The 56342-nt window shown below is 72.1% G+C and carries 54 protein-coding genes, 4 tRNA genes and 1 riboswitch (2 of these 59 cut by a window edge); of the genes, 33 read left to right on the top strand and 25 right to left on the bottom strand.

Features of this window, described 5'->3' with window-relative positions; all coding sequences use genetic code 11:
- The 3 genes from GPA04_RS18515 to malQ form a co-directional block, all read right to left on the bottom strand.
- Positions 1-137: the beginning of a YciI family protein gene (locus GPA04_RS18515; protein ID WP_156225702.1), read on the bottom strand. The gene continues 184 nt to the left of window position 1, outside the view; the window shows 137 of its 321 coding nt (coding positions 1-137); the start codon lies at positions 135-137; its stop codon lies beyond the left edge, outside the window.
- A gap of 85 nt (positions 138-222) precedes the next feature.
- The gene (locus GPA04_RS18520) at positions 223-699 is read right to left on the bottom strand and encodes a PTS sugar transporter subunit IIA (RefSeq protein WP_156225703.1); all 477 of its coding nucleotides are present in this window, start codon (positions 697-699) and stop codon (positions 223-225) included.
- On the bottom strand, positions 692-2854 hold the full coding sequence (gene malQ, locus GPA04_RS18525) for a 4-alpha-glucanotransferase (RefSeq protein ID WP_241680913.1): 2163 nt from the start codon (positions 2852-2854) through the stop codon (positions 692-694). The genes GPA04_RS18520 and malQ overlap by 8 nt, the downstream gene beginning before the upstream one ends.
- 130 nt (positions 2855-2984) lie before the next feature.
- Between malQ and GPA04_RS18530 the strand changes: the two genes are divergently transcribed.
- Positions 2985-3821 carry a mechanosensitive ion channel family protein gene (locus tag GPA04_RS18530; RefSeq protein WP_156225705.1) on the top strand — a complete coding sequence of 279 codons (837 nt, stop codon included), beginning with the start codon at positions 2985-2987 and terminating at the stop codon, positions 3819-3821.
- A 27-nt stretch (positions 3822-3848) separates the two neighbouring features.
- On the opposite strand, the gene GPA04_RS18535 is transcribed toward GPA04_RS18530, so the two are convergent.
- Complete coding sequence (locus GPA04_RS18535; protein WP_277754328.1) at positions 3849-4136, bottom strand: PTS sugar transporter subunit IIB; 288 nt, start codon at positions 4134-4136, stop codon at positions 3849-3851.
- Between the two features lie 171 nt (positions 4137-4307).
- On the opposite strand from GPA04_RS18535, the gene GPA04_RS18540 reads away from it, so the two are divergent.
- The 9 genes from GPA04_RS18540 to GPA04_RS18580 all read left to right on the top strand — a co-directional run bounded on the left by GPA04_RS18540 (position 4308) and on the right by GPA04_RS18580 (position 14312).
- Positions 4308-4727, top strand: a complete 420-nt coding sequence (locus GPA04_RS18540) for a globin (RefSeq protein ID WP_156225812.1) — start codon at positions 4308-4310, stop codon at positions 4725-4727.
- Positions 4724-5602 carry an acyl-CoA thioesterase gene (locus tag GPA04_RS18545; RefSeq protein WP_156225707.1) on the top strand — a complete coding sequence of 293 codons (879 nt, stop codon included), beginning with the start codon at positions 4724-4726 and terminating at the stop codon, positions 5600-5602. Before GPA04_RS18540 ends, GPA04_RS18545 begins: the two co-directional genes overlap by 4 nt.
- A gap of 158 nt (positions 5603-5760) precedes the next feature.
- Entirely contained in the window at positions 5761-6792 is a 1032-nt protein-coding gene (locus tag GPA04_RS18550) for a LacI family DNA-binding transcriptional regulator (protein ID WP_156225708.1), read from the top strand.
- Entirely contained in the window at positions 6789-8072 is a 1284-nt protein-coding gene (locus tag GPA04_RS18555) for an extracellular solute-binding protein (protein ID WP_156225709.1), read from the top strand. Before GPA04_RS18550 ends, GPA04_RS18555 begins: the two co-directional genes overlap by 4 nt.
- Before the next feature lie 6 nt (positions 8073-8078).
- A complete protein-coding gene (locus GPA04_RS18560) occupies positions 8079-9017 on the top strand; it encodes a carbohydrate ABC transporter permease (RefSeq protein WP_156225710.1) in 939 nt (312 codons plus the stop codon).
- Between the two features lies 1 nt (position 9018).
- On the top strand, positions 9019-9861 hold the full coding sequence (locus GPA04_RS18565; protein WP_156225711.1) for a carbohydrate ABC transporter permease: 843 nt from the start codon (positions 9019-9021) through the stop codon (positions 9859-9861).
- A 23-nt stretch (positions 9862-9884) separates the two neighbouring features.
- Complete coding sequence (locus GPA04_RS18570) at positions 9885-11492, top strand: glucoamylase family protein (protein WP_241680914.1); 1608 nt, start codon at positions 9885-9887, stop codon at positions 11490-11492.
- A gap of 113 nt (positions 11493-11605) precedes the next feature.
- Entirely contained in the window at positions 11606-12283 is a 678-nt protein-coding gene (locus GPA04_RS18575) for a TetR/AcrR family transcriptional regulator (RefSeq protein ID WP_156225712.1), read from the top strand.
- Entirely contained in the window at positions 12261-14312 is a 2052-nt protein-coding gene (locus tag GPA04_RS18580) for an AAA family ATPase (protein ID WP_156225713.1), read from the top strand. The genes GPA04_RS18575 and GPA04_RS18580 overlap by 23 nt, the downstream gene beginning before the upstream one ends.
- A gap of 2 nt (positions 14313-14314) precedes the next feature.
- Here GPA04_RS18580 and GPA04_RS21550 read toward each other — a convergent pair whose 3' ends face one another.
- From GPA04_RS21550 to GPA04_RS18595, 3 genes are all read right to left on the bottom strand, one after another.
- On the bottom strand, positions 14315-16660 hold the full coding sequence (locus GPA04_RS21550) for an N-acetylmuramic acid 6-phosphate etherase (RefSeq protein WP_156225714.1): 2346 nt from the start codon (positions 16658-16660) through the stop codon (positions 14315-14317).
- Between the two features lie 76 nt (positions 16661-16736).
- Positions 16737-17483, bottom strand: a complete 747-nt coding sequence (locus GPA04_RS18590; RefSeq protein WP_156225715.1) for an SDR family oxidoreductase — start codon at positions 17481-17483, stop codon at positions 16737-16739.
- Positions 17480-17941 carry an acyl-CoA thioesterase gene (locus GPA04_RS18595; protein WP_156225716.1) on the bottom strand — a complete coding sequence of 154 codons (462 nt, stop codon included), beginning with the start codon at positions 17939-17941 and terminating at the stop codon, positions 17480-17482. The genes GPA04_RS18590 and GPA04_RS18595 overlap by 4 nt, the downstream gene beginning before the upstream one ends.
- Positions 17942-18123: 182 nt before the next feature.
- On the opposite strand from GPA04_RS18595, the gene GPA04_RS18600 reads away from it, so the two are divergent.
- The 5 genes from GPA04_RS18600 (at position 18124) to ribH (ending at position 22725) form a co-directional block, all read left to right on the top strand.
- Positions 18124-19008: an aldo/keto reductase gene (locus tag GPA04_RS18600; RefSeq protein ID WP_156225717.1), complete on the top strand. Its 885-nt coding sequence runs from the start codon at positions 18124-18126 to the stop codon at positions 19006-19008.
- Between the two features lie 133 nt (positions 19009-19141).
- A riboswitch (FMN riboswitch) is annotated at positions 19142-19271 on the top strand.
- A gap of 4 nt (positions 19272-19275) precedes the next feature.
- Positions 19276-20391, top strand: a complete 1116-nt coding sequence (gene ribD / locus GPA04_RS18605; RefSeq protein ID WP_241680915.1) for a bifunctional diaminohydroxyphosphoribosylaminopyrimidine deaminase/5-amino-6-(5-phosphoribosylamino)uracil reductase RibD — start codon at positions 19276-19278, stop codon at positions 20389-20391.
- A complete protein-coding gene (locus GPA04_RS18610) occupies positions 20392-21012 on the top strand; it encodes a riboflavin synthase (RefSeq protein WP_156225718.1) in 621 nt (206 codons plus the stop codon). It begins immediately after the preceding gene.
- Positions 21009-22235, top strand: coding sequence for a bifunctional 3,4-dihydroxy-2-butanone-4-phosphate synthase/GTP cyclohydrolase II (locus tag GPA04_RS18615; RefSeq protein ID WP_156225719.1), 1227 nt, complete (start codon positions 21009-21011; stop codon positions 22233-22235). Before GPA04_RS18610 ends, GPA04_RS18615 begins: the two co-directional genes overlap by 4 nt.
- A gap of 1 nt (position 22236) precedes the next feature.
- Positions 22237-22725, top strand: a complete 489-nt coding sequence (gene ribH / locus GPA04_RS18620) for a 6,7-dimethyl-8-ribityllumazine synthase (RefSeq protein WP_156225720.1) — start codon at positions 22237-22239, stop codon at positions 22723-22725.
- Here the strand turns inward: ribH and ettA are convergent.
- The 4 genes from ettA to GPA04_RS18640 all read right to left on the bottom strand — a co-directional run bounded on the left by ettA (position 22712) and on the right by GPA04_RS18640 (position 28304).
- The gene (ettA, locus tag GPA04_RS18625) at positions 22712-24394 is read right to left on the bottom strand and encodes an energy-dependent translational throttle protein EttA (RefSeq protein ID WP_156225721.1); all 1683 of its coding nucleotides are present in this window, start codon (positions 24392-24394) and stop codon (positions 22712-22714) included. The two genes, ribH and ettA, sit on opposite strands and share 14 nt — an antisense overlap.
- 173 nt (positions 24395-24567) lie before the next feature.
- Complete coding sequence (locus tag GPA04_RS18630; protein ID WP_156225722.1) at positions 24568-25074, bottom strand: single-stranded DNA-binding protein; 507 nt, start codon at positions 25072-25074, stop codon at positions 24568-24570.
- Between the two features lie 156 nt (positions 25075-25230).
- Positions 25231-26685: a GTP-binding protein gene (locus GPA04_RS18635; protein ID WP_156225723.1), complete on the bottom strand. Its 1455-nt coding sequence runs from the start codon at positions 26683-26685 to the stop codon at positions 25231-25233.
- The gene (locus GPA04_RS18640) at positions 26682-28304 is read right to left on the bottom strand and encodes a P-loop NTPase family protein (protein ID WP_156225724.1); all 1623 of its coding nucleotides are present in this window, start codon (positions 28302-28304) and stop codon (positions 26682-26684) included. Before GPA04_RS18640 ends, GPA04_RS18635 begins: the two co-directional genes overlap by 4 nt.
- Positions 28305-28411: 107 nt before the next feature.
- On the opposite strand from GPA04_RS18640, the gene GPA04_RS18645 reads away from it, so the two are divergent.
- Positions 28412-28484: transfer RNA gene (locus GPA04_RS18645), tRNA-Arg, on the top strand.
- Between the two features lie 152 nt (positions 28485-28636).
- Here GPA04_RS18645 and GPA04_RS18650 read toward each other — a convergent pair.
- Positions 28637-29584, bottom strand: a complete 948-nt coding sequence (locus tag GPA04_RS18650; RefSeq protein ID WP_206674280.1) for a TIGR03619 family F420-dependent LLM class oxidoreductase — start codon at positions 29582-29584, stop codon at positions 28637-28639.
- Here GPA04_RS18650 and GPA04_RS18655 point away from each other — a divergent pair.
- The 3 genes from GPA04_RS18655 to GPA04_RS18665 all read left to right on the top strand — a co-directional run bounded on the left by GPA04_RS18655 (position 29583) and on the right by GPA04_RS18665 (position 31193).
- Entirely contained in the window at positions 29583-30344 is a 762-nt protein-coding gene (locus GPA04_RS18655) for an HAD-IIA family hydrolase (protein ID WP_156225816.1), read from the top strand. The two genes, GPA04_RS18650 and GPA04_RS18655, sit on opposite strands and share 2 nt — an antisense overlap.
- A 37-nt stretch (positions 30345-30381) precedes the next feature.
- On the top strand, positions 30382-31032 hold the full coding sequence (orn, locus tag GPA04_RS18660; protein WP_156225725.1) for an oligoribonuclease: 651 nt from the start codon (positions 30382-30384) through the stop codon (positions 31030-31032).
- A gap of 85 nt (positions 31033-31117) precedes the next feature.
- Positions 31118-31193 (top strand) — tRNA-His (locus tag GPA04_RS18665).
- Between the two features lie 79 nt (positions 31194-31272).
- Here the strand turns inward: GPA04_RS18665 and GPA04_RS18670 are convergent.
- Positions 31273-32223 carry an ATP-grasp domain-containing protein gene (locus GPA04_RS18670; protein WP_156225726.1) on the bottom strand — a complete coding sequence of 317 codons (951 nt, stop codon included), beginning with the start codon at positions 32221-32223 and terminating at the stop codon, positions 31273-31275.
- A 66-nt stretch (positions 32224-32289) separates the two neighbouring features.
- On the opposite strand from GPA04_RS18670, the gene GPA04_RS18675 reads away from it, so the two are divergent.
- From GPA04_RS18675 to GPA04_RS18685, 3 genes are all read left to right on the top strand, one after another.
- Positions 32290-32631 carry an ArsR/SmtB family transcription factor gene (locus GPA04_RS18675; protein WP_156225727.1) on the top strand — a complete coding sequence of 114 codons (342 nt, stop codon included), beginning with the start codon at positions 32290-32292 and terminating at the stop codon, positions 32629-32631.
- Entirely contained in the window at positions 32628-33065 is a 438-nt protein-coding gene (locus GPA04_RS18680) for an SRPBCC family protein (protein ID WP_156225728.1), read from the top strand. The genes GPA04_RS18675 and GPA04_RS18680 overlap by 4 nt, the downstream gene beginning before the upstream one ends.
- A gap of 84 nt (positions 33066-33149) precedes the next feature.
- Positions 33150-33225, top strand: a tRNA-Lys gene (locus tag GPA04_RS18685).
- 52 nt (positions 33226-33277) lie between these two features.
- On the opposite strand, the gene GPA04_RS18690 is transcribed toward GPA04_RS18685, so the two are convergent.
- Genes GPA04_RS18690 through GPA04_RS18700 form a run of 3 tightly spaced genes read right to left on the bottom strand, consistent with a single transcriptional unit; the run spans position 33278 to position 35192 of the window.
- Positions 33278-34003 carry an anti-sigma factor family protein gene (locus GPA04_RS18690; RefSeq protein WP_156225729.1) on the bottom strand — a complete coding sequence of 242 codons (726 nt, stop codon included), beginning with the start codon at positions 34001-34003 and terminating at the stop codon, positions 33278-33280.
- On the bottom strand, positions 34000-34521 hold the full coding sequence (locus GPA04_RS18695) for a sigma-70 family RNA polymerase sigma factor (protein ID WP_156225730.1): 522 nt from the start codon (positions 34519-34521) through the stop codon (positions 34000-34002). Before GPA04_RS18695 ends, GPA04_RS18690 begins: the two co-directional genes overlap by 4 nt.
- Complete coding sequence (locus tag GPA04_RS18700) at positions 34518-35192, bottom strand: YceI family protein (RefSeq protein WP_156225731.1); 675 nt, start codon at positions 35190-35192, stop codon at positions 34518-34520. Before GPA04_RS18700 ends, GPA04_RS18695 begins: the two co-directional genes overlap by 4 nt.
- Before the next feature lie 318 nt (positions 35193-35510).
- Between GPA04_RS18700 and cspE the strand changes: the two genes are divergently transcribed.
- The 7 genes from cspE (at position 35511) to bcp (ending at position 41565) form a co-directional block, all read left to right on the top strand.
- Positions 35511-35714, top strand: coding sequence for a transcription antiterminator/RNA stability regulator CspE (gene cspE / locus GPA04_RS18705; RefSeq protein ID WP_156225732.1), 204 nt, complete (start codon positions 35511-35513; stop codon positions 35712-35714).
- A gap of 158 nt (positions 35715-35872) precedes the next feature.
- Positions 35873-37309 carry an argininosuccinate synthase gene (gene argG / locus GPA04_RS18710; protein ID WP_156225733.1) on the top strand — a complete coding sequence of 479 codons (1437 nt, stop codon included), beginning with the start codon at positions 35873-35875 and terminating at the stop codon, positions 37307-37309.
- Between the two features lie 69 nt (positions 37310-37378).
- Positions 37379-38602, top strand: coding sequence for a sensor histidine kinase (locus GPA04_RS18715; protein WP_156225734.1), 1224 nt, complete (start codon positions 37379-37381; stop codon positions 38600-38602).
- On the top strand, positions 38599-39264 hold the full coding sequence (locus GPA04_RS18720; RefSeq protein ID WP_156225735.1) for a response regulator: 666 nt from the start codon (positions 38599-38601) through the stop codon (positions 39262-39264). The genes GPA04_RS18715 and GPA04_RS18720 overlap by 4 nt, the downstream gene beginning before the upstream one ends.
- Positions 39265-39406: 142 nt before the next feature.
- On the top strand, positions 39407-40513 hold the full coding sequence (locus GPA04_RS18725) for a hypothetical protein (protein ID WP_156225736.1): 1107 nt from the start codon (positions 39407-39409) through the stop codon (positions 40511-40513).
- Positions 40514-40650: 137 nt separating this feature from the next.
- On the top strand, positions 40651-41013 hold the full coding sequence (locus GPA04_RS18730; RefSeq protein WP_156225737.1) for an SRPBCC family protein: 363 nt from the start codon (positions 40651-40653) through the stop codon (positions 41011-41013).
- 75 nt (positions 41014-41088) lie between these two features.
- Positions 41089-41565, top strand: a complete 477-nt coding sequence (bcp, locus tag GPA04_RS18735; protein ID WP_156225738.1) for a thioredoxin-dependent thiol peroxidase — start codon at positions 41089-41091, stop codon at positions 41563-41565.
- Positions 41566-41571: 6 nt separating this feature from the next.
- On the opposite strand, the gene GPA04_RS18740 is transcribed toward bcp, so the two are convergent.
- The 6 genes from GPA04_RS18740 to GPA04_RS18765 form a co-directional block, all read right to left on the bottom strand.
- On the bottom strand, positions 41572-42441 hold the full coding sequence (locus GPA04_RS18740) for a MurR/RpiR family transcriptional regulator (RefSeq protein WP_156225739.1): 870 nt from the start codon (positions 42439-42441) through the stop codon (positions 41572-41574).
- A 5-nt stretch (positions 42442-42446) separates the two neighbouring features.
- On the bottom strand, positions 42447-43316 hold the full coding sequence (gene phnE / locus GPA04_RS18745; protein ID WP_156225740.1) for a phosphonate ABC transporter, permease protein PhnE: 870 nt from the start codon (positions 43314-43316) through the stop codon (positions 42447-42449).
- A complete protein-coding gene (gene phnE, locus GPA04_RS18750) occupies positions 43313-44125 on the bottom strand; it encodes a phosphonate ABC transporter, permease protein PhnE (RefSeq protein ID WP_156225741.1) in 813 nt (270 codons plus the stop codon). The genes phnE (GPA04_RS18745) and phnE (GPA04_RS18750) overlap by 4 nt, the downstream gene beginning before the upstream one ends.
- Before the next feature lie 4 nt (positions 44126-44129).
- Complete coding sequence (gene phnC, locus GPA04_RS18755) at positions 44130-44927, bottom strand: phosphonate ABC transporter ATP-binding protein (protein ID WP_156225742.1); 798 nt, start codon at positions 44925-44927, stop codon at positions 44130-44132.
- Between the two features lie 15 nt (positions 44928-44942).
- Positions 44943-45956: a phosphate/phosphite/phosphonate ABC transporter substrate-binding protein gene (locus GPA04_RS18760; protein WP_156225743.1), complete on the bottom strand. Its 1014-nt coding sequence runs from the start codon at positions 45954-45956 to the stop codon at positions 44943-44945.
- A gap of 166 nt (positions 45957-46122) precedes the next feature.
- Positions 46123-46845, bottom strand: a complete 723-nt coding sequence (locus tag GPA04_RS18765) for an HAD family hydrolase (RefSeq protein WP_162458664.1) — start codon at positions 46843-46845, stop codon at positions 46123-46125.
- 50 nt (positions 46846-46895) lie between these two features.
- Between GPA04_RS18765 and GPA04_RS18770 the strand changes: the two genes are divergently transcribed.
- The 4 genes from GPA04_RS18770 (at position 46896) to GPA04_RS18785 (ending at position 54639) form a co-directional block, all read left to right on the top strand.
- A tRNA-Leu gene (locus GPA04_RS18770) sits at positions 46896-46977 on the top strand.
- Positions 46978-46999: 22 nt separating this feature from the next.
- On the top strand, positions 47000-48259 hold the full coding sequence (locus GPA04_RS18775) for an alpha-amylase family protein (RefSeq protein ID WP_156225745.1): 1260 nt from the start codon (positions 47000-47002) through the stop codon (positions 48257-48259).
- Positions 48260-48317: 58 nt separating this feature from the next.
- Positions 48318-48857, top strand: coding sequence for an NUDIX hydrolase family protein (locus GPA04_RS18780; RefSeq protein ID WP_156225746.1), 540 nt, complete (start codon positions 48318-48320; stop codon positions 48855-48857).
- Between the two features lie 199 nt (positions 48858-49056).
- The gene (locus tag GPA04_RS18785) at positions 49057-54639 is read left to right on the top strand and encodes an Ig-like domain-containing protein (RefSeq protein WP_156225747.1); all 5583 of its coding nucleotides are present in this window, start codon (positions 49057-49059) and stop codon (positions 54637-54639) included.
- 11 nt (positions 54640-54650) lie between these two features.
- Here the strand turns inward: GPA04_RS18785 and rdgB are convergent, their stop codons facing one another.
- From rdgB to GPA04_RS18800, 3 genes are all read right to left on the bottom strand, one after another.
- Complete coding sequence (gene rdgB, locus GPA04_RS18790; protein ID WP_156225748.1) at positions 54651-55262, bottom strand: RdgB/HAM1 family non-canonical purine NTP pyrophosphatase; 612 nt, start codon at positions 55260-55262, stop codon at positions 54651-54653.
- Complete coding sequence (rph, locus tag GPA04_RS18795; protein ID WP_156225749.1) at positions 55259-56056, bottom strand: ribonuclease PH; 798 nt, start codon at positions 56054-56056, stop codon at positions 55259-55261. Before rph ends, rdgB begins: the two co-directional genes overlap by 4 nt.
- Positions 56057-56211: 155 nt before the next feature.
- Positions 56212-56342 carry the 3' portion of a phosphoenolpyruvate carboxylase gene (locus GPA04_RS18800; protein WP_241680916.1) on the bottom strand. 2563 nt of this gene lie beyond the right edge of the window, so only the last 131 of its 2694 coding nucleotides appear in the window; its start codon lies off the right edge, out of view — the gene reads right to left on this strand; the stop codon is at positions 56212-56214.

Here is a 56342-nt window from a genome sequence, read left to right on the forward strand (position 1 = left end):
CCTGCCAGAGGCCTTCCGAACGTCATCTGGCCGGCCTCGGTCATCTCCTGCGCGTAGGCGTCGTGCTCGGCGAGGGCCGCGTGGCCGCCCGCCTCGGCATCGTTCGGGCGGTACATGAAGACGGCGAACTCCGCCATGGTCGTGCTCCGTTCTGCGCTCGGCCGGTCGGTCCGACCACTCATGCCTTCATGACGAGCGAGCCCGGCCGAGATCGACAGCGACTCAGTGGAGCCAGGTGAACAGCAGGTCCCCGGGGTCGACGCGCTCGGTGTCGGTCACGGTGAGCTGATCCGGATCGGCCGCGAGCGCGATGACGGCGACGAAGGAGCTCATGCCGCGGACCACCACGTCGTCCGGGGACCAGCGCACCAACGGCTGGCCCGCGACCACCTCGTCGCCCTGCGCGACCAGCAGCTCGAAGCCGGCGCCCTTGAGCTGGACCGTGTCGATCCCGAGGTGGACGAGGATTCCGCGCTCACCGCCGCCGGGACCCGCGATGACGAACGCGTGCGGGTGCATCGCGGCGACCACACCGCTGACCGGCGCGAACGCCTCGACCACGGGGGCGACCCCGAGATCGGGGGCGATCGCGGCACCCGGCCCGACCATGGCGGCCGCGAACACGGGGTCGGGGACCTCGGCGAGCGGGATCACCCGACCGCTGGAGGGGGCGAGCACGTCCACGTTCTTCTCAGGCATCGGCGCGTAGCTCCCTCACGAGCGTGGTGACGAGCGAGCCCAGGCGGGCGTTGTCGGGAAGGTCGGACACGAGCACGCACCGCTCCCCGCCGTCGGCCAGCGGGATCTTCCAGTTCGGGTACTCGGTGTCGGTGCCCGGCTGGTTCTGGGTGCGCCGCTCCCCCACCGCGTCGGCCAGCGAGACACCGACGAGCGCCGAGGGTGTCTGCGCGATGAACGCGTGCAGCGCCTCGACGGTCTGGCGCTCGGTGGGGTCGTCCGGCAGCAGGCCCCGGGAGGCGAGCGCGGCGAGCATCCGCTCCCGCTGGATCCTCGCCTCCAGCCGCACCTGGGCGACCGGCTCGGTCAGCAGGCCCAGCCGGTTGCGCAGGTCGACGTGCTCCTCCGCCAGGTAGCCGGCGGTGGGTGGCAGGTCATGGGTGGTCACGGTGGCGAGCACGAGCCTGCGGTACTCCTCGGGCGGGCGCGGCTGGCCGTCCTCGGTGTTCTCGAACCAGAGCACCGAGGTGCCGAGGATGCCGCGGCGCTCGAGGTACTCCCGGACCCAGGGCTCCACCGTGCCGAGGTCCTCCCCGATGACGACCGCCCCCGCGCGGTGCGCCTCGAGCGCGAGCACGCCGATCATCGCGTCGTGGTCGTACCGGACGTAGGTGCCCTCGGAGGGGCTCGCACCCTGCGGGATCCACCAGAGCCGGAAGAAGCCGATGATGTGGTCCACCCGCAGCGCGCCGGCGTGGCGCAGCACGGTCCGGACCATGTCACGGACCGGCGCGTAGCCCGAGGCGGCCAGCGCGTCCGGCCGCAGCGGCGGCTGGCTCCAGTCCTGACCCTGCTGGTTGTAGAAGTCCGGCGGTGCGCCCACGGAGATGCCGCGAGCGAGCACGTCCCGCAGCGACCACGCGTCGGCCCCCTCGGGGTGCACGCCGACCGCGAGGTCGTGCATGATGCCCAGCCGCATCCCGTTGTCGCGGGCGGCCTGCTGCGCCCGGCCGAGCTGGGCGTCCGCGACCCACTGCAGCCACACGTGGAAGTCGATGCGGTCGGCGAGCTCGCGGCGCAGCGCGGCGATGGTGCCGGGGGTGGCGTTCTCGACGGTGAGCGGCCAGTCGCGCTCGTCGTAGCGCTCGTGCACCGCGCACCACAGCGCAAAGTCCTCGAGCCCCTCGCCCTGCTCGCGCCGGAACGCGTCGAGCTCACGCTGCCGCGACCGGGAGCGCCCGGCGGCGAAGATCGTCTCCAGAGCGGGACGCTTGGCGTCCCAGACCGCGTCCCGATCGATCGGGCCCGGATCGGAGTTCGCCGGGGACACGCCGTCGAACGCCCACTCCACCAGGGTGCGCTGGCTGGTGGGCAGGTACCCGATCTCGGTGATCTCCTCGGGGCGGATGTAGAGCGGGTTGACGAAGCGGCGGGTGGCGGGGAGGTACGGCGAGGGCGTGATCGGCGTGGTGGGCTCCGCCGCGTGCAGCGGGTTGATGAGCAGGAAGTCGGCTCCCAGCTCGCCACCGGTCGTCGTCAGCTCGGCCAGGTCGGCGAAGTCCCCGAACCCCCACGACCGTTCCGACCGCACCGAGTAGAGCTGGGTCATCAGCCCCCAGCACCGGTTGCCGAGCTCGGGGCGCAGCTCGGGCAGCTCCAGTCGCGCCGGAGTCACCGCGAGCGGCGCGGTGGCGACACCCTCGGGGCTGGTCGCGCGCAGCGTGTGCCAGCCGAGCGGCAGCGTGCGCGGCACCTCGAAGGTGGCGCGACCGACCGTGCGGCCATCGACCTCGTGAGCCGGCGTCCACTCGTCGAGCTGCTCCAGGGCGACCTCGCCGCCCTCCTCGAGGTCGACGACCAGGTCGACGGCGGTGCCGTCGGTGACGTGCACCGGAACCTTGGAGACCACACCCTGGGTGACGATCACGCTCGGGGGCAGCATCTGGCGCCACGGCGCGAGATCGGCGTCGACAAGGCTGCGCTCGATCTGCTCGGGGGTCTCCGCCGGCACGTCGAGAGCGGCGAGGACGCCGCGGATGGTGCCGGCCGAGACCTGCTGCCGGGTGCCGTCGATGTCCCAGTACTCGGTGGCGACCCCGTGGGCGCGCGCGAGGGCGCGCAAGTCATGACCGACCGGCTCGGAGTGGCCCTCGGCCTGCTCTGGTGTCTCGCTCACGGCAACGGGTGCTCTCTGGTTGCTGCTCCCCGCCCACCGGGGAGTCCTTCGATCTTGCCAGAGCGTGACTGGTTGCGTGGACGCCGTGCCCGCGACGGCGCCACCGATCGCGGTCATTACGCTGGCAGCCGTGTCCATCACCGCCGACAACCTGCTCCGCATCCTTGTCATCCTCCTCGTCGCGATCGTGCTCACCGTGGTGCTGCGGTTCGTGGTCGCGCGGGTGATACGCCGCCTGGGGAGGCTGCCGGCCCGCCAGCTGGGGGTGAGCAACAGCGCCAAGATCGTGCTCGGCCAGCCGCAACGCATGGGCCAGCGCCTGCAGACCTTCCAGTCGGTGCTGAACTCGACGATCGCGATCGTCATCGGATCGGTGGCGCTGCTGATGATCCTGGCCGAGCTCGGTGTCCAGGTGGCGCCGCTGCTGGCCTCCGCGGGCGTGGTCGGTGTGGCGGTGGCGTTCGGCGCCCAGTCCCTGGTGCGCGACATCATCAGCGGTGTCTTCATGCTCGTCGAGGACCAGTACGGCGTGGGCGACCGTGTCGAGCTGGGGTCGACCGGTGCCGTGATGGCCGCCGGGACCGTGGAGCAGGTCACGCTGCGGATCACCACGGTGCGCGACGACGACGGCCGGGTCTGGCACATCCGCAACGGCGAGGTGATGCGGGTCGCCAACGAGTCGCAGGGCTGGTCGCACGCGGTCGCGCAGGTGCAGGTGGTGCCGGGCACCGACATCGCCGAGACCCGGGACGTGATGACCCGCGTGACCACCCAGCTGCGCGCGGAGGAGAGCTATTCGGACGCGATCCTCGACGACGCAGAGGTGCGCGTGGAGGAGATCTCGGGCGCCGGCATCACGCTGCGGTGGGCGGTGCGGACGCGGCCCGGTCAGCAGTGGCGCGTGGCCAGCGCCATGCGGCGCCGCCTCACGACGGCGTTCGCCGAGCAGGGCATCCAGCTCGTCTGAAGCCCGCGAGGGCTCCTCTGAAACCCTCTAGGAGCTGCGGAGCTTGTCCATCGCCGCGGCGAGGTCGTCGGCCTCGGGGCCGACCACCACCTGCACGACGCGTCCCGAGCGGACGACGCCGAACGCGCCGTGGCTGCGCAGCGTCTCGTCGTCGACGAGGGCGGGGTCCGAGACCTCGACGCGCAGCCGCGTGATGCAGGGCTCCAGGTCGACGACGTTCTCGTTGCCGCCCAACGCCGACAGGATCTCCTCGGCCTTGCCCACACCCGCTCCTTCGTCGTCGGTCCGCCCAGCTGAGGGGCGCCCGCTCAGCATACGCTGCACCCTGCGACGTTCCCTGGTTCTGGCCCCGCTTTCACCGCACGTCTGCACACCCTCCGCCCCCCTCGCCCATCTCGACGACGACGCGTTCGCGCAGCAATCGTGAGTGCGGGTGCCACGGTCTCTTACCCTTGCTGGGTGACCGCTTCAGCTCCTCGGCCGGGAATCCCGCTCCGCTCACGGTCGGCTGCGCCCGAGCAGCCCGGCTCGTTCTACGAGGCCGTCGGCGGTGAACCGACGATCCGCGCGATCGTGCACCGCTTCTACGAGCTCGTGGCGACCGACGACCTGATGCGCCCGATGTACCCCGAGGAGGACCTCGGACCGGCGGAGGACCGGCTCCGGATGTTCCTCGTGCAGTACTGGGGCGGTCCCACCACCTACTCCGACCAGCGTGGGCACCCGCGGTTGCGGATGCGTCACGCACCGTTCCCGATCGGCCCGGCCGCGCGTGACCGGTGGCTGCAGCACATGCGGACCGCCGTCAAGGAGGCCCGCCTGGCCCCGCTGCACGAGGCGACCCTGTGGGACTACCTCGAGCGCGCCGCGCACGCGATGCTCAACATCCCCCAGGACCCGGCGTGAGCGCCGCCGAGGAGCCCCGCCCGCTCGACGCGGTGCTCGAGGTGCTGGACCTCGCCGAGTCCGGGCCGGACACCTTCGTCGGTGGCTCGTTGCCCCAGCTGCACGGTCGGGTCTACGGCGGCCAGGTGCTGGCGCAGGCGATCATCGCCGCCCAGCGCACCCTCGAGGGCGAGCTCGCCCAGCGGCTGATCCACTCCCTGCACGGCTACTTCCTGCGCCCCGGCGACCTGGAGGCACCGATCACGTTCGCCGTCGAGCGGCTGCGTGACGGCGGCTCCTTCAGCGCCCGACGCACGCACGCGCTGCAGGAGGGGCGACCGATCCTGTCGATGATCGCCTCCTTCCAGGAGGTCCAGGAGGGCATCGAGCACACCGAGCCGATGCCCGTCGTCCCGGCGCCCGAGGACCTGCCCAGCTCCGTGGCGCTGTTCGACTCGCTCGACCACCCGGTGGCCAAGTTCTTCTACCGCAACGGCGCCTTCGACATCCGGCACACCGGCAGCGCCCTGTTCGTCGCCCCGGCGCCGGAGCCCGAGCCCACGCAGGCGCTGTGGATGCGTGCCCGCGGCCCTGTCCCTGGTGGTCAGCCCGAGCAGCGGGCGCTGCTGGCCTTCGCCTGCGACCAGGTGATGCTGGAGCCGGTGCTGCGGGCGCACGGCGTCTACTGGCGCAGCAAGGGGGTCAGCATCGCGTCGTTGGACCACGCGATGTGGTGGCACCGCGACGTCGACCTCGGCGACTGGCTGCTCTACGTGCAGGACTCGCCAACGGCGCAGGGCGGCCGGGGTCTGGGTCTCGCCCGCGTCTTCTCCCGCGACGGACGACTCGTCGCCACCATCGGCCAGGAAGGCATGGTCCGGCTGCCGCAGGCATGAGTCGACCGGCGGCCTGAGGTCGGCCCCACACCAGGGCCTTGTCGACGACGACGCGGTGCGCTAACATCGAATGTAAGCGCATACATCAGCAACTGCCGACATCCACGCCGACCGACGACCGGTCAGCAGCGAGACATCGACGTCCGACGGAGCATCGCATGGGCCGAGCCGCCCGCCCCACCGTGTACACGGTGGCCGATCGCGCCCAGGTGTCGGTGGCGACCGTCTCGCGCGCGCTGGCGGCGCCGGAGAAGGTCTCCGAGGCCACCCGGCTGCGGGTGCTCGAGGCGATCGACGCCCTCGGCTACGTCCCGCACGGCGCCGCCCGCTCGCTCGCCGCCGACGCCCACCGCGCGCACGGGCTCGTGCTGCCCGAGCTGGTCGGCCCCTACTACTCCGACCTGCTGCTCGGGTACGAGCGCGAGGCCGCCACCGGCGGCGACGCGGTGGTGCTCGCGCTGGCCGGCGGGGACGACCTCGCGGCCAAGGTGCTCAGGATCGCCGGCAGCGTGGACGGCATCGTCGTGATGGGTGCCTCCGCGCTGCCCCGCGCCGCCCTCGCGGCCATCCGCGAGCTGGTCCCGGTCCTCGGGCTGACGGGTGGCGCCGGCCAGGGCCTGGAGGTCATCGGTACCCGCAACCTCGACAGCTCGCGCGAGCTGACGCAGCACCTGGTCGAGCACGGTCGCAACCGGCTCGTGTTCGTCGGTGACCCCGACCTCGCCGAGGACATCCAGGCGCGCTACCGGGGCTTCTGCGAGGCGCTGCAGCCGCACGCGCCCGAGCCGGTCCGGGTGGAGCCCAGCGAGGCCGCCGGTGTGGAGGTGGCCGAACGGCTGCTCGCCGGCGAGCTCGATGCCGACGGCCTCGTGTGCGCCAACGACGAGCTCGCGCTCGGCGTCATCGTCACCCTCACCGCACGCGGCTGCGACGTCCCGGGAGACGTCGCGGTGGTCGGGTGGGACGACGTGATGGCCGCGCGCTACGTCCAGCCCTCGTTGACCACCGTGCGGCAGCCGGTCGCCGATCTCGGCGCGACCGCTGCGCGGCGGCTGCGCGAGCACATCGCCGCCTTCCGCGCCGGGCAGCTGCCTCCCGGGCCGGCGCCGGACCGCCTCATGACGTCCGTGATCTATCGACGCTCGTGCGGATGCACGAGCGATCCCTCCAAGGAACAGGAGCACAGATGAGCACGCGCCGAACGCGGCTGGTGGTGGCCCTCGGGCTCGCCGCCGCACTGAGCCTGACCGCCTGCGGTCGCAGCGACACCCCGGAAGGTACGGGCGAGACCGACGCCGAGGAGTTCTCGAGCGACGACCTGCAGGGCGAGATCGAGATGTGGGCGATGGGTGCCGAGGGCGAAAAGCTCCCGGCGCTGGCGGACGCCTTCATGGCTGACAACCCGGGCACGACCGTCAACATCACCGCGATCCCGTGGGACGCCGCCTACGACAAGTTCGCCAACGCGATCACCGCCGGCACCACCCCCGACGTGGCGATGATCGGCAGCACCTGGAGCGGCGACTTCGCCGGTCAGGGTGCGCTCGAGCCGCTGCCGGAGTCCTTCGACACCAGCGGCTTCTTCGAGGGCGCCGTCGGCACCACCATGGTCGACGACGTCGCCTACGGGGTGCCCTGGTACGTCGAGACCCGGATGGTCTACTACCGCACCGACATCGCCGAGGCCGCCGGGTACCCGGAGGTCCCGACCGACTGGGAGGGCTTCCAGGAGATGGCGGTCGCGATGCAGGGGCAGCCCGACGTCGAGTGGGGCATCAACCTCCAGCCCGGTGGCGAGGGTTCGTGGCAGCAGGTGCTGCCGCTCGCCTGGTCCGCCGGCGCCGAGACCGACGACGCCGAGGGCTTCCACTTCGACTCCCCCGAGGTGCTCAGCGCCGTCGAGTACTTCCAGAGCTTCTTCACCGACGGCATCAGCGACCCCAACCCGCCGGAGGGCCAGACCGAGGCCGACTTCACCTCCGGGCGGATCCCGATGTTCATCTCGGGCCCGTGGATGATGTCGCTCGTCGAGGACCTGGGCGGTGAGGGCTTCGCCGAGCTCTACGACGTGGCCCCGATCCCCTCACCGGACGGCTCGACGTCGCACTCCTTCGTGGGTGGCGCGAACCTCGGCGTCTTCACCACGAGCGAGAACCGCGACCTCGCCTGGAGCTGGGTGCAGTACCTGAGCGACCCCGCCACGCAGGTCGAGTGGTACGGCCAGACCTCCGACCTGCCGGCGATCCAGAGCGCCTGGGACGACCCGGCGCTGAGCGACGACCCGAAGCTGGCGGCGTTCGGCGTCCAGCTGGAGACGGCGCTCGCGCCGGCCAGCTACCCCAGCTGGACCCAGGTCTCCGCGGCCTTCGACGGCGAGATGGAGAAGATCGCGAAGGCGGGCGCCGACCCGGCCTCCTCGCTCGCCGCCGTGCAGGAGACCGCCGACGAGCTCGGCACCGGACAGGGCTGACCTCACATGAGTGCCACACCGGCACCGCCGCGGCGTGCCGCGGTCCCGGCCCGCCGCAGGTCGGCGGGCCGGACCCGGCAGGCCAGGGCGGCCTGGTTGCTCTCGATACCGTTCCTGCTGCTGTTCCTGGTGTTCACGGCCTGGCCGGTGTTCCAGTCGGTCTTCCTCGCCTTCACCGACGCCACCCGGCGCGATCTGCGGAGCCCGTTCGCGGTCGACTTCGTCGGGCTGGAGAACTTCGCGCAGGCGCTCGCTGACGAACGGTTCCGCAAGGCGGCCGCCAACACCTTCTACTTCGTGCTGGTCGGGCTGCCGCTGACCCTCGTGGTGGCGCTCGCCGCGGCGGTCGCGCTCAACAAGGGCATCGGCCGGTTGCGGAGCTTCTTCCGGCTCGGCTTCTACGCACCGGTGATCACCTCGATCGTGGCGGTCGCGGTGGTGTGGCGGTTCCTGCTCCACCCGGACTACGGCCTCGTCAACGAGGTCCTGTCGTGGGTGGGGATCACCGGACCGAACTGGCTGGGCTCGACGACCTGGGCGATGCCGTCGCTGATCGCCATGGCGGTGTGGCGCAACTTCGGCACGGCGATGATCATCTTCCTGGCCGGCCTGCAGGGCGTCCCTGCGTCGCTGCAGGAGGCCGCAGCGCTGGACGGGGCCAACGCCTGGCAGCGCTTCTGGTCGATCACGGTGCCGCAGCTGCGCCCCACGATCCTGTTCATCTCGGTCACCACGATGATCGGCTACCTGCAGTTCTTCGAGGAGCCGTTCGTCATGACCGACGGCGGTGGCCCGCTGAGCAGCACGCTCTCGGCCTCGCTGTTCACCTACGAGGAGTTCAGCTTCGGGAACTACGGCTACGCCTCGGCGATCAGCTACCTGATCTTCGTGGTCATCGCCGCGGTCACCGTGCTGCAGTTCCGACTGCTCAGGGAGCGTGACTGACATGGCGGGCTCGTGGAACGCCGAACCGACGCTCCGGCGCCGGTGGTGGCTCTACCTGATCATGAGCGTGGCGTTGCTGCTGGTGGTGACGCCCTTCGTCTGGATGGTGCTCGGCAGCGTCAAGTCCAACGGCGAGCTGCGCTCGGTGCCGCCGACCTGGCTGCCGGAGCAGGTGACGTGGGAGAACTACAGCCAGCTGCTCAGCGGGCTGAACTTCGGCACGTACTTCCTCAACTCCACGATCGTCGCGGTGGTGGTGACCGCCGGCAACCTGCTGTTCTGCTCGATGGTCGGCTACGTGCTCGGCATGCTGGAGTTCCGCGGCAAGAACGCCCTGTTCGCCGTGATCATGGGCACGTTGATGATCCCCGGCCTGGTCACGTTCGTGCCGCTCTTCGTGCTCGTCGTCAACGCCGGCCTGGCCAACAACCTGCTCGGGCTGATCGTCCCGTTCCTGGTGTCGCCGTTCGGGGTGTTCCTGATGCGGCAGTTCGTGCTTCGGCTGCCCCCGGACCTGGTGCAGGCCGCCCGGGTCGACGGCGCCGGAGAGATCCGGATCTTCGCCCAGGTGATCCTGCCGCTGCTCGGGCCCGCCCTGGCGACGCTGGGCATCCTCACCTTCCTGAGCAGCTGGAACAACTTCCTGTGGCCGCTGGTGGTGGCGCAGCGCGAGGAGATGTACACGTTGCCGGTCGCGCTGGCCCTGTACTCCACCGGCCAGAACGTCACCGACTACGGCTTCCTGCTGGCCGGGGCGACGCTCGTGGTGGTGCCCGTGCTGGTGATCTTCATGATCTTCCAGCGCCGCTTCATCGAGGGCATCGCCACCACCGGCATCAAGTGATGCACCCACGAGAGGAGACCTCGATGATGATGTCCCGTACCGCGATCACCCGCCGTGCCCTGCTCGGCACGGCAGCCGCCGCGGCCGCGAGCGCGGCCGCCACCACCCCGGCGGCCGCGACCCCGGGCCGGCCCAGTGCGGGTCCCGCCGCCGGCCGCGGGCCGCACCGGCCGTTCGACGAGGCCCGGGTGCGGCGCTGGGCAGCCGACACCTGGACCAGCATGCTCGCGATGACCGACGAGGAGACCGGGCTGCCGGCCGACAACATCGCCGCCGACCTCGCCGCGGAGGGCCGCAGCGGGTACACCTCGCCGACGAACATCGGAGGGCTGCTGTGGTCCGCCGTCGTCGCGCGCGAGCTCGGGCTGCTCTCGAACCGCGACACGAAGAACCTGTGCCGACGCACGCTCTCGACCCTGCTGGAGGTGGAGCGGCACGAGCACAGCGGCATGTTCTTCAACTGGTACGACGAGGCCACCGGTGCGGCGTTGCGCGCGTGGCCGGGCAGCGGGGACGTGATCCACCCGTTCTGCTCCAGCGTGGACAACGCGTGGCTCGGCACGGCGCTGCGGGTGGTGGGCGAGGCGGTGCCCTCCGCGGGTCGGCTGGCCGACCAGCTGTTCCGGTCGATGCGCTGGGACGCGTTCTACAACCCCGGCACCGACCCCGCGCACCCGAGCGTTCGCCCCGGCGGCCTGATGCACGGCGGGTTCTTCCCGTTCGAGCACGACCGACCCGACGGGGTCTACCAGGGCACCCACGTGGGTGGCGATCCCGTGTGGCTGACCACGCACCACTACGACACGATCGTGTCCGAGACGCGCATGACCTCCTACCTGGGCATCCTCACCGGCCAGGTCCCCGCGCAGCACTACTACGCCGCCTGGCGGACCTTTCCCGCCAGCTGTGACTGGAGCTGGCAGGAGTCGCAGCCGGTCGGCGAGACCCGGACCTACCTGGGGATCGAGGTCTACGAGGGTGCGTACTCCTACCGGGGCATGCGGGTCGTCCCGGGCTGGGGCGGGTCGATGTTCGAGGAGCTGATGCCCGACGTCTTCGTCCCGGAGTCGCGATGGGGCCCGCGTAGCTGGGGCAGGAACCACCCGCTGCACGTGCGGGCTCAGCGCGAGCACGGTCTCGAGCAGGCCGGCTACGGCTACTGGGGCTTCAGCCCCAGCAGCGACCCGTTCGGTGGCTACCGCGAGTACGGCGTCGACCAGCTCGGTCTCTCGGCTGAGGGCTACTGCTCGGACCGGGAGTCGACCAACGTCGACGTCGGCTTCGGCGACTGCCGCGAGGCCACCAACCCCGACCCCACCTTCGGCGACGGGGTCGTGACACCGCACGCGTCGTTCCTGGCGATGGCGTACGAGCCGGAGCACAGCTTCCGCAACCTCGCCGGCATCGAGGACGAGCTGGAGGCCTACGGTCCCGGCGGGTTCCACGACGCGGTCGCGGTCTCCGGAACCCGGGCCGAGCGCCATCTCTCCCTCGACCAGGCGATGATCATGGGTGCCGTCGGCAACGTCCTCGAGCGCGACGTGCTGCGCCGTGCTTTCGGCACCCGCCGGGCCTCCTCGGCGCTGCGCCCGCTGCTGGGCCGTGAGGTCTTCGGCGCCGGGATCGGCTGAGTCCGCCGGCCGGGCGGCATCTCCGACGCCGGGTCGTCGGCGGCCCCGCCCCCACCGGGGCGCACGCTAGGTTGGCGGGGCCGCCGACTCTTCCGACACCGATGGAGGCAGCCATGGCCGATCCCGCTGACGCGCCGCCGGACGCGCCGCCGCGCCGCGACCGACGGCTGGTCCGCGGCGAGATCCGCCGCGACAAGATCCTCGCCATCGCCGTGGAGGTGTTCGGCACGCAGGGTTTCCGTGGTGGCTCCTTGCGGGAGATCGCACAGCGGGTGGGGATCTCCGAGGCCGGGCTGCTCCACCACTTCGGCAGCAAGGCCGGCCTGCTCGCGGCCGTGCTCGCCGAGCGCGACCGCATCGACGCCGAACGGCGCGTCGAGGCCGAGGCGGCCGGCACGAGCCTGGTCGACGGGATGCGGGCACTGGTCCGACGCAACGCCGCGACGCCGGGCCTGGTCGGGCTGCACGTGATCGTGTCCGCCGAGGCCACCGAGCCGGGCCACCCGGCGCACGAGCTGTACCGCGAGCGCTACCGCGGGCTGCGGGCGCAGGACCGGGAGGGCTTCCGGGCGCTCGTCGAGAAGGGGCTGCTGCGCCAGGACATCGACCCCGACAAGATCGGCCTGATCTGCTCGGCGGTGATGGACGGGCTGCAGCTGCAGTGGCTGCTCGACCCGGAGAACGTCGACCTGCCGGACCTGTTCGACCACTTCCTGTCGTTGCTCGAGGGTGGCGCCGCCCCCGTCGCTGCAGGGGATACTGACGCCCGTGGTGCGACTGACCCTTCCTGACGACCTCACGCTGCTGCAGTCCGGGACGCCGTTCCTCGACGTGCTGGGTCCCCTCGCACCCTGGGAGGTCCCGGACGGGTGGTGGCAGCGGCTGCGCGCCGGGGTGCGGGAGATCGCCGAGACCGAGCTGACCCCGGTCCGTGAGACGTGGGACGCCTACCAGGACCGCACGCGCACCTCGGTGCACTTCGCCTTCCTCATGGCGCAGGGCCTCGCCGGCTGGTGCCCGGTGTTCACCGGCCCCAGCTCCCGGTTCCCGTGGGAGGTCGTGGACGACTACCTCAAGCCCGGCAAGCAGCTCAACCCGAACAGCACGTACCGGTACCGCGGCGAACGGACCGACTGGCCCACGTGGCTGCTCAGCTGGGCCGGCAACGACCCCGCGCGGCGCGAGCAGGCGCTCGAGGCCTCCATCCGCACGCTGCGCCTGTTCGACGGCGTGCCACCGCTCGCCGCCCGGCACGACGCGCTGCTGTCGCTGTACGAACGCGTCCGCACCGAGCCCGAGCTCCGGCGCACGCACCTGGAGGGCGACTACCAGCAGGCGATCGTCAGCCACTGGCGCAACGGGCTCGACCCCGAGGTGTACTCGGTGCTGCCGGAGCTCGGTGGCTGGATCGACGCCGTCGCCTGGTCCTTCGAGGGGCTGCAGGCGGCGCACCGGGCGATGGAGAGCGTGATCAGCCGCCCGCTGCCGCTGGCCGAGCTGCTCGCCACGTTCCTGCTCGCGGGGAACCGCGACGGCGTGCCCGCGCTGCTGACGACCGTCATCGGCCTCGAGCTGTCCGAGGCGACCACCGCGGCCATGGACCGGCTGCGGGCCGGGTTCGACACCGGTGACGCCGAGGCGCGGCTGCGGGAGTGGGTGGCGCGCGGCCTGCTCGCCGGCGAGATCCACCTGTGCCGCACGTGGACCGCGCTGGCCAACGACGTCTCGTGCGGCGTCGCGGGCCTTCCTGGTGCACCGAGATTCGTCAAGGCCGTCAGCCTCATGCCCTTCATCGAGGACATCGAGGAGATGTACACCGTGCGGGTCACCCGCAACCCGTACGCGGCCACGATCGCGGCGCGCACGCCACCGAGCTCGCTCCCGACCGACGGCACGGTCTCGCCGCACCCGGTCGCGGTCTCGCTGACCTCGGGCGGTGAGGACGACGGTGAGGCGCCCCTCGAGGACGACCCCGCGGTCGAGATCGGCGACCCCCAGGGCGACCTCGACAGGCTGATCGGCCTGGAGCCCGTGAAGGAGCAGGTGCGTCGGCTGGCCGCCGAGGCGCGCGCCGACGTGCTCCGCCTCCAGGCGGGCATGCCCAACCCCGGCCGGTCGAGGCACCTGGTGTTCACGGGCAACCCCGGCACGGCGAAGACCACCGTCGCGCGGATCCTCGCCCGCCTGTACGCCCAGCTGGGCACGCTCGAGCACGGCCACCTGGTCGAGGTCAGCCGAGCCGAGCTGGTCGGCGAGTACATCGGTCAGACGGCGCCGAAGGTGCGCAAGGCCTTCGAGCGCGCGGCCGGCGGCGTGCTGTTCATCGACGAGGCCTACGCCCTGGTCCCCCGCGACAACGCGCGCGACTTCGGGCAGGAGGCCGTCGCCACGCTCATCAAGCTGATGGAGGACCGCCGCGACGAGGTGGTGGTGATCGTGGCCGGCTACCCGGCCGAGATGACGCGATTCCTGGAGTCCAACCCCGGCGTCGCGTCACGGTTCCCCAAGACCATCCAGTTCGACGACTACGACGACGACGAGCTGTGGCGGATCTTCCAGCTGATCACGAGCCAGGCCGGCTACCACCTGGCCGACGGCGTCGAGACAGCCGTGCGGCGCATCTACCCACGGCCGCGGCCGGCCACGTTCGGCAACGGACGGTTCGTGCGGAACCTGTTCGAGGAGGCCACGATGCTGCAGGCGCAGCGGATCATCACGCTCGCGAGCCCCACGCACGACGACATCAGGACGTTGCTGCCGCAGGACGTGCCCGCGCTCACGCCGCAGACGACCGAGCGAGCGCCGGGCATGTACTTGTGAGCTCAGCCGGCCGGCCGCCTGGCGTGGGCGATCGCTGACCGCACGCCGCCGGGGTCGCCGGAGCGCGTGGGATCCGGCGGGTTCAGCGCGATGGCCGCCCGGGCGGCGTCGGCGGGCACGTCGGCGGCGAGCATCACGAGCGCCGTCCGCACGTCGCCGGCCTCGTTCAGGGCGGTGGCCGCGTCCTCGGTGCTCGCCCCGGTGCCCTGCACGAGCATCCGCACGCACCGGGCACGGAGCTTGTCGTTGGTGGGTGCGACGTCGATCATCAGGTTGCCGTACGTCTTGCCCAGGCGCACCATCACCGCCGTCGAGAACGCGTTGATCGCCATCTTGGTCGCGGTCCCGGCCTTCATGCGGGTGGAACCGGTGACGACCTCCGGGCCCGAGTCGATCAGCACGGCCACGTCGACCGCAGCGGCCAGGGTCGCGTGCGGGTTGGTGGAGATCAGCCCGGTCGCGGCTCCGGCAGCGCGTGCCGCGGCCAGCGCCCCGCCCACGTAGGGCGTCCGACCGCTCGCGGCGACCCCGATGACGAGGTCGTGCGGTCCCACGCCGGCGACCGCCTCGGCTCCGGCAGCCTCGTCGTCCTCGGCACCCTCGACGGCGCGCAGCATCGCTCGCTCACCACCGGCGAGGTGGGCGACGAAGCCCTCGGTCCCCACGCCGTAGGTCGGCAGCAGCTCGGCGGCGTCGAGCGCCCCGAGCCGCCCGGACGTGCCGGCACCCACGTAGTGGACCCGACCACCGTTCGCGAGCGCGGCGACTCCTGCGTCGACCAGGCGCGCGAGCGCCGCCGAGGTGGCGGCGACCGCCGCGGCGACCGTGGCGTCCTCGGCCAGCACGGCCGCGACCAGGCCGGCCGAGTCGAGCGTGTCGAGCTCGGTCGTGCGCGGGTTGCGCTCCTCGGTGGGCGCGCGCAACCCGATCAGCCCCTGCCAGGCCGGACCGTCGCCGTCGGGCGAGCACAGGCGCGCGGCCTCGGCGGCGCTCGCCCGGCCGCCGCCGTTGACGACCACGAGGTTCGGGGCCTCGGGCGCTGCGCCCGGGAATCCGACGTGGATGACGACGGCGTCCGGTCGCCGTGCGAGCAGCTCGCTCACCTCCGGCGTGGCGTCCTTGGTGAGGACCGCCACCCGGTGCTCGCTGGGCTCACCCGGCACGAGCCCCAGCCGGTCGGTCAGCAGCGCCGGTGCGATGCCGTGCGTGCTGCTCGCGGCGTACACGGCGCGGAAGCGGAGGTCGAGGAGACCGTCGCCGGGCCGGAGCGCGACGTCGCCGCGACGGCTCGCAGCGCGGCGGGTGAGCTCGGCGCCGACGTGCTCGAGGTGCTCGAGCGCGGCGTCGATGCCGCCGCTCCGGCTGCGGCCGCGCCGCAGCCCTGCGGCACGTGCGCCCGCCTCGTCCAGGCGTGCGCGCGGCAGCCGGTCGGTCTGGACGGCGGCGACGACGCTGGCCACCACGTGCCCGAACGCGGCCTCGTCGATGTGCACGGGCGAGCCGAGGCAGAGCAGGTCCGCACCGGCGAGCAGGGCGAGCACGGCCGCCTCGCCGATGTCACCCCCGGCGCGGTCGAGCACCGCGCCCATGTCGAGGGCGTCGGTGACCAGGGCACCGGTGAATCCCGCGGCGCGCAGCAGGGCCGGGACCGCGGGGTCCAGCGACGTGAGCCCGTCCGAGACGGCGGGCACGAGGAGGTGGGCGAGCATGATGGCGTCCACCTCGGCGGCGATCGCCGCCCGGAACGGGACGAGCTCGCGGCTGTGCAGGGTCGCCTGGTCGACGTCGAGCACAGGGACGCCGAGGTGAGAGTCGACCGCGGTGTCGCCGTGGCCGGGTGCGTGCTTCGCGCACGCAGCGACCCCCGCCTCGTGGAGGCCGCGGATGAAGGCGGCACCGTGCCGGGCGACCACCTGCGGGTCGGCGTCGATCGCCCGTGCCGCGAGCATGACGTTCTCGGGGTTGGAGGCGACGTCGACCACGGGCGAGAGCGCCAGATCGATGTCGCAGGCGGCCAGCAGCCCTCCCAGCGCGAGCCCGACCTCCCGGGTGGCGGCGACGTCGTCGAGCACTCCCAGCGCGGACGCCCCGGGGAGGCTGGAGCCGGTGGCGGCCTCGAGTCGGGTGACGTCACCACCCTCCTCGTCGATCGCGACGACCAGGTCGGGATGGGCGGTGCGCAGCTCGGCGACGAGGTGGGCGGCGGTCGTCGGGTCGGGCGTGTTCTGGGCGAACAGGCAGATCCCGCCGAGACCCTCGGCGTCGCGGACCCAGTCCGGCATGGTGGTGCCGTCGAAAGCGGCGAGGAGGACGCCGTGCACGGCGCGGCGGAGGTCGGGCTCGATCACAGGGTCAGTCAACACGCCCTGGCCGCCATCCTCGGGATCCGGCGTGCCGGAGCTCGCCGGGACTCCTCCCGCGCCCTCAGCGGCCGAGCGCGGCCGCCTGCTCGGCGGCGTACTCGGCGAACGTGCGTCGGCCGTACCCCGGCAGGCCCGTGGTGTGGTGCCCGGCGCGGAAACCTGCGCCCAGGGCGCCGGGCACGCGGACCGGCAGCATGCGGCGCCGGGTGCCGTGGGCGCGCTGCCACTGCCGCGCTGCCTCCATCACGGTGAGGACCATGGGGCCACCGATGTCCTCCGTGCGGCCCAGGGGTGGGCCGGCCACGATCTCGACGAGCCGCTCGGCGACGTCCTCGACCGCGATCGGCTGCACCGGCAGCTCGGGGACCAGCAGCACCGGGAGCCGGCGCTGCGGCCGCAGGAAACCGGCGACGAAGTCGTGGAACTGCGTCGCGCGCAGGATCGTCAGGGGCAGGTCGGAGGCGATGAAGGCCTGCTCGCTGGCCACCTTGTCGCGGTAGTAGAAGTACGGGATGTCGTCGACGCCGACGATCGAGACGAAGACCACGTGCTCCACACCGGCACGCTCGGCCGCATCGATGAGGACCTCGGTCTGGCCGATGTCACGGAACCGGGTGGTGGCGCAGTGCACCACGGTCGCCACGCCGTCGAGCGCCCGGTCCAGGCCCTCACCGGTGCTGAGGTTCCCGACCGCGCGGCCCTCCCCCGGCCTGCGGCTCAGCGCCGTGACGGCGTGACCCTGCGAGCGCAGCGCGGCCATCGTGGGCCTGCCGAGCGTGCCGGTCCCGCCGGTGACGAGGATGCTCATCGGCGTCGGAACTCCAGCGGCGTGTCGAGCAGCGGCTCGAGCGCGGCACGCTCCTCGGTGGAGAGCTTGCGGGGGCGGCCCGTGGCGGCCTCGACCATGACGATCGAGGTCGCGGCGATCGCGCACCTCACGTCGTCGGGCGAGAACACCTCGTAGTTGACCTCGAGGCTGGCGCCGCCGACCTTGGAGACCCACAGGTCCACCCGCACGGGGCGCTGGCTGAACGGCAGCGGCGCGAGGTACTCCACCTCTTGGCGGGCGACCAGCGTGAAGTGCTCCGCCGTCGGGCCGCCCGAGAGGGTCTGGGTGGGGCTGGCGGAGCCGTCCGGGAGGTCGGCGTTCCAGAACGTCGCGATGCGGGCCTCCTCCAGGAGCGTGAGCATCGCGGCGTTGTTGACGTGCCCGTAGCCGTCGATGTCCGACCACCGGATCTGGATCGGGATGCTGACCCTGGCCACATGTCCTCCTCGCCTCGTCCAGGGTGCTCGTGACACCTCGGGAGTCCGACGCTACCGCTACGGCCCGCACCCGCCCTGCCGACCCTGCGGGCCCACCCCCACCCGCCCCTGCCGACCCTGCCGGCTCGAGATCGGCGGCGGACCCGCCCGCAACCCGCGCCGCACCCTTTAAGGTCGAACGTATGCGCACACGAACCATCGGTAACGCCAGTGTCGGCACGGACGAGGTCGGAGCGATCGGGCTCGGCCTGATGACCTTCGACCAGACAGGCCTGCAGCCGCGCGAGCAGCTGGCCGGCACGGTCCGCGCCGCGCTCGACGCCGGCGTGAACCTGTTCGACACCGCTGACGCCTACGGCCCCGGTGAGCTCCTCGGTGCCGACGCCCAGGGCGAGAACGAGAAGTTGATCGCCTCGCTGCTCGACGAGCTCGGCGTGCGCGACCAGGTCAAGCTCGCCACCAAGGGCGGCTGCCTTCGCACCGACGGCGGCGGCTGGGCACGCGACAGCTCCCCCGAGCACCTGCACGGGGCCGTCGATGCCAGCCTGCAGCGGCTCGGCGTGGACCAGATCTGGCTGTGGCAGCACCACCGCCCCGATGACACGCGCGACTACCAGGACACCATCGGCATCCTCCGTGAGATCGCCGACTCGGGGAAGGTCCGCGCGATCGGGCTGTCCAACGTGGACCCCGACCAGATCCGCGCCGCGCACGCGGTCCTCGGTGACCACCTCGTCAGCGTGCAGAACCAGTTCTCGCCCGCGTTCCGGTCGAGCGAGCCCGAGATCGACGTGTGCAACGAGCTCGGCCTCGCGTTCCTGCCGTGGAGCCCGCTCGGTGGCCTGGGCAGCGCGAAGGACCTCGCCGAGAAGCACCCCGCCTTCGCCGAGATCGCGACCGAGCGGGGAGTCAGCCCGCAGCAGGTCGCACTCGCCTGGGAGCTCGCGAAGGCACCGGTCGTGATCCCGATCCCCGGGGCCAAGCGAGCTGCCTCGATCACCGACTCCGCCGCGGCCGCCGAGCTCGAGCTCACCGCCGAGGAGATCGCCCGCCTCGACGCCGACTGACGGCGCACGGCAGGGATGCCCGCCCCGCCGCCGTCCGCCAGTTCCACCAGTTCCGCAGCGCTCAGAACGTGGGCACCGGCGGCTGAACGGGCGGCCCGTGGGGGACGGTGTGCAACGATGGCGGGACAAGAGCTTGCGTGCTCTGGGGTCGGTGAAACTCCGAACCGGCGGTGAAAGTCCGCGACCCGATCGCAGCCAGTGATCGGTTGACCAGGTGGAACTCCTGGACCGACGGTCAAAGTCCGGATGGGAAGTGCACGCAGATGAGTGATCGGTGTCCGCGCAGCGCGCGGGCACCTCGCCGCAGCCACCCCGGAGCCGAGCCAGGCGACGGGAGGGATGACGATGGCGGACCGGCAGGAACGCGCTGCGATGCTGCGAGCGCTCGATCTTGCTCAGTCGCCCGGCGTCCCGTCGCACCCCAACCCGCGCGTCGGGTGCGTGCTGCTGGGACCGAGCGGGGAGATCGTCGGTGCCGGCTACCACCGTGGCGCCGGGACAGCGCACGCGGAGGTCGTGGCGATCGCCGCGGCCGGCGCCCGTGCTCGCGGTGCGACCGCCGTGGTCACCCTGGAGCCGTGCGACCACTTCGGCCGTACGCCGCCGTGCACCCGAGCGCTGCTGCAGGCGGGTGTGCGCCGCGTGGTCGTCGCCCAGCGCGACCCTCACCCGCGTGCCGCCGGCGGGCTGGAGCGACTGGCCGCAGCCGGGGTCGTCGTCGAGGCAGGGCTGCTGGTCGAGGAGGCCATCGCTCTCAACTCGCGATGGACGTTCGCCCATACCCGGCGCCGGCCGTTCGTCACCTGGAAGCTCGCGACCACGCTCGACGGCCGCAGCGCCGCGGCCGACGGCAGCTCGCGATGGGTCACCTCCCGCGCAGCCCGTGACGACGTCCATCGTCTGCGCGCGCACTGCGACACGATCCTCGTCGGCACCGGAACCGTCCAGATCGACGACCCCCACCTCACGGTCCGGCACGGGTTCGCCGCGGCAGGTCTCCCGCCGCTGCGCGCCGTGATGGGAACCAGGCCCCTGGCAGCGGAGCGCCGCGTCCACGACGGCGCCGCAGCGACCGTGCGCCTCCGCACCCGCAGCCCCCACGAGGCGCTGGAGGCGCTCTACCGCGAGCACGACCGCCACCACGTGCTGCTCGAGGGCGGGCCCACGCTCGCAGCCTCGTTCCTGCGCGCCGGGCTCGTCGACGAGGTGGTCGCCTACGTGGCGCCGGCGCTGCTGGGCGCCGGCCGGGCCGCCGTCGGCGATCTCGGGATCGGCTCGATCGGCGACGCGCTGCGGCTGCGCCCCACCGACGTCACCGTCATCGGCTCCGGCGACGACACCACCATCCGCATCACCAGCGCTCCCATCGAGAAGGAGAGATAGATGTTCACCGGCATCATCGAAGAGCTCGGCCGCGTGCGCGCGGTCGACGACAGCGGCGGCGACGCCCTCCGCATCACCATCGAGGCGAGCACCACGCTGGCGGACGCCGCGCTCGGGGACTCGATCGCCGTCGACGGCTGCTGCCTCACGATCGCCTTCCGTGAGGCGACCACCTGGACCGCCGAGGTCATGGGCACCACGCTCGCCGCCACGACGCTCGGTGGGCGCCGAGCGGGCGACCTCGTCAACCTGGAACGCGCCGTCACCGCACAGCAGCGGCTGGGTGGGCACATCGTGCAGGGCCACGTCGACGGCGTCGGCACGCTCCTGGATCGCCGCAGCGAGGAGCGCTGGGACCTGGTCGTCATCGGCCTCCCTGCCGACGGCGCGCTGGACCGCTACCTCGTCGACAAGGGCTCGATCGCGGTCGACGGCGTCTCCCTGACCGTCGTGAGCGTGGCCGAGGGCCGCGTCACGATCGGCCTCATCCCCGAGACCCTCGCGCGAACGACGCTGGGCCGCCGACGCGTCGGCGACCGCGTCAACCTCGAGGTCGACGTGCTGGCCAAGCATGTCGAACGGCTGCTGTCCTGGCGCCAGACGGCGGAGCTCGCCCCGTGATCGACGAGGTGCGTCTGGACTCCGTCGAGCGGGCGGTCGCCGACATCGCCGCCGGCCGGGCGGTGGTGGTCGCCGACGACGCCGACCGCGAGAACGAGGGCGACATCGTGTTCGCGGCCTCGGCCGCCACGCCCGAGCTGATGGCCTGGACGATCCGGTACACCAGCGGCATCGTCTGCGTGCCGATGTCCGGCGCCGCGCTCGACCGCCTCCGGATCGCTGCGATGGTCACCCGCAACCAGGACCCGATGCGCACGGCGTACGCGGTGTCGGTCGATGCACGCGAGGGCGTCACCACCGGGATCAGCGCCGCCGACCGAGCACGCACCGCTCGGCTGCTCGCCGACCCCGGCATCCGCCCCGGTGACCTGACGCAGCCGGGTCACGTGCTCCCGCTGCGGTACCGCGACGGCGGTGTGCTGGTGCGGCGCGGCCACACCGAGGCGGCGGTCGACCTCGCCCGGCTGGCGGGGCGCACGCCGGCCGGGGTGCTGGCCGAGGTCGTCAACGACGACGGCACCATGACCCGCGGGCCGCAGCTGCGGCGCTTCGCCGACGAGCACGGCGTGGCGCTGATCTCGATCGCACAGCTGGTGAGCCACCGCAGACGTACCGAGGTGCTGGTCGAGCGGGTCGCGAGCACCAGGCTCCCGACCCGGCACGGCGACTTCACCGCCGTCGGCTACCGGGACGTGCTCGACGGCAGCGAGCACGTCGCGCTCGTCCGCGGACCGCTCGCGGATCTGGCCACCGCAGAGCCGGTGCTGGCCCGGGTGCACTCGGAGTGCCTCACGGGTGAGGCGTTCGGCAGCGGCCGGTGCGACTGCGGCCCGCAGCTCGATGATGCCCTGGCCCGTCTGGCGCGGGCCGGGCGCGGGGTCGTCGTGTATCTGCGGGGGCACGAGGGCCGCGGCATCGGGCTCGGTGCGAAGCTGGCGGCCTACGCGCTGCAGGACGGCGGGCACGACACGGTCGACGCCAACCTCGCGCTGGGGCTGCCCGCCGACGCGCGTGACTACGGCGCGGCTGCGCAGATCCTGCGCGAGCTCGGCGTCACGGCGGTGCGCCTGATGACCAACAACCCCGCCAAGGTGCGCTCGCTGACCAGCGACGGTGTCGCCGTCGAGCGGGTGCCGTCGGCCCCGCGCGTGACCGACCACAACACCGGCTACCTGGTCACCAAGCGTGACCGGATGGGCCACGACCTGACAGGGGTGATCTGACATGAGCGGGGACGGCGCGCCTGCGTTCCAGCCGACCGGTTCCGGTGATCTGCGCGTCGCTGTCGTCGCCGCGAGCTGGCACACCCGAGTGATGGACGGCTTGCTCGCAGGCGCCCGGCGGGCACTGCGCGAGCACGACATCGGCGCACCGACCGTGGTCCGCGTGCCGGGCAGCTTCGAGCTGCCGGTGGTCGCGGCGGCGCTGGCGGCGGCCGGGCACGAGGCGATCGTGGCCCTGGGCGTCGTGATCCGCGGCGGCACACCGCACTTCGACTACGTCTGCCGGGCGGCGACCGATGGCCTGGCGCGTGTCGCGCTGGACCACCGGGTCGCCGTCGGCTTCGGTCTGCTCACCTGTGACGACGAGCGGCAGGCACTGGCTCGCGCCGGGCTGCCGGACTCGACCGAGGACAAGGGTCACGAGGCCGCGACGGCCGCCGTCCTCACCGCCCGCACGCTGCGGGCGGCGCCAGACCTCAGTCCCGCGTGAGCTTGCGGTAGGTGACCCGGTGCGGCCGGGCCGCATCGGCACCGAGGCGCTCGAGCTTGTTCTCCTCGTAGGCGGCGAAGTTGCCCTCGAACCAGTACCAGTTCGCGGGGTCCTCCTCGGTGCCCTCGTACGCGAGCATGTGCGTGGCGACGCGGTCGAGGAACCACCGGTCGTGGGAGACCACGACGGCGCAGCCCGGGAAGTTGAGCAGGGCGTTCTCGAGGGAGCCGAGGGTCTCGACGTCCAGGTCGTTGGTGGGCTCGTCCAGCAGCAGCAGGTTGCCGCCCTGCTTGAGGGTCAGCGCGAGGTTGAGACGGTTGCGCTCACCACCTGAGAGCACTCCGGCCGGCTTCTGCTGGTCGGGACCCTTGAACCCGAACTGCGACACGTACGCGCGCGAGGGGATCTCGACGTTGCCGACCTGGATGAAGTCCAAGCCGTCCGAGACGACCTCCCACAGCGACTTCTTCGGGTCGATGTTCTCCCGGCCCTGGTCGACGTAGGAGATGTTGACGGTCTCCCCGATCTTGAGGTCACCGCCGTCGAGCGGCTCCAGACCCACGATCGTCTTGAACAGGGTGGTCTTACCCACACCGTTCGGGCCGATGACGCCGACGATGCCGTTGCGCGGCAGCGTGAAGGACAGGTTGTCGATGAGGAGCCGCTCCCCGAAGCCCTTGCGGAGGTCGTTGGCCTCGATGACCACCGAGCCCAGGCGCGGGCCTGGCGGGATCTGGATCTCCTCGAAGTCCAGCTTCCTGGTGCGGTCCGCCTCGGCAGCCATCTCCTCGTACCGGGCCAGACGCGCCTTGGACTTGGTCTGGCGACCCTTCGCGTTGGAGCGCACCCACTCGAGCTCGTCCTTCAGGCGCTTCGCGAGCTTGGCGTCCTTGCGGCCCTGGACCTGCAGACGCTCCTGCTTCTTCTCCAGGTAGGTGGAGTAGTTGCCCTCGTAGGGGTACAGGCGACCGCGGTCGACCTCGGCGATCCAGCCGGCGACGTGGTCGAGGAAGTACCGGTCGTGCGTGACGGCGATGACGGCGCCCGGGTACTTCGACAGGTGCTGCTCGAGCCAGTCCACGCTCTCGGCGTCCAGGTGGTTGGTCGGCTCGTCGAGCAGCAGCAGGTCGGGCTTCTCCAGCAGCAGCTTGCACAGCGCGACGCGGCGGCGCTCACCACCGGAGAGGTTGGTGACCATCTCCTCGCCGGGCGGGCAGCGGAGCGCATCCATGGCCTGCTCGAGCTGGGAGTCCAGGTCCCACGCGTCGGCGTCGTCGATGTCGGCCTGCAGCTTGCCCATCTCGTCGAGCAGCGCGTCGTAGTCGGCGTCCGGGTTGGCCATCTCCTCGCCGATGGCGTTGAACCGGTCGATCTTGTCCTTGATCGCGCGGACGCCGTCCTCGACGTTGCCGAGCACCGTCTTGGACTCGTCCAGCGGCGGCTCCTGCAGCAGGATGCCGACCGAGTACCCGGGCGAGAGGCGTGCCTCACCGTTGGAGGGCTGCTCGAGGCCGGCCATGATCTTGAGGATCGTCGACTTGCCGGCGCCGTTGGGGCCGAGCATGCCGATCTTCGCCCCGGGCAGGAACGACATCGTGACGTCGTCAAGGATCACCTTGTCGCCGTGCGCCTTGCGCGCGCGGACCATCGAGTAGATGTACTCGGCCACAGTTCTCCTCAAGTCTTGTGAAGTGCGATTCCAGCCACCAACCTTACGGCGCCCGACGGCGCCGCCCTCGCGGCTGTGGGGGTTTCGCCTGTCAGCGCAAGACCGAGGGACGCCACCGGCCTCGGCGGGACCCTGCCACGCCTCCGCCGAGGCCGGCTCGCGAACGCTCGCGCTCAGGCGTTCGCGAGCTCGGGGATGTCCTCCTCCTCGACATCGTCCTCGATCTCCTCGTCGCCCTCCTCGCGGTCGCGGATGTCGTCGGTGATCTCCGACATCGCGCTCAGGTCGACCGGAGGCGGCTCCACGACCTGCCCGGCCTCGTTGCGCTGCACCTTCGTCACGCGCGCGACCGCGGAGTGCAGGTCGGGGCCGAACGCGTTCGCGTGGATCACCGCGGTCCGGAACGTGACGCTCTGCTCGTTGGTGTACTCGTCGATGTAGAGCGGCCCCTGCACGATCACCGCATCGCCCTTGCGCAGGCTCTCCGCGGCGTTCCTCGCGAAGTCACCCCACAGCTTGACCTCGTACCAGGACGTCTGGCCGTCGGTCCACCCCTCCGGGGTGCGGATCCGGCGGTTGGTCGCCACCCGCACCCGCAGCCACGGCTTGTTCGCCGCCGACATCTGCAGCTCGGGGTTGTGGCCCAGCCGGCCCCGCACGGTCACCTCTGTCTCGCCCATCTCTCCCACTCCTCCTGCTGACCGGCCGGTCGGCGACCGGCCGCCCGGCTCCGTGCCGGAGCGCCCAGGTTGGCTCGGCGGCGGCTCGGCCCGCTCGGGCAGCCTTGGGGTGCTGTGGACGACGGTGCATCGGCGTGCACCTGTGGACAACCTGGGCTACGGGCCCGCGACGCCTGTCCGCACGGCCTCGTGGTCGGCGAGCACCGCCGCCACCGGTTGGTGGAGGTCGGCGACGACGACGGCGGTCACGGCCTCCGCGACCTCGCGCCGGTACCGGTCGGCGCGTTCGGCGGCGGTCCGGCGACGCAGGGACCGTGCGGTCAGCACGAGGGCGGCGCCGATGATCGCGAGCAGCACACCACCGGAGGCGACGCCGATCCCGAGGGGCGTGCTCTGCGTCAGCAAGATCGCGCCCGCGACGGCCAGCACCGCGCCGAGCACGAGAGCCACGACGCCCAGCAGTCGCCGGCGCGCGGCGACCTGGTCGCGCGCCGGTGGCTGCGCCACACCCTCCAGCGCAGCCCAGGCGTGCTCGAAGAAGTCGCCGGCGGAGGCCACCGCCCCGACGACGGCGGTGCGCCAGCGCCCCGGCAGCCCGGTCGTGACGCCGGCGAGCCAGGACTCGCGGATCGCGTCGATGCGGGAGCGGGCCGGGCGCTGCACGCCGCTGAGCGCGACCGGCGTCGGGCTCTCGACCGCCGACCGGAGCGCGGCGGCCACGGCCGGGACGCCTGCGGCCTCCGCGAGCGCTCCCGCCGTGACGTCGGGCGCGGGGAGCTCGGGCTCGCGCTCGCCCAGCCCGTCGGCGATGCGGCGCGAGACGGCGGCGATCTCGTCGCGTGCGGTCCGTGCGGCGATCGACTCGGAGCGCAGCACCCGGCTGAGGTGCTGGCGGACGTCCGGGACGCCCTCACCGGTGCGTGCCGAGGCGAGGATCACGGGGACGTCGGCGATGCCGTCCTCCGCGAGGAGCCTGCCGACGTCGCCACGCACCGCCTCCTTGCCGGCTGCGGTCAGGGTGTCGACCTGGTTGACGACGACGACCATCGCCTCGTGCCGGTTCTGCAGCTCCCGCAGGTAGCCCTCGTGCAGGGCGTTGTCGGCGTACTTCTGCGGGTCGACCACCCAGATCAGCAGGTCGATGAGCGGCAGCAGCCGGTTCACCAGCTCGGCGTGACCGGTCGCCACGGAGTCGTGGTCGGGAAGGTCGAGCAGCACCAGCCCGTGCAGGTCGGCCTCGTCCGTGCCGGTCAGCGCCGACTCCCGCAGGATCCGGCGCTCCTTGGCGACCTGGAGGAAGTCGAGCAGCTTGTCGGCCGCGGGTCCCCACACGCACGCGGCGGCCTGGGAGGTCGTGGGCCGGATGACGCCGACGTCGGCGAACGCCAGCCTGGTCAGCGAGTTGAACATCGACGACTTGCCGGACCCGGTGCCGCCGACGAGCGCCACCACCGAGTGGTCGACGCCGAGCTCGAGCCGCTCCAGCACCCGGTCGAGGTCGGTCCGTGCCCGGTCCAGCAGCGCCGGCTCGAAGCGGTCGCCTCCGCGATCCAGCGCACCCCTGATCTGCTCGACCCTGGCCCGCAGCTCGGGGCCCACCTCCTGCGTCACGCGTACTCCCGCAGCTCGCTCGCCCGCAGCCGCAGCCTGGTGGCAGCGTCCGCGGGATCGATGTCCATCCGGTCCAGGGCGGCGGTGAACTCGTCAGCCTCGGCGACCACGGCGGCCGCGGCCCAGTCGGCCAGGTCGCCGCGCAGCGCGGTGACGGTCGCGGCGCCGGTGTCACCGGAGAGCCGCTGGACCGCGCGCACCGCGCCGTCGACCCCCACGGCTGCGACCTCGACGAGGTGCCCGAGCTCGATGCCCGACAGCGGTTCGGAGGCGGTGAGGTCGACGGTGCGCTCACCGGCGACGGAGTCCCACTCGCGGAACAGCACGTCGAGCCGGTCGACGCGCGCGGACGCGCTCCGCTCGGCGGGCACCGCGGCCGCGAGCTGACGACCGGCGGCCGTCTCGGCGAGACCGGCGCGGATCGCACGCTCGGCGGAGGCGCAGGCGTCGGTGAGCACGGTGCGCAGCTCGCCGAGGCTGACCTCGCGCAGACGCTGCAGCGCGTCGGCCCGACCCGTCGAGGACCTGCGGTAGCGGCGTCGCTGGATCCAGCCCCGGGGTGGTGCCACCAGCGACGACAGCGCGCCGCCGGAGCTCGCGCCCGCCAGCCAGGCGGTGGTGGGGGCACCGGTCGCCGCCGAGCCGGTCTGCACATCCGCCCGAGCCTGGGCAGCTGCGGCGCGCGTGGCTGCCTGGACGGCGCCCTGCAGCGAGAGCGTGGTGCGGCGCTGGGAGTCGAGGTTCGCGGCCAGCAGCTGCACGTCCTCACGCAACGCGGGCCAGGCACCTCGCACGGTGCGGGCGATCACGCTGCGGGACTGGGCACCCGCGCCGAGCACGCCGAGGAAGGCCGCCAGCGGTTGCACCTTGTCCGCGGGCAGCGGCCCGTCGATCGGTCCGACGTCGGGGATCACGAAGAACGGCACCGACGTCAGTCCCTGCTCCTGCAGGCGTGCGAACAGGTCGTTGCGCACCTCGTTGAGTCCGGCCCGGTCCACCCGGTTGAGCACGACGGCGATCGAGATGCCTCGCTCGACGGCGTCCCGCAGGCGCTGCCAGGGCAGGGCGTCGCCGTACCGGGAGCCGGTGGTGACGAACACCCACATGTCCGCCATCTCCACGAGCTGGTCGGCCAGCTCGCGGTTGGCGGCGTGGACCGAGTCGAGGTCGGGCGCGTCGATGAGCGCGAGGCCGCGCTTGGTGCCCTCGTGGGTGACGCGGGTGGCGATGTCGAGGACCGGGTGGCCGTCGAGGAGCTCGGCGTCCTTGGGGTGGACCACCAGGACCGGCTCGCGGGTGGTGGGTCGCAGCACGCCGGCAGGCGAGACGTTCGCGCTGACGATCGAGTTCACGATGGTCGACTTGCCCGCACCCGTGGAACCACCCAGCACCACGATCGCCGGTGCGGAGACCTCCCGCAGCCGCGGCAGCAGGTGGTTGCTCACCTGCAGCGCCACGCGGTGGCGGCGAGCGCGCGCCTCTTCGGCGTCCGGCGTGTCCAGCTCCAGCCGGGCCTCGTCGAGGCTGCGCAGCAGGTCTTCGACGACCTCGACCATCGGGGTGGCGGGCGGCGTCGCTGGCGCGCTCGCGGGCGCGTCGTCGTCCGGTCGCGGGGTCACGCCCCTAGCCTGCCGGTTTCTGGCTCCTGAGACCAATGCGCGCGCCGTCGCGGTCACCTTCTCCCCGTACGCTTGCCCGGTGCGATCCCGCGCGGGTCGCTGCCGATGCCCTCGTAGCTCAACGGATAGAGCAACAGCCTTCTAAGCTGTCGGTTGCAGGTTCGAGTCCTGCCGGGGGCGCGAGGAGCTCGCGACGAGCGCCCCGGCGGGACGACGGGAGCCGGAGCGCGGCCGCGACGAAGGAGCGGCCGCCGACGGCGGCCCTGCCGGGGGCGGACCCGCTGCAAGCCCCTGCCCCGCGGCCCGCCGGCACGCACGGACACCTCTGCCCCTCACTCCCCCGCAACCGCCTCACCCAGCGCTGCCATCCGGTCGCGCGCACGCTCGTGGCCCCCGACGTGCACGGCGACGCTCGCGGCACCGGCCTGGCGATACCTGCGTACCTCGTCGGCTACCTGCTCGACCGGTGCCTCGTCGTCCCATCCGATCCGGAGGGTGGCGGCGACCGCACGCCCCTCGGCCAGGTCGGCGAGCATGCGAGCCCGGTCGGCGAAGTGGTCGGGACTGCTCGGTATCCCCTGCCAGATGTCCGCGTAGCGGGCGGCACGCCGGAGCGCGGCGTCGCTGTTGCCGCCGACCATGACCGGGACCGGCGTGTCCGTCCGCGGGGCGAACACGCCCTGGTCGTAGGAGAACCGGCGGCCGCGGTAGGGGGCCTTTCCCCCGGTGAGCAGGTGCGTCATCACCGCGAGCGCGTCATCGGTGACTGCTCCCCTGCTCCCGTGGTCGGCGCCGAGGGCCTCGAACTCCGGTTCGCTCCAACCCACTCCGACCCCCAGGATCATGCGCCCCGCCGACAGCTGCTGCAGGGTGGCGACCTGCTTCGCGAGCACGAACGGGTTGCGCAGCGGTGCGACGAGCACCGACGTGCCGAACCGCAGGCGTTCGGTCACCGCCGTCAGGTGGCCGATCGTCACCAGCGGTTCGTAGACGCCGCCGAAGGTCGCTCCGAACTCGCCGGGCGGCAGCACGTGGTCGGGCAACCACGCCGTGGTGTAGCCGAGCTCCTCGGCGGCCCGCGCCAGCTCGACCAAGCTGGTCACGGGCATCGACGGCGACTCGTCGGGCAGCACGACCTCGAGATCCATACCGAGGCCGAACCACGCGACCCCGGAGCGCATTCCCTCGATGCGCCAGGACCGCTCACCGCCGTCCGACCGGACCTGAGACGATGTGCCCGTGACCACCACGCGCCCTGTCGAGACCTGGCTGACGGACATGGATGGCGTCCTCGTGCACGAGGAGGACCCGATCCCGGGTGCCGCCGAGTTCATCACGGCGCTGCTCGAGCGGCAGGCGAAGTTCCTGGTGCTGACGAACAACTCGATCTACACCGCGCGTGACCTCTCGGTGCGGCTGCGCCGCGGCGGCATCCCCGTCCCTGAGGACGCGATCTGGACCTCGGCGATGGCGACCGCCAAGTTCCTCGACGACCAGCGGCCCGGTGGCAGCGCGTTCGTGCTCGGTGAGGCGGGGCTGGCCACCGCGCTGCACGACGTCGGGTACGTGATGACCGAGCGTGAACCCGACTACGTGGTGCTCGGCGAGACCCGCACCTACTCCTTCGAGGCGATCACCAAGGCGATCCGCCTCATCGAGCGCGGCGCCCGGTTCATCGCGACGAACCCGGACGCCACCGGACCGAGCCTGGCCGGCACGTTGCCGGCCACCGGCAGCGTCGCGGCGCTCATCAGCACCGCGACGGGGCGCCAGCCCTACTACGTGGGAAAGCCGAACCCGCTGATGATGCGGTCGGCGCTGAACCGGTTGGAGGCGCACTCCGAGACCACGGTGATGATCGGGGACCGCATGGACACCGACGTCATCAGCGGGCTCGAGGCGGGGCTGCGCACGGTCCTGGTCAAGACAGGCTCCACCCAGCCGCACCAGATCGAGACGTTCCCCTACCGCCCCACCCGCGTGGTCGACTCGATCGCCGATCTCGTCCCGCTCGCCGCGGACCCCGCAGCGACCGCCTGAGGAGCCCCGGCGCCCCGGGCGCTGCGGCTCGTCGCGGATGACTACCCTGGCACGCGTGAGTGCAACGGATGCGATCGTCTGGGTCGACTGCGAGATGACCGGGCTCGACCTGACGAAAGACGCGTTGGTGGAGATCGCCGTCGTCGTCACCGACTCCCAGCTCAAGCCCCTGGGGCCGGGGATCGACCTGGTGATCGCGCCGCCGCCGGGGGTCGTCGAGACGATGCTCCCCGTGGTCCAGGAGATGCACACCGCCTCCGGTCTCATCGACGAGCTCGCCAGCGGCATCTCGCTCCAGGACGCCCAGCAGCAGGCGCTGGACTACGTCCGCCAGTACGTGCCGGAGCCGCGCAAGGCTCCGCTCGCGGGCAACTCGGTCGGTACCGACAAGACCTTCCTCGACCGCGACATGCCGGACTTCATGGCGCACCTGCACTACCGGATCATCGACGTGTCCTCGATCAAGGAGCTCGCCCGCCGCTGGTACCCGCGGGCGTACTTCGCCTCGCCCAAGAAGGCCGGGGGGCACCGCGCGCTCGCCGACATCCTCGAGAGCATCGACGAGCTGCGCTACTACCGGGCGGTGCTGTTCCCCGCCGATCCCGGTCCGGACACCGCGAGCGCGCGGCGCGTCGCAGCCGACGTGCTGGCCTCCCCGACGGTGCTGGCCCCGCCCGCTCCGGCGTGACGTCGGCCACGTACCGAGGGGGCTGAACGGGTGGTTACACTAGGTGCTCGCTGCTGACCCACGGTAACGTGGGGACGCAGGCGTGGTGGGTATAGCTCAGCTGGTAGAGCGCCGCCTTGTGGTGGCGGATGTCGCGGGTTCGAGTCCCGTTACTCACCCCAGGACGAACGAGGCTCGGACGTCGGACAGGTTGCCCTGGCCGGCCTCCGAGCCTCGTTCGCGTCGTGCCCGCCGGCGGGATCAGGCCATCTCGATGTTGTGGGTGTCGGGCCCCATCCGGACCTCGGCGAGGATCGCGTCGGCGAACCGCTCCAGCGAACCGGTCGCCAGCGAGTAGAACAGCGACGGCTCCACGAGCTCGAGCTCCATCAGCACGGGTGTTCCGGACCTCGGCGTGACCAGGTCGACGCGCGCGCACAGCAGCGGGCGGCTCGAGGGGTTCCGGCCGGGGATGCGGGCGCGCGCGAACGCGAGAATGTTCTGGGCGGCGGCGATCTCGGCCTCGGTGGCCTGGTGCGGGGACATGCTCTCGGGGCGGTAGAGCCCGTCGACGACGGCATCGTCGGCCGGTGCCAGCATCGCGTCCTTGTGCACCGCGTGCGAGAAGGTGCCGTGCAGGAAGATCAACGCCGACTCCCCCACCGAGTCGACCTCGGGGATGTAGCGCTGCACCATGACCGAGCGCCCCTCGCTCAGCAGCCGCTCGGCGTGCTCGATGGCGTAGCGGCGCGAGTCGGCGTCGGTGGCGGTGTAGCGGCCGGTGTCCTTGGAGCCGGCTGACACCGCCGGCTTGATGACGAAGTCCTCACGTGCCGGGAACCGGTTGTGGAGCGCGCGCTTGTCGAAGTTGCGCTCGGGCTCCAGCCAGGTGGTCTCGACGACGTCGAGGCCGTGCTCGGCCAGTCGCTGCAGGTAGTGCTTGTCGGAGTTCCAACGGACCACGTTCGGCGGGTTGACCAGCCGTGGCACCGAGCTCGCCCACGCCAGGAACTCGGCGTAGTTCTCGGTGTAGTCCCAGGTCGAGCGCAGCACGGCGATGTCGAAGCCGCTCCAGTCGACGTCCGGGTCGTTCCAGACCTCGGCGCTCGCCTCGGCACCACGCTGCCGCAGCGCGTCGAGCAGCGGCTGGTCCTCAGGTTCGAGGTCGGGCAGGTCGGCGCAGGTCACCAGGGCGATACGTGGCGTGGACACATCCGAACCGTACCGGCCAGCGCGAAACCTCACCGATTGGTTAAGTGTTCTGCTAGCGTCGTCGCCATGCCCACCAGCACGCTCGACGCGGCCGCCGCGGCCATCGCGAGCGAGCCACGGCGGCGGATCATCGAGAGGCTCGTCGACGGCCCTGCCTCGGTGACCGAGCTCGCCGCACTGCTGGGGATCAGCGTCCCCGCGGCGCTCAAGCACATAGACCGACTGGTCGACGGAGGTCTGGCCAGGCGGGTCAAGCACGGCCGGGTGGTCACGGTGACCCTCGTGCCCGGCAGCCTGCACGGGCTGATCGAGTGGGCCACGCGCACCCGGCTGTTCTGGACGAACCACCTCGCGGCGTACGCGGCGCACCTCGGCGCCGACGACCGACCTGACAGGAGCGAACCATGACCGAGACCACCACGATCACGATCACGCGCCAGGTACCGGTCGACCCGGAGCGTGCGTACGCGGCCTGGCTCGACGTCGCCGAGCTCGCGCAGTGGTGGTGGCCGCAGTGGCCCGACACGACCTACGAGCTCGACCCGCGGGAAGGGGGCGCGTACCGGATCTTCAGCGCCGCCGTCGGCGTGGGGGTCGAGGGCAGGTTCACCACGGTGGACCGACCGCGGACGCTCGTGATGACCTGGACCTGGATCGATGACGACACCGAGGCCGACGCCACGGCCGTGGTCGACACGGTGGACGTGCGGTTCACCCCGAACGCCGAGGGCACCGAGGTCACGGTGCGCCACACCTCGACCGAGCAGCTCGCGGGCGGCGGGTTCGAGCAGGGCTGGAACGACGTCATGGACCGCCTCCCCGGACATCTCGCCGCCCGGTAGCGCGGCCGCGTGCGAGTGTGTGCACGACCACTCCACGTGCATGCTGCAGGGCCGCCGAGGTGCGCTAAACTTGTCCGTCGGCGAGCACCTCTAGCTCAATTGGCAGAGCAAGTGACTCTTAATCACTGGGTTCTGGGTTCGAGTCCCAGGGGGTGTACCAACGAAGGGCCCTGACCGCGCGGTCAGGGCCCTTCGCCGTTCCTGCCGCCGCCTCAGAGCTCGGCCAGGTCCGCCGCGGCCAGCACCACGTCGACCCCCTCGACGCCCAGCTCGATGCGGGTGATCTGCTCGAGGCCGATCGCGGACGAGGCGAGCAGCCCGCTGGCGTGGTCGCCGCCGTCGCCGGTCCAGGTGGCGGCGACCGTGCGGGTCCCGTCCTCGTCGACGAGCACCAGCTCGTACACGCCGTCGGCCGGTCCAGGGCCACCGCCGTCGTCGTCGGGGTAGGAGCAGGACCACTCCATCTTCGTGCCCCAGGTCGACGGCGTCAGCACAAGATCCGCGGTCACGTCGCTGTCGCCCACGGGCGCCAGCGTGACGGCGGTGACCTCCGACGCGCCGGCACCGGCCCCCGCCTCGGTCAGCACCGCACCGCCCACGCCACCGGCCGCGACCAGCCCGACGGCGGCCGCCGCCTGCCACGCCCTCCGGCGGCGGCGGCGCCGCACCACGGCCGAGGCGAGCGAGGAGATCGCGACGACCTCTCCCCCACCCGACCGGCCGCCGTCGTCGGGCCCCACCGGCGCCACGAGCGCGAGCGCCTGCTCCCGGCTCAGCTCCGAGAGCACGGCGGGCATGCCCGCGAGCTCGGAGACCGCTTCGCGGCACGCGTCGCACCCGGCGAGGTGGCGCTCGAACTCACGGCGCTCCTGCGGGCCGAGCGCGCCGAGCACGTAGGCGGCATCCCAGTCCCGGTACCTGTCCTCGGGACCGCTCATGACGACACTCCTCTCTCCTGCAACGCCAGCCGCATGGCCCGAAGGCCGTAGTGCAGCCGGGACTTCACGGTGCCGGGCGGCAGGTCCAGCTCGTGGGCGAGGTCCGCCACCGACCGCCCCCGGTAGTACGCGCCGACCACCACGGCGCGGTGCTCGGCCGACAGCTCGACCAGCGCGTCCGCCACCAGCCAGGCGTCCAGCACCTCCTGCGTGCGGTCCTCGACGCCGAGCTCCGGCACCTCGTCGGTGGTGAGCTCCCGCCGCCGGCGTGCGCTGCGTGACTCGTCGACCACGAGGTTGCGCGCCACCGTGAACAGCCACGCACGCACCGACCCCTGCGGCCGGGTGAGCACCTCGGGGTTGCGCCACGCGCGCAGCAGCGTCTCCTGCACCACGTCGGCGGCGCGCGAGGGGTCGGTCATCGCCGCGACGTAACGGTGCAGGTCGCGGCCGTACGTCGCGTGCACCGCGGTCAGCAGCGCATCGGCGTCACCGTCGAGCCCGGCGCGGGCGCTCACCCCGCGACCAGCTCCAACGAGAACTCGATCGAGCCGGCGTCCTCGACCACGACGAATCCCAGGTCGGGTGCCTGCACGTCGAAGTCGGCGAAGGTGATCGGCGCCGAGCCCACGACCTGCAGGCCGTCGCCGCTCGCACCGGCCTGCGCCGTGACCGTGACCTGCTGGGTCACGCCGTGGATGGTGAGGTCGCCCACCATCGCGAGGTCACCGCCGTCGGTCCCGACGTCGAGCGGCTCGGTCACCTCGAACGTCGCCGTGGGGAACTCGTCGGTATGCAGGGCCTGGGTCCGGAAGTACTCGTCGCGCGCGGACTCGTCGGTCGCGACCGTGCTGAGATCGACCTCGATGGTGCCTGCGGTCAGCGTGCCCTCGGCGATGCTCACCGATCCGGTCACGTCCTCGGTGCGGCCCGTCACAGTGACATCCTGCCCGTTGAGCACCTCCTGGACCCGGTATCCGGCGAAGCTGCCCTCGGAGACCGACCAGTCGCCGTCGAGATCGGCGGGGCCGCTCTCGCTCGTCTCCGCCTCGGTGCCGCCCAGGGTCGGCGCCGCATCGGCGTTGCTGTTGACCCAGTTCCCGTACAGGCGCGTCCCGACCAGCACGGCCACGACGAGCACCACCAGCCCGATCCCCACCCCGGTCAGCACCCTGGTTCGCTTCTGCATGACGTCTCCCCTCGCTCGGTCTGCTCTCACCCAGAAAGACGAGACGGGGGGCCTCCGGGTTCAACGCACGGCGGCCGTCTTGCGCCTCGAGACACCGCACGCGGGGCTCTGGAGCGCTCCCGAGCACGAATTTCCTCCAGCCTCTCCCCTTCGGGCCGAATCTCGGCTACGCTTGGTCTCGAAGTTGCAGTGCATCGACGTCTTACTGGCGCCCGGTCCTTCGATGGATGGGCGTCTTTTCTTTCGAGATCTGACGGACGACACACCGTGGCAGCCGCACCGGCAAGAGGTGTGGCAGATCTTTGAAGGAGAATCATCATGACCCTCGGAACCGTGAAGTGGTTCAACGCCGAAAAGGGTTTCGGCTTCATCACCCCTGACGACGGCGGCGCCGACGTGTTCGCGCACTTCTCCGCCATCTCCGGCAACGGCTACCGTTCGCTCGAGGAGAACCAGAAGGTGGAGTTCGAGATCACCCAGGGCCCCAAGGGCCCCCAGGCGCAGAACATCACTGCTGTCTGAGCCTCAAGCTCATCTGACCCGCACGGGTCACCGAACGCGCACCTCGCTCCGGCGGGGTGCGCGTTTCGCGTCTCCGGGCCCGGTGGCTCCGGTGCTGTGAGCGAGCCGACACACCGACGCGGCGCCGCCATATTCACCCTGCTGTATATTTTCTCACTGTGTCCAAGGTTCTGACGTCCCTGCCCGCCGGTGAGCGCATCGGCATCGCCTTCTCCGGTGGTCTCGACACCTCTGTCGCGGTCGCGTGGATGCGTGAGAAGGGCGCGGTGCCCTGCACGTACACCGCCGATCTCGGCCAGTACGACGAGCCCGAGATCGACACCGTGCCCGCCCGCGCCGGCGAGTACGGCGCCGAGATCGCACGGCTGGTCGACTGCCGGAGCGCGCTCGTGGAGGAAGGTCTGTCCGCGCTCGCGTGCGGCGCGTTCCACATCCGCAGCGGCGGCAAGACGTACTTCAACACCACTCCCCTGGGCCGTGCGGTGACCGGCACCCTGCTGGTGCGGGCGATGGCCGACGACGACGTCTCGATCTGGGGCGACGGCTCCACCTTCAAGGGCAACGACATCGAGCGGTTCTACCGCTACGGGCTGCTGGCGAACCCCTCGCTCCGGATCTACAAGCCCTGGCTCGACGCCGACTTCGTCACCGAGCTCGGTGGCCGGCAGGAGATGAGCGAGTGGCTCACCGCCCGCGACCTGCCCTACCGCGCCAGCGCCGAGAAGGCGTACTCGACCGACGCCAACATCTGGGGCGCCACCCACGAGGCCAAGACGCTCGAGCATCTCGACACCTCGTTGGAGACCGTCGAGCCGATCATGGGCGTGCCGTTCTGGCGTGAGGACGTCGCGATCGCGACCGAGGACGTCAGCGTGACGTTCCTGCGCGGCCGCCCGGTGGCGATCAACGGCGTCGACTACCCGGACCCGGTGGCCCTCGTCCAGGAGGCGAACGCGATCGGCGGCCGGCACGGCCTCGGTATGAGCGACCAGATCGAGAACCGGATCATCGAGGCGAAGTCCCGCGGCATCTACGAGGCTCCCGGGATGGCGCTGCTGCACATCGCCTACGAGCGGCTGCTCAACGCCGTCCACAACGAGGACACCATCGCCAGCTACCACCACGAGGGCCGGCGTCTGGGCCGCCTGCTCTACGAGGGCCGCTGGCTCGACCCGCAGTCGCTCATGGTGCGCGAGCCCATCCAGCGCTGGGTCGCCTCGGTCGTCACCGGCCAGGTGACGATCCGGCTGCGCCGTGGCGACGACTACTCGATCGTGGACACCCGGGGCGAGAACTTCTCCTACCACCCGGACAAGCTCTCGATGGAGCGCACCGAGAACGCGGCGTTCGGGCCGACCGACCGGATCGGCCAGCTCACCATGCGCAACCTCGACATCGCGGACTCGCGCAGCAAGCTCGAGCTCTACGCCGGGCAGCCGCACGACCAGGGCCAGCTGCTGGTCGAGCACGGCACCCTGCTGGGCACGCTGCCCGCCGGTGGTGGCGAGACGATCGCGGCCAACCCGACCCTCGGCGACGTCGACGCCGCCGACGACGCGCTGGACGCCGCCGCGATGGAGTTCGGCACCGACTGATCCAGCCGGCGCGGGGACGTCCCCCGTCGCGGGGATCCGCTCGACGGCGCGATCGGGCAGCATGGTGGCGTGACCTCCACCCGCTCGCGGCTGCTGCGGCTGTCCTCGCACGCCGTCCGCGGTGGGGTGCATCTCGTGCTCGGCGGCATCATCGCCGCGGGCTACGTGGTCCTCGGCGCGGGCCTGGTGCAGCTCGCGCGGTCGGCCCCCGCGGTGCCGCTCGGGCTCACCGCGGTGCTGACCGCGATCGCCGTCCCGCTCGCGCTCGTGCCACCGCTGCTCGCGCCTGTGCGCGACGTCAACGTCGCGGCGGCGAGGAGCCTTCTCGACGTCGATCTCGCCGGCCCGACGGCGGAGCTCACCTGGGACGATCGGCTCAGGTCGGCAGGGTTCTTCGTCGCACACCTCATCGTGGGCGCGTTCGCGGTGGTGGCGCTGCTGTCGGGGATCCCGTTCGCCGTCGGGCTCGTGGGCTGGGCGGCGGGCGCCCGCGGCGACGGCTTCCAGATCAGCGCCCCCGCGATCGGTCTGTGGGGCGTGCCGCTCGCCGTGCTGATCCTGCTGGTACTGCCGGTGCTGGCCGTGCTCGGGCGCGCGCTGATGCGTGCGCTCGCGATGCCGCTGCTGGGGCCGAGCGCCAGCGCGCGTGAGCAGGCCGAGCGGCACGAGCGTCTCGTGCTCGCCGAGCGCAACCGGATCGCCCGCGAGCTGCACGACGGCGTGGGGCACGCGCTCGCGATCACCACGATGCAGGCGAGCGTGGCCGAGGCGTCGCTCGGACGCGACGACGCCGCCGCGCGGGCCGCGCTGGCCGAGATCGCGCGCGTGGGGCGCTCCGCGATGGCCGACCTCGACCGCAGCCTCGCGGTGCTGCGCGAGGAGAAGCGGGACACGGCCCCGCCCGCCCCGCAGCCGACCCTCGCCGACCTCCCCGGGCTGCGCAGCAGCGCCCACCTCGCGGGTCACGAGCTGCGGCTGTCCGGTGACCCGGGCGACCTGACCGGGTTGGACGACCTGCTCTCGCGCGAGTGCTACCAGGTGATCGCCGAGGCCGTGGTCAACGCGCAGCGGCACGGCAGCGGTCCCATCGACCTGAGCTGGCACCGCGGTGACGGAACCGTGACGCTCGAGGTGAGCAACGCCGTCGGCCCGGCTGGGCCGGCGGCGGCTGGTGGCGGCCGCGGGCTCATCGGCATGCGGGAGCGGGCTGCGCTGGTCGGTGCGACGCTGGAGGCCGGCGCCGACGGCGACCGGTGGCGAGTGGTGCTGACCGTCTCAGGGGTGGAGCGATGACAGAAGCGACGATCCGCGTGGTGCTGGTCGACGACGAGCCGCTCGTGCGCAGCGGGCTGCGGGCGATCCTGACGACCGAGCCGGGGGTCGAGGTGGTCGCCGAGGCCGACGACGGCGTCGCCGGAGTGGCCGCCGTGGACGAGCACGCGCCGGACGTCGTGCTCATGGACGTGCGCATGCCCGGCCTCGACGGCATCGCCGCCACCACGCGCATCCTGCAGCGCCATCCCGCGACCCGGGTCCTCGTGGTCACCACGTTCTCGGCCGACGACTACGTCCTCGACGCGCTGCGCGCCGGCGCCGCGGGGTTCCTGCTCAAGCGCGCCGAGCCGGATCAGATCCGGGAGGCGGTGCGGGTGGTCGCCCGCGGCGACGCGGTCCTGTTCCCGACGGCGGTGCGCCGCCTGGTGGGTGATGCTCGCCTCCAGCAGCCGCACCACGCGTCGTTGATCGGGCGGCTGACCGAACGGGAGCGCGAGGTGCTGCGCCTCCTGGCCGCCGGCCGCAGCAACGCCGAGATCGCCGCCGAGCTCTGGCTCGGGGTCGAGACCGTCAAGACGCACGTGACGAACGTGCTCGGCAAGCTCGGCGCCCGTGACCGGATGCAGGCCGCGATCTTCGCCTACGAGTCGGGCTTCTCCGACGCCGTCTCCGGCCTGTGACCCTTGCGTCATACGCCGCGAGCAAGCCTCACCTCCGGACGTATGACGCAATGCACTGGGTGAGCGGCACTCCCCCGACCGGGTGAGCCGGTTGGCTCCGGTGCGGGATCCACGCAGCGGCGCGACAGCGTTGGCTGGAGCCATGGACACCACAGAGATCACCTCATCCCGGCGGGCGCACCCCGGTGCGGACCTGCCCGAACGCCTCCGGCGCCCGACGCGCTGGACCACCGTCGGCGCGGCCCTGGCGGCAGCCGGCGGGCTCGGCGCCCTGATCGCCGGGCTGACCGGCCACGGCACCACCTCGAGCGAGGCCTACCCCTCGGTGTCGCTCACGATGGGGCTGCCGGTCGCGCACGTCTCGCTGCTGCTCGCGGCAGCCGCGGCGCTCGTGAGCGCCGGGCTGCTCGCGCTGGGCGCGATCGCACGCGCGGTCGGGCGCGGTCGGGCCCCGGCCGGTCGGACCCCGGCGCGAACCGTGCTGGCCGTCGGCATCCCGGCGATCGCCGTCGGGGCCCTCATGACGACCTGCGACGCGAACCCGCTCGCGCTCGCCGGCTACCTGCCGGCGGTCCTGATCGGGTCGGTGTTCTCGGCGCACTGGCGCGAGATCCTGGTGAGCATGCCCGCGGTCGAGCTCGGTTCCCAGCTCGTGCTCGCCGCCGTGGTGATCGTCGCGGTCGTCGCGACGCTCCGCGCCGTCGATGCCCTGCGCGGCCATGAGCCGCTGCCGGACTGGCAGCAGCCCGCGGCAGCGGCCCGCTGGGGCCGCACCGCGGTCGCGGTGGCCGTCGCGATCCCGCTGCTGTACGCCGTCACCCGCATCCTGTGGGTGCTCGGCTTCCCGATCGGGTTCGACGCCGAGGCCTACGCAGCGACCGGGGGCGACGTCAACAACGGCCTGATCCTGGCCGTCGGCGCGCTCGTGGGCGCCGTCCTGACCATCGGGCTGGTGCGGCCCTGGGGTGAGCGGTTCTGGCCCTGGTTCCCGGGGCTCGGCGGCAGGCGTGTGCCGGTCGGTCTCGCCGTCGTCCCCGCCTCGATCGTCGCGGCGCTGATCCTGCCCGCCGGGGTCTCGATGATCGTGGCGACGACCGGACAGCTCGGCATCGCGAGCATCGGGGAGCTCATGGACAACTGGGCAGCGCTCGGTGTCACTTTCCTGTGGCCGATCTGGAGCCTCGCCCTGGCGGTGGCCACCTGGGCGTACGCGCTGCGCAGGCGGCAGGACAGCGTCCTCGTCGCCTGAACAGCCACCCCAACCCCGACGGCGGACCCGCTGAGGCGAGGTCCGCCGTCGAAACGCCTGACATGACGCCAGATGACGTGGTGTGATGGCGGTGCGCCTCGGCGTGGTGCCGGGGCGTCCAACGTGAAGGAGCGTCGATGCAGGTCCGCGTGGTCCGAACCCTTGACGCTCCGCTCCCGCACGTGTGGGAGACGCTCGTCAGCCCGCACGGAACGCAGGCGATGCTCGGTCCCGGGGCCACCTTCGGCGGCAAGGGCGAGCCGTGGCACAGCGACGAGGGGCCGAGCGGCGTGCTGCGCAGCTATCACCCGCTCGAGCAGCTGCGCTGGTCCTGGCACGAGAGCCCCGACGCCCCGGCGACGATCGTCGAGCTGGACCTGCACGAGCACGGTGACGGCACCCGCCTCGACCTGAGCCACGAGGGCGTCGAGGACGTGGCGGCGTACGAGGTCCGCTGGGCCGCAGCACTGGACCGGCTGGGCGGAGCGGCAGCGGGTTAGGCTGGAGATCTCGCCCGGGCGTCACCGTAGCCGTCCGGGCGGGCTCGGCAGCCGCGCGCGACCTACAGTGGTGCCATGCCTCGACTCGACGTCGGCGCCCCCGCGCCCACCTTCACCCTGCCCGCCTCCGACGGCAGCCCCGTCAGTCTCGCCACCCTGATCGCGACCGCGAAGACCGGTGTCATCGTCTACTTCTACCCCGCTGCCAGCACCCCCGGCTGCACGACCGAGGCCTGCGACTTCCGCGACTCCCTCGCGTCGCTGACCTCGCACGGGTATGCGGTGGTCGGCGTCTCGCCCGACGAACCGGCCAAGCTCACCGCGTTCGTCGCGGACCAGCACCTGACCTTCCCGCTCCTCAGCGACCCCGAGCACGAGGTCCTCGAGGCGTACGGCGCGTGGGGCGAGAAGAAGAACTACGGCAAGACCTACGTCGGCGTCATCCGCTCCACCGTGGTGGTCGACCCCGACGGCAAGGTCGCCCTCGCGCAGTACAACGTCAAGGCCACCGGCCACGTCGCCAAGCTCCGCCGCGACCTCGGCATCGACTGATCGTGCTCAGCGGGGGTCCTGCAGGAACACCTCGCCGATGACGTCGAGCATCCGCGCCTGAGCCTCGCGCGCGGCGTCCGGGTGGCGCTCGGAGAGCGCGCGCACGAGCCCACCCGCGACGATCGCCTGCGGCAGCCGGGAGGTTCGCGTGATGTCGTCGCGGAACGACGGCGCCCCCAGTCCGACGACCAGGCTGACGGTCGTGACGTCGGCGAGCCCCGACGTCGAGGAGCCGGTGAGGCCGACGACGGCGGCGCCCGCCCGGGCAGCGGCCCTCGCCGCGGCGACGCTCGGCCGGGTGCTGCCCGAGCCGCTGACCACGACGCACACGTCGTTCGGGCCCAGCCGGCGTGCGCGCACACCCTGCTCGACGTGGTCGGTGGGGGCGTCCGCGTACCGGCCGATCGCGTTGAGGCGCATCGCCATCTCGGTCGCGACCGGGGAGGAGAGCCCGTTGCCCACCACGAGGACGTGCTCGGCGTCGGCGAGGAGGTCGACCACGCGCCGGACGTCGGCGGCGTCCAGGAGGGCGATCGCGTCCTCGATCGTGAGGGCGACGTCGTGGAGGAAGGCGCGGAACACGTCCGCGGGGTCGGGGCTGCCGTCCACACGAGCACCCGGTCGGTCGGCCGCGAGCCCGAGGTCGCGAGCCAGCAGCACCCGTAGCTGCGGGTAGCCGGTGAAGCCGAGCCGCTGCGCGGTTCTGACCACGGTGGCGCGCGAGGTGCCGGCCGCGTCGGCGATGTCCTGGGCGCTGGCCTCGATCGTCCAGTCGGGCCGGTCGGCGAAGATCTCGGCGACGCGGCGCTCGCTGGGGTTGAGCGCGGCCAGCTCGGTGCGGATGCGGGGAAGGACGCCTCCTGTCGGCACGGTCATCGGCGTCAGCCCATCTCCGCCATCGGTTCGCGCCCCGGGGTGAGGCTGCCCTTCGGACCGGCGATGATGCGGTGCCGCACCCGCGCCGAGATCTGGTCGACGATCACGGTCACCACGATGATGACGATCAGCGTGACCCCGATGCGGTCCCAGACGCGGCGCTGGAACAGCTGCGACAGGATCGAGCCGATGCCGCCGGCCCCGAGCAGGCCGAGGATCGCGCCGGCACGGATGTTGATCTCGAACCGGTACAGCCAGAAGGCGAGGATCTCCGGCAGCGCCTGCGGCACGACGCCCCACCAGATCACCTGCAGCTTGTTCCCTCCGGTCGAGGAGACGGCCTCGACCGGCCGCGGGTCGACCGCCTCGATCGCCTCGCTGCTGAGCTTGCCGAGCGTACCGATCGAGCCGACGCCGAGCGCCAGCGCACCCGCCAGCGGTCCGAACCCGAAGATCGGCATCATGATCGCGACCGCGATGATCAGCTCCGGGACCGCGCGGATGACGTTGAGGATCATGCGCGTCACCGCGACCACCGGTGCGGGGCTGATCGTGCGCGCCGCGAGGAACGCCACCGGGAACGAGCACGCCGCGCCGATCATGGTGCCGACCCAGGCCATCTGCAGCGACTCGAGCATGTACTGGAGGGCCGAGACCCAGTAGCCCTGGTGCGGGTCCGCCGTGGGGTTGGCCAGCACCCCCTCGCTCATCAGCCGCAGGTAGTCGCCGAAGATGCCGGGGGCGTCCAGCAGCCGCGACCACGGCGCGTTCACGGCCCAGATGCACACCAGCAGCACAGCGAGCGTGGCCAGCATGCCGAGGGTCTTCGGGAGCTTGCTCGGCGGGTGGGGGCGCTGGGTGGTCACCTCGCTCATATCAGCCTCCGGCGGATCGTCCGGGAGAGCTGGTCGAGCGCGAACACCACGACGATCAGCACCGCGACGACGGCGGAGATGTTGGCGTAGCTGAAGCTCGCCAGCTGCACGCGGATCACCTCGCCGATGCCGCCACCACCGCCCATGCCGATGACCAGCGAGGCACGGATGTTCAGCTCGAACACGTAGAAGCTGTAGGAGACGAACGAGGGCATCACCTGCGGGACCACGGCCACGCGGGCGCGCTGCAGCGCGTTCGCGCCGACCGCCTGGGCGGCCTCGACGGGACCGGGGTCCACGGCGTCGATGCTCTCCGCCGTCAGCTTCGCGGCGACGCCGATGTTGAACATGATGAGCGCGAGGATGCCGGCCAACGGGCCGGTGCTGACCACCGTGACGAAGAGCAGCACCCACGCCAGGTCCGGCAGGGACCGCTGCACCGCGAGGACGAGCTTCATCACCCGGTACAGAGCCGTGGGCGCGGTGACCCTGCTCGCCATCAGCGCCAGAACGAGCGCGAACGCGCACCCGATCAGCGAGGCGATGACCGCGATCTCGACCGTGACCAGCCACTGGTCGCGCACGCGCCAGGCGAACGCCCAGTTCGGGTCGAAGAACTGGCGGAGCACCTCCTGACCGTTGGTCAGGTCGGTGACCAGCGGCCGCAGCGTGAACTCGATCGCCCACAGGCAGTACACGCTGATGATCGCGGCGACACCGACACCGGCCCACATCGCCCACCGCGGCGCGGGCTTCGGAGGGCGGAGAGGCGTGCGCTCACCCAGCCGCTCCGTGGCGGTCGCGGTCACGCGGTCACGCCCTGTCCTCGGGATCGATCGTCACGGGCGGAGCGGCCACGACGTCGTCGGCTCGCAGCGAGCGCCCGTAGATGTCCTCGAAGACCGAGTCGTCGGCCTGGTCGGCGGTGCCGTCGAAGACGACCTTGCCGGCGCGCATCCCGATGATCCGGTCCGCGAAGCTCCGGGCGAGGTCGAGGAAGTGCAGGTTGACGACCGTGGTGATGCCGAGCTCGCGCTGGACACGACGCAGGTCGGACATGACCGCGTGCGCCGTCGGCGGGTCCAGCGAGGCGACCGGCTCGTCGGCGAGCACCACGCCGGCCTGCTGCGCGAGCACCCGCGCGATCGCCACCCGCTGCTGCTGGCCACCGGAGAGCTGGGAGGCGCGGGTGTAGGCCTTCTCGATGATGCCCACGCGCTCCAGCGCATCGAACGCGATGTCCTTGTTGGCGCTGCCGTAGGCGCCGACCAGCGTCGCCAGCGTCGAGGTGCGCGCGAGCCTGCCCATGAGGACGTTGTTGAGGACGCTCACACGCGTGACGAGATTGAAGGACTGGAAGATCATCCCGACCTCGCCGCGCAGCCGCCGCAGCTCGCGCTTGCTCGCCCCGTCCACGCGGCGACCGTTCACCTCGAGCTCGCCGGCGGTGACGGGGACCAGCCCGTTGATGGCGCGCACGAGCGTGGACTTGCCCGCTCCGGAGAGCCCGACGACGACGACGAACTCGCCGTCGGAGATCTCCAGACTGACGCCGTCCAGCCCCTTGGTGCCCGTGGGGTAGGTGACGTGGACGTCACGGAAGGTGATCATGGAGGCGGTCGGCCCTCAGCTCTCGTTGAAGGCCTGCGCCACCTGGCGTGCGGTGTCGAGCGCCTCGATGTCGGCCGGTGCGAGACCGTCGATGTCGTAGATGTCCTTGAGGACCTCGGCGCCCTCCTCGGTCTCGGAGATGGCCATGAACGCATCGGTGATCTGCTGGATCGCCTCGGCCGAGAGCTCACCGTTGACGGCGATGCCGTCGTTGGGGATCTCGGGCGAGGAGGCGAAGACGGTCACGGCGGTGCCGATCTCGGGGTTCTCCTCGATGAGGTTCTCGCGGGCGTCGTTGAAGCTGGTGCCCACGACGGCGTCGCCACGCTCGACGCTCTGCACCGAGTTCGGGTGACCACCGGCGAAGGCGGCCCCGGTGAGCTCGGTGGCCGGGTCGACGCCGAGGATCTGGCCGAGCTGGGTGGCCGGGTAGAAGTAGCCCGAGGCCGAGGAGGCGTCGACGAACGAGATGGCGGCGTCTGCGGGGATCAGCGCGAGGGCGTCCTCGCCCGTGGGGCCCTCCTGGGCCTCGGCGCCGTTGCAGTAGGCGTACTCGTTGCCCTCGTCGTCGGCCTCGGTGATGACCTCGTCGAGGCAGTAGGTGTCGGTATCGGTGGTGAACCACTGCGTGTGATAGGTCGAGGAGCCGTAGCGCACCGACTGCAGGATCGGTTGCGCACCGGCCTGGTCGACGGCGTTGACCAACGCGATCGGGCCGAACATGCCGATGTCGGCCTGCCCGGTCTGCATGCCGACGACCAGCGCGGCGAAGTCGGTGGAGATGAAGGTCTCGACGTCGACGCCCAGCTCGGCGCTGAGCAGCTCGCCCAGCTCGTCGGCGTCCTCGGTGAGCTGGTCGACCTCGACCGAGGGCACCAGGCCGAGGATGAGCGTGTCGGGCAGACCCTCGGCGCCATCGCCGCCGGCGTCGTCACCACCGGTCGGGTCGTCACCGCTGCCGCTGCCGCAGGCGGTGAGGGCGAGCACCGCCGCGGCGGCGATGGCTGGGGCGAGAGTGGAACGCTTCATGCTGACCTCGGGCTCGTGACGTCGCGGACCGGGAGCCGGTGGGAGTAACGACATTGCGCCCGCACGCCCGGATGTGAACACGCGTTGCACGCTACTGACCGGCAGCAGCGAGCGCCAGGGGCGGCGAGGTCGCGGAGGTATCGATCAGGTAAACAGTCGCGGGCGGTCAGGTCTGCGAAGCGAGCAGCCCGACCGGGTCCTGCGCCCACGCACGGATCACCGGGTAGAGCTCCTCGATCGTCGGCGCGCTGGCGGTGCTGGGCGCCCGACCCGACCCGTACCGGTCGATGTGGAACCCGCGAGCGCCCAGCTGCATCGCCGGCTCGACGTCGTTGACCCAGACGTCGCCCACGCTCGCCAGGTACTCGGGCGAGTCGACGGCGCCGCTCTGTGCCAGCAGGGTGCTCAGGTGCTCCGCCATGCGGGCCGGCTTCCCGGCGTCCGGGATCACGGCGTCGAGACGCTCGGCGATCCGCACGCCCGTGAGCCACGTCACGGCGCCCACCGACGGCGCGTTGGTCACCAGCACCACGCGCACGCCCGCGGCCCGGACGTCGTCGAGAAGCTCGACGATCCCCTCCGGTGCGTACGCGCTGCCCTCGCCCGCCTCCATCCGCTCACGCGACCGGCGGTAGGCCGCAGCGACCTCCTCCGGCGGGAGCGCGAACGGGGCACCGAGGTAGAACAGCGCGTGATAGCCGTCCTCGGCGTCCTCGACGCGCTCCCGACCGTCGAGAAAGGCCTCCAGGCGCCGACGCACCTCCGCGGCGCTCTCGTGGTCGTCGACGAGCTTGCTCAGCTCGTCGGCGAACAGGTGGATCGGGTCGTCACCGAGGCACAGCGTGCCGTCGAAGTCGAGGACGAGCGTGGGCGTGGGCTGGTCGGGCACGTGCTTCCGATCATGGGGGGATGGTCCTGGCACCTACGCTATGTCGAGGAGCGCGAGTGGCGTAACTGGCAGCCGCGCAGGATTTAGGTTCCTGTGCCTTCGGGCGTGTGGGTTCGAGTCCCACCTCGCGCACGCTCCCGCCTACGGTGGGGCGATGAGCAACGTCCCGCCCGCCTGGGCCGCCGACACGATCTGGTGGCACGTCTACCCGTTGGGCGCGGTCGGCGCACCGATCCACGAGCCCGACCCCACGCCCGGGCCGCGGCTGCGGCGCCTGCAGCCCTGGCTGGACCACGTGATCGAGCTCGGCGCCAACGGGCTGCTCCTCGGGCCGGTCTTCGCCTCCACCAGCCACGGGTACGACACGACCGACTTCTTCCAGGTCGACCCGCGGCTGGGCACCGAGGCCGACCTCGTGGACCTGGTCGCGAGCTGCCGCGAGCGGGGCATCCGCGTGCTCCTCGACGGGGTGTTCAGCCACGTCGGCCGGGCGCACCCGGAGGTGGCGGCCGCCCTGGCCGGCGGCCCGGACTCCACCGCCGGCGCGCTCCTCGACATCGACTGGGACGCCGACGGCGGCCCGGCGCCGCGCGTCTTCGAGGGCCACGACGCCCTGGTGAGGCTCAGGCACGACGGGAGCGCCGCCGTCGACCTCGCGGTCGAGGTGATGTGCCACTGGCTCGATCGCGGCATCGACGGCTGGCGGCTCGACGCCGCCTACTCGGTGCCCGCGCAGTTCTGGGCGCAGGTGCTGCCCCGGGTCCGCGAGCGGCACCCGCAGGCGTGGTTCCTGGGCGAGGTGATCCACGGCGACTACGCGGGCTTCGTCACGGCGTCGGGCGTGGACTCGGTGACGCAGTACGAGCTGTGGAAGGCGATCTGGTCGAGCCTGCTCGATGCCAACTTCTTCGAGCTCGCGCACGCGCTGGGCCGCCACCAGGAGCTGCTGGACACGTTCCTGCCGAACACGTTCGTGGGCAACCACGACGTGACGCGCATCGCGACCACGCTGGGGCACGACCGCGCGGCGCTGGCGCTGACCGTGCTCATGACCGTGGCGGGACTGCCCTCGATCTACTACGGCGACGACCTCGGCTGGCTCGGCACCAAGGAGGAACGCCTCGGCGGCGACGACGCGGTGCGGCCCGAGCTGCCGGGCTCGGCCGCCGAGATCGCGGCCGAGGGCGCCGCCGGCCGGGCGCTGCAGGCGCACCGCGCATTGATCTCGCTGCGGCGGCGCCATCCCTGGTTGACGGCGTCGCGCACCGAGGTGCTCGACCTCACGAACACCCGGCTGCGCTACCGGGCCCTCGGACCCGGGACCCACCTCGAGGTGACGCTCGACCTGGAGGGCTCGCCCTCCGCCGTCGTGCTCGACCAGAGCGGCCAGACCCTGTGGCGTCACGACGCCTGACGTCCCCTCGCGGGTGTGGCGCCGTGCGAGCGAGGCGGCGACAGGGTAGAACTAGGACGTGAGCGAGGTAGGCACGGACGACATCGGCAGCTGGTTCTCCCCCGAGGAGCTGGCGGTGATCAGGCGTCGCATGCCGATCCTGTACGTGGACGCGATCCCCGTCCGGGTCGACGCCGACGGCGTGATCACCGCGGTCGGCACGCTGCTGCGGACCCCACGCGAGGGCGGGATCCAGCGCGCGCTGGTCAGCGGTCGCGTCATGTACCACGAGCGCATCCGGGACGCCCTGGCGCGCCACCTCGACAAGGATCTCGGGCCGATGGCGCTCCCCCGGCTCCCGGTCTCGCCGGTGCCGTTCACGGTCGCGGAGTACTTCCCGACGCCGGGGATCACCGCCTACCACGACCCGCGCCAGCACGCGGTCTCGCTCGCGTTCATCATCCCCGTCGAGGGCGACTGCCAGCCCCAGCAGGACGCGCTCGACATCGACTGGTTCACGCCCGAGCAGATCATCGCGCCCGAGATCCTCGCGGAGATGGTCGACGGTCACTCCGCCCTGATCCGCACCGCGCTGGCCGTCACGGGGCGGCTGCTCTGAGCGCCTGATCTGCCGCTCGAAGGTGCAGCTGTTGAGCGTGCTGCCTGCGCGCTGACCCGCCCCAGACAGGGAGCGCACCTCGACACGGACGTCAAGGGCATGCCAAGATCACGTGCTCGCATGTCCATTTTCGGGGGGATAACAAGTGCGGCCAGCTGGGGCATCGATGCCGTTTGTCTTGCGCCGAACGATCGCGGGGGTGTCCAGCGCGCTGCTCGTCGTCGTCGGCCTGATCGCGTCGGTACCACCCGCAGCGGCGGCCGACGCCACGGTGACCACGGGCGCTGAGCTCGTCGAGGCGTTCGACTGCGACGGCGCAGACACCTGCACCGTGACGGCCGACGCCGACATCGTCTCCAGCCAAGGACCTGCAGTCGCCGAGGGGCGAACGGTGACCCTCGACCTGGCCGGCCACCAGGTGACGATCAGCAGCCAGCGTGACCACGCCGGCATCGCGGTGCCGCCGGGGGCGGCGCTGGTGATCGAGGACAGCGTGGGCGGCGCCGTCCTGACCACGACCGGCGGGGCCTTCGGCGCAGGCATCGGTGGCGACTACCTCGAGAGCGCCGGTGCGATCACGATCAACGGGGGCGAGGTGACCGCCGTCGGTGGTGGTCTGGCCGCAGGGATCGGAGGCGGTCAGGAGGGTGGCGGCGGCGACGTCATGATCGGCTCCGGCGCCGCCGTCACCGCCTCGGGCGCGTCAGCCACCTCCGTCGCCATCGGTCCCGGCTCCGGCGGGAGCGGGCTCGGGTCGCTCAGCAACGCCGGCACGGTGACGATCCCGGCCGCGAGCTACATCAGCATCCCTGAGGGCGTCACCGTCACGAACTCCGGCACGTTGACCGGCGGCGGCAGGCTCGACAACGACGGCGCGATCGCGAACACCGGCATCGTGGACGTCGATACGCTCGCCGTGACCGGCCGCCACTACCTGGTGTCCTTCGACGCCAACGGTGGCGACGGCGCTCCGGAACCGCTGCGCTTGTTCGCCCCCACCCTCGAGGCGGGCGCGCTGACGCTGCCCGCCACCGCGCCGACCCGGCCGGGTCACGGCTTCACGGGCTGGTTCACCTCCGCCTCCGGCACCGGGCAGCCGGTCACCGAGCAGACCGTGATCGGGACCGGCTCGGCCACCAACGCCCCGCTCTCGGTCACCCTGTTCGCCGGCTGGGAAGAGCTGCCCGGGAGCCAGACCTCCGTCACCTCCGGCGTGAACCCGGCGCGAGAGACCGACACGGTCACCTTGACCGCCACCGTGGACCCCGTGCCCGACGGCGGCACGGTCGCCTTCCTCGACCGCGACAGCGCGATCGAGGGGTGCGACGCTGTGCCCGTCGACGCCTCCGGCACCGCGACCTGCACGCCCGACCTCGACGCCGGCCGGTACGTCGTCACGGCTGAGTTCTCCGGGACGGACGCCGTCGCTGCCAGCGTGTCCGGCAGGCTGCTGCAGGTCGTCTACCCCACCGTCGCCGGTCACGTGGCGGCCTGGGGCGCCAACGTCCACGACGGCGGGTACGAGGTGCCGGCCCCCGACCCAGCCGGGCAGATCGACGTGCCGGAGGGACTCGACGACGTCATCGCTGTGGCGGCCGGCACCGATCACAGCCTGGCGCTGACCGCGTCCGGGACGGTCGTGGGTTGGGGCGGCAACCGGGCCGGCGAGACCGACATACCGTCCGGCCTGAGCGACGTGGTGGCGATCGATGCCGGCGCTCAGTACAGCCTGGCGTTGCAGGCCGACGGAACTGTGGTGGCCTGGGGTCGCAACGTGAACGGTGAGACCGACGTGCCGGGCGATCTCACCGATGTGGTGGCGATCGCCGCCGGCGACTTCCACGCCGTGGCGCTGAGATCGGACGGCAGCGTCGTGGTCTGGGGACTGAACAACCAGGGCCAGCACGCTGTTCCGGACGATTTGTTCGCGACCACGATCTCCGCCGGCACCTTCCACACCTATGCCCTGACCCCGAGCGGCACGGTGGCCGGCTGGGGTGGCTTCTCCTGGGGCCAGCTGAGCCCGCCCGGCGGTCTCGGTGAGGTCACCCAGATCGAGGCCGGCGGCGTGTGGAGCCTGGCGCTGACCGGCGGCTCCCTCGTGGCCTGGGGTGGCGACGGCCGGGGAGAGACGGACGTCCCCGACCTGAGTGACGCCGTCGAGGTGTCCGCCGGCTGGTACCACGGTGTGGCCCGGACCGGCGACGGCACGATCCTGGCATGGGGCGACAACTCCGCCGCACAGCTCGAGGTGCCGAGCGATCTGTCCCGTGTCGTCGCGCTGTCGGCAGGTGGAGCACACACGCTGGCCCTGATGTCGACCCCACCGGTCATCAACATCAACACCACCACCACGGTGGAGTCGTCGGCGAACCCGTCGATGGCTGATGAGGCCGTCACGTTCACGGCGGACGTCGCCCCGAACCCGGGCGGCGGGACCGTCAACTTCTCCGACGGGTCGACGACGCTGTGCGCCGATGTCCCGGTGGACCCCGCCAGCGGTGAGGCGACCTGCACCCAGACCTTCACCAGCGGCAGCCACTCGATCACGGCGGCGTTCTCCGGTTCCGGGCAGTACCTCGCCTCCACCTCGGCTCCCCTGACCCAGGTCGTGAACGCTCCGGTCGAGGCCCCGACGATCACCACCACCACCCTTCCGGACGGCACTGTCGGCTCTGCCTCCATCGCGAACCTGGCCGCCAGCGGCGGAGCTGTGCCCTACACCTGGTCCCTCTCCGGTGGCGACCTCCCGCCGGGACTGCAGCTGAGCAGCAGCAGCATCATCGGTATCCCCAGCGCCGCCGGCACCTGGACCTTCACGGTCACCGTGACCGATGCGAACCTGCAGACCGACAGCCAGGAACTGTCGATGACGATCGCGCCTGCCGGTGTGTCGTTGGATGTCTCGACGGTGACCGCCGCCCCGACCTCGGTGATCGCCGACGGCGCCAGCACGTCCACCGTCACGGTGACGGTCAGAAACACCGTGGGGCAGCCGATGGCTGGGAAGACCGTCGCGCTGCAGCTCTCCGGCAGCGCGATCGCCCAGCCCGCCAGCGGCCCGTCCGACAGTGCCGGCGTGGTGACGTTCCTCGTGACCGACACCGTGGCCGAGCAGGTCACCATCACCGCGACTGTCGACGGTGCAGCGCTCACCTACTCGACCGACGTCACCTTCACCGCCGGGCCGGTCGCGGCCGCCGGCTCGACCGTGACCGCCACGCCCACCGAGGTGCCGGCCGACGGCGAGACCGCCTCGACGATCACCGTCACCCTCCGCGACGCGAACGGCAACCCTGTCGCCGGTGAGTCGGCGACCCTGGCCGCCGGCGGTGGGTCCTCGGTGATCTCCGAGGCTAGCGGCCCCTCGGACGCCGACGGCGTCGTCACGTTCACCGTGACGAGCACCGTGGCCGAGCAGGTCACCTACGCCGCCACTGCCGGTGGCACCCAGATCGATCAGACCGCGGCCGTCACGTTCACCGTCGGGTCCGTCTCCCGCATCGCCTCGACCGTTGTTGCCAGCCCGACCACGGTCACCGCCGACGGCGAGAGCACCTCGACGATCACCGTCACCCTCCGCGACGCCACCGGCAACGCGATTCCGGGCCAGGCCGTGACACTGGCCGCAAGCAGCGGCTCCTCGACGATCTCCGAACCCAGCGGGTCCTCGGGCGCCGACGGCATGGTCAGCTTCAGCGTCACGAACACCGTGGCCGAGCAGGTCACCTACGCCGCCACCGCCGGCGGCACCCAGATCGACCAGACCGCGGCCGTCACGTTCACCGCCGGGTCCGTCTCCCCCATCGCCTCGACCGTTGTTGCCAGCCCGACCTCGGTCACCGCCGACGGCGAGAGCACCTCGACGATCACAGTCACCCTCCGCGACGCCACCGGCAACGCGATTCCCGGCCAGGCCGTGACGCTGGCCGCAACGAGCGGCTCCTCGACGATCTCCGAACCCAGCGGGTCCTCGGGCGCCGACGGCATGGTCAGCTTCAGCGTCACGAACACCGTGGCCGAGCAGGTCACCTACACCGCCACCGCCGGCGACACCGCGCTCACGCAGACGGCGCAGGTGCAGTTCACGGCCGGTGCCGTCTCCCCGACAGCCTCGAGCGTCACCGCGAACCCCACCTCGGTCACCGCCGACGGCGAGAGCGCCGCCACGATCACCGTCACGCTCCTGGACGCGAACGACAACCCGGTCCCCGGGCTCTCGGTGACCCTGGCCGCCGGAGGCGGCTCCTCGGTGATCTCCGAGCCCAGCGGGCCCTCCGACGCCGACGGCGTGGTCACGTTCACCGTGACCGACACCGTGGCGGAGCAGGTCACCTACACCGCCACCGCCGGCGGCACCGAGATCGATGACTCGGCGGCCGTGACGTTCACCGTCGGCGAGGTCTCCGTGAGCGGCTCGACACTGACCGCCGAGCCGACCACCGTCGTCGCCGATGGCCAGAGCATCTCGAGCATCACCGCGGTGATCGTCGACGCCCAGGGCAACCCGGTTCCGGGGCAGGTCGTCACCCTGGTCGCCGATGGCGGCAGCTCGGTGATCGCACCGCCCACGGCGATCACCGGCAGCGACGGGAGGGTCGTGTTCTCCGTGACCAGCACGGTCGCGGAACAGGTGACCTACGGCGCCACGGTGAGTCCCGCCGTCGTCCCCCTGCTGATCCAGGCACTCGCCGCCGACGACCTCACGCTGGACGCGACGACCACGGTGACCTTTGTCGCCGGCGCCGTCTCGGCCACCGAGTCGACCCTGACGGCCGACCCGACCACGGTCGCCGCGGACGGCGTGGCCGCCTCGACGATCACGGTGACGCTCCGGGACGCCCAGGGCAACGCCGTCGCCGGCGAGGAGGTCAGCCTGACCGCTGACGGCGGCAGCTCCCAGATCTCGGCATCGAGCGGGCCCTCCGACGGCGACGGGATCGTCACCTTCACCGTGACCGACGACGTGGCCGAGCAGGTCAGCTACACCGCCGTCGCCGGCTCCACCGAGCTGGCGACCCCCGTGCTGGTGACGTTCGTGTCCGTACCGACGGCACCGCTGGACCTGGTGGCGAGCGCCGGTGACGGATCGGTCGACCTCACCTGGTCGCCGCCGGCCGACGACGGGCAGTCCCCCGTGCTCGGCTACCTCGTCTACCGCTCGACCGAGCCTGGCCTGCTGGGCACGGCGCTGACCGGCGAGCCGTTGGACGCGACCTCCTTCACCGACTCGGACGTGACGAACCGGACCACCTACGTCTACACGGTCATCGCGGTGAACGCCGTCGGCGAGTCGGCCCCCGCGCAGCCGGCCGAGGCCACACCGTTCGCACCGCTGGCAGTCAGCACCGACGCGCTCCCCTCGGGCACGGTGGGCGTCGCCTACCGCGCCCAGCTGGAGGCCACCGGTGGCCTGGACTCGGACTACACCTGGGCGCTCGCCGTCGGCGACCTCCCCCCGGGGCTCACACTGTCCACCGACGGCACGATCTCCGGGACCCCGACCAGCGCCGGGACCTACACGTTCACGGTCACCGTGAACGACCCGGTGCCGGCCGAGCTGGTGATCGTCATCGATCCCGCGGACGTGCCGCCGGTCGATGAGACGCCCACCGACGGCTCCCCGACCGACAGCTCGAGCTCCCCGACCGACGGCTCAGCAGGCGACGGCACGAACCTGCCCACCACCGGGATCGGGACAGCCGGTGCCCTGCTGGCCGGACTGGTGCTGCTCGCCGGGCTCGCCCTGGTGCTGGTCAGCCGGCGCCGCCGAGGCCTGTAGCCCGCTGGGCGTCAGGCCAGCAGCTCGGCGATCAGCGGCGCGAGCTCGCGGAACGCCCGGGAACGGTGCGAGATCGCGTTCTTCTCCTCCGAGGTGAGCTGGGCGTAGCTGCGGTCGTGGCCGTCCGGCATGAACAGCGGGTCGTAGCCGAAGCCGCCGCCGCCGACCGGCTCGGTGAGCAACCGGCCGCGTACCACGCCCTCGCGGACCTCCTCGCGACCGTCCGGGGTCACCAGTGCGCCGGCGCACACGAACTGGGCGCCGCGGTGCTCGGGACCGACGTCCTCGAGCTGAGCGAGCAGCAGCGCGTTGTTGGCGGCGTCGTCGCGCTGGCGACCGGCCCAGTAGACCGAGAACACCCCGGGCGAACCGCCGAGGACGTCGACGGCGAAGCCCGAGTCGTCAGCCACGGCCGGCAGCCCGGTGTGGGCGACGAGGGCGCGCGCCTTGAGAAGAGCGTTCTCGGCGAAGGTCACGCCGGTCTCGGGCACGTCGGGGCCGTCGACGTCGGCGGCGCTGACCACCCCGTCCGTGGGCACGCCGGCCGCGGCGAGGATGTCGCGGAGCTCCTGCAGCTTGTGGTCGTTGCGGGTGGCGAGCACGAGCCTCGGCGAGATCGTCATCGCGCGAGGGGACCCGGCTCGGCGGTGCGGGTCAACGGCTCGGCGAGCGCCGCCGTCTGGAGCCGGGCGAGCCCGGCGGTGCCCGCGAGGGCGAGGTCGAGGAGCTGGTCGAGCTCGGCGCGGTCGAACGGCGCCCCCTCGGCGGTGCCCTGGACCTCCACGAAGCTGCCGGAGCCGGTGACCACGACGTTCATGTCGGTCTCGGCGGTGACGTCCTCGACGTAGGGCAGGTCGAGCATCGGGGTGCCGTCGATGATCCCGACGCTGACGGCGGAGACCGAGTCGGTCAGCACGGTGGCGTCGCGCTTGATCGCCCCGTGCTCGCGTCCCCACGCCACGGCGTCGGCGAGCGCCACGTAGGCCCCGGTGATCGCGGCGGTGCGGGTGCCACCATCGGCCTGCAGCACGTCGCAGTCGAGCACGATCGAGTTCTCACCGAGCGCGGACAGGTCGATGATGGCGCGCAGCGAGCGGCCGATCAGGCGGGAGATCTCGTGGGTACGGCCGCCGATCTTGCCCTTGACGGACTCGCGGTCGGACCGGGTGGTGGTCGCGCGCGGCAGCATCGAGTACTCGGCGGTCACCCAGCCCAGCCCGGAACCCTTGCGCCAGCGCGGCACCGAGTCGGTGAACGAGGCGGTGCACAGCACCCGGGTGCCGCCGAACTGCACGAGCACCGACCCCTCCGCGTGGTCGGACCAGCCGCGCGTGAAGGACACGGGTCGGAGCTGGTCGGGCGCGCGTCCATCGGCACGAACGACGGGCGGGTTCACGGCGGAGCTGGTCTCGGTCACGGTCCCCCACCCTACGAGGTCCCCGCACCCCCTCCGTCACCCAGCGCCCCGCCCCCACACCAGGTTTCAACACGATTCCGTTCACCCCCGCCGTGAACGGAAACGTGTTGAAACCTGGGGGTGGACGGAATCGTGTTGAAACCTGGGGGTGGGGGTCAGCCGGTGTTCTGCAGGCCCGCGGCGACGCCGTTGACCGAGAGCAGCATCACGCGGCGGAGCTTGGCGTCGGTGGCGTCGTCGGAGTCGTGGGCGCGCAGGGCGGTCAGGACGCGGAGCTGGATCAGCG

Source organism: Pseudactinotalea suaedae, assembly GCF_009733815.1.
GTDB lineage: Bacteria > Actinomycetota > Actinomycetes > Actinomycetales > Beutenbergiaceae > Pseudactinotalea > Pseudactinotalea suaedae.

Excerpts from the sequence above, each read along its gene's own strand:
- GPA04_RS18775 (WP_156225745.1), top strand. The coding sequence starts at position 47,000 with ATGAGCAACGTCCCGCCCGCCTGGGCCGCCGACACGATCTGGTGGCAC.
- GPA04_RS18675 (WP_156225727.1), top strand. The coding sequence starts at position 32,290 with ATGCCCACCAGCACGCTCGACGCGGCCGCCGCGGCCATCGCGAGCGAG.
- GPA04_RS18760 (WP_156225743.1), bottom strand. The coding sequence starts at position 45,956 with ATGAAGCGTTCCACTCTCGCCCCAGCCATCGCCGCCGCGGCGGTGCTC.
- GPA04_RS18690 (WP_156225729.1), bottom strand. The coding sequence starts at position 34,003 with ATGAGCGGTCCCGAGGACAGGTACCGGGACTGGGATGCCGCCTACGTG.
- orn (WP_156225725.1), top strand. The coding sequence starts at position 30,382 with ATGACTACCCTGGCACGCGTGAGTGCAACGGATGCGATCGTCTGGGTC.
- GPA04_RS18725 (WP_156225736.1), top strand. The coding sequence starts at position 39,407 with ATGGACACCACAGAGATCACCTCATCCCGGCGGGCGCACCCCGGTGCG.
- GPA04_RS18610 (WP_156225718.1), top strand. The coding sequence starts at position 20,392 with ATGTTCACCGGCATCATCGAAGAGCTCGGCCGCGTGCGCGCGGTCGAC.
- GPA04_RS18520 (WP_156225703.1), bottom strand. The coding sequence starts at position 699 with ATGCCTGAGAAGAACGTGGACGTGCTCGCCCCCTCCAGCGGTCGGGTG.
- cspE (WP_156225732.1), top strand. The coding sequence starts at position 35,511 with ATGACCCTCGGAACCGTGAAGTGGTTCAACGCCGAAAAGGGTTTCGGC.
- GPA04_RS18720 (WP_156225735.1), top strand. The coding sequence starts at position 38,599 with ATGACAGAAGCGACGATCCGCGTGGTGCTGGTCGACGACGAGCCGCTC.
- GPA04_RS18650 (WP_206674280.1), bottom strand. The coding sequence starts at position 29,584 with ATGTCCGTCAGCCAGGTCTCGACAGGGCGCGTGGTGGTCACGGGCACA.
- GPA04_RS18630 (WP_156225722.1), bottom strand. The coding sequence starts at position 25,074 with ATGGGCGAGACAGAGGTGACCGTGCGGGGCCGGCTGGGCCACAACCCC.
- GPA04_RS18565 (WP_156225711.1), top strand. The coding sequence starts at position 9,019 with ATGGCGGGCTCGTGGAACGCCGAACCGACGCTCCGGCGCCGGTGGTGG.
- GPA04_RS18535 (WP_277754328.1), bottom strand. The coding sequence starts at position 4,136 with ATGCTGAGCGGGCGCCCCTCAGCTGGGCGGACCGACGACGAAGGAGCG.
- GPA04_RS18570 (WP_241680914.1), top strand. The coding sequence starts at position 9,885 with ATGATGATGTCCCGTACCGCGATCACCCGCCGTGCCCTGCTCGGCACG.
- GPA04_RS18590 (WP_156225715.1), bottom strand. The coding sequence starts at position 17,483 with ATGAGCATCCTCGTCACCGGCGGGACCGGCACGCTCGGCAGGCCCACG.
- GPA04_RS18575 (WP_156225712.1), top strand. The coding sequence starts at position 11,606 with ATGGCCGATCCCGCTGACGCGCCGCCGGACGCGCCGCCGCGCCGCGAC.
- GPA04_RS18655 (WP_156225816.1), top strand. The coding sequence starts at position 29,583 with ATGGATGGCGTCCTCGTGCACGAGGAGGACCCGATCCCGGGTGCCGCC.
- GPA04_RS18550 (WP_156225708.1), top strand. The coding sequence starts at position 5,761 with ATGGGCCGAGCCGCCCGCCCCACCGTGTACACGGTGGCCGATCGCGCC.
- bcp (WP_156225738.1), top strand. The coding sequence starts at position 41,089 with ATGCCTCGACTCGACGTCGGCGCCCCCGCGCCCACCTTCACCCTGCCC.
- phnE (WP_156225740.1), bottom strand. The coding sequence starts at position 43,316 with ATGAGCGAGGTGACCACCCAGCGCCCCCACCCGCCGAGCAAGCTCCCG.
- GPA04_RS18700 (WP_156225731.1), bottom strand. The coding sequence starts at position 35,192 with ATGCAGAAGCGAACCAGGGTGCTGACCGGGGTGGGGATCGGGCTGGTG.
- ribH (WP_156225720.1), top strand. The coding sequence starts at position 22,237 with ATGAGCGGGGACGGCGCGCCTGCGTTCCAGCCGACCGGTTCCGGTGAT.
- GPA04_RS18560 (WP_156225710.1), top strand. The coding sequence starts at position 8,079 with ATGAGTGCCACACCGGCACCGCCGCGGCGTGCCGCGGTCCCGGCCCGC.
- GPA04_RS18600 (WP_156225717.1), top strand. The coding sequence starts at position 18,124 with ATGCGCACACGAACCATCGGTAACGCCAGTGTCGGCACGGACGAGGTC.
- GPA04_RS18680 (WP_156225728.1), top strand. The coding sequence starts at position 32,628 with ATGACCGAGACCACCACGATCACGATCACGCGCCAGGTACCGGTCGAC.
- GPA04_RS18740 (WP_156225739.1), bottom strand. The coding sequence starts at position 42,441 with ATGACCGTGCCGACAGGAGGCGTCCTTCCCCGCATCCGCACCGAGCTG.
- phnC (WP_156225742.1), bottom strand. The coding sequence starts at position 44,927 with ATGATCACCTTCCGTGACGTCCACGTCACCTACCCCACGGGCACCAAG.
- GPA04_RS18730 (WP_156225737.1), top strand. The coding sequence starts at position 40,651 with ATGCAGGTCCGCGTGGTCCGAACCCTTGACGCTCCGCTCCCGCACGTG.
- rdgB (WP_156225748.1), bottom strand. The coding sequence starts at position 55,262 with ATGACGATCTCGCCGAGGCTCGTGCTCGCCACCCGCAACGACCACAAG.
- GPA04_RS18555 (WP_156225709.1), top strand. The coding sequence starts at position 6,789 with ATGAGCACGCGCCGAACGCGGCTGGTGGTGGCCCTCGGGCTCGCCGCC.